Source organism: Aminobacter sp. 01T433, assembly GCF_056398585.1.
This window is the reverse complement of sequence record NZ_JBFTPR010000002.1, coordinates 230,463-288,133: the sequence shown is the minus strand read 5'-3', so window position 1 is coordinate 288,133 and position 57,671 is coordinate 230,463. Positions and strand designations below refer to the sequence as shown.

Below are 57,671 nucleotides of genomic sequence, written 5' to 3'. Positions count from 1 at the left end.
ACCTGGTTAAACCTCGCGAGAATTGCCCACGGCCCGCTATTCCGTCGCGTCACCGGGCATGGCAAGCGCGTCGGTGCCGAACGGCTCAACGACCAAGAGGTTTCTCGTCTGGTCAAGCGCTGCGCATTGGCTGCCGGCGTGCGCGGCGACCTGACCGAGGGCGAACGCGTCAAGCTTTTTGCCGGCCATTCACTTCGCGCCGGCCTTGCCTCGTCAGCAGCGGTCGACGAACGCTACGTGCAAAAGCAACTCGGTGATACGAGCGCGGAAATGACACGCCGTTATCAGCAACGTCGGGACCGCTTCCGCATCAACCTCACCAAAGCAAGCGGCCTATAGTAGACGTGAGGCTCCTCCCCTGCCGTCAAGAGCACGAGAATTCGACTTGTGGCGGTAGGAACATTTTTTTCGCCGTTTTGGGCACGACTTGAGAATAGCCGGTGAGGAATTGCTGCAGCTCCACTGACCTTATCCTGCCCTGGCCTGGGGCCCTCCCCTGCCGCGCAGCAGAGCCATCAGCACCGGTCCAATGGAGAATTCACCGGCATTGGCCTTGGCTGTGAGGCTGCGCAGGTAGCCGCCCGGGCTTGCAATCGCCTCACCCCGCTGCAGCATCGCCGCCACCATGATCGCTGCGTCCACCGCCCCCATCGCCTCGCAGGCCTGGTGCCATGCGTCTGGACTGACGCCGAGCGCTCCGCCCACCAAGTTTGCCGTTTCCAACAGATCGGCCCAGCCGGAAATGCCGTTTCGTGCGTAATCGGCAATATCCGGGCAGGCACGCAGCACCATGTCAAGCGGATATCCCGTTGGTGGCTGGTTCTTGGTCACCAATTTCACTGCGGCAGTTGTCCACTGCGCTTTTTCTTGGCTGGGTTCAGATTCATGAGGATGTGTATCTGAATACTGTATGTGGCGCTCGAAATGAGACTCATTGGCGCTTGGTTTTTCAGTTTTAACGTGATTTTCCAGTGTCTTGCGGGCCTCCTGGGCAACCAAAACAAACTCAGCGGCAATTGGTTCGAGTTCAAGCCGCGTTGCGGTGCGTGGAATGGCGTCTGCGAGCTCACGATACTTTATGTGCAGGCGCTGCCAATCGGCAGTGACGCCCTCCTCCAGGCCAAAAGCGATCATCTTGGCGATGTCGCGGCGCAGGATGGTGATACGCTCGCGCACCAGCAAAAGCGCCCTTCGCTCGGCCCTTACTGTCTCAGCCAAACGCTCGAACTCCTCAGCACGTGCCAGAAGTGGGGAGAGGTCGAAACCGAAGGCCCACTTGATCGCCCCGTCAAAGCCTTTGCGGGCGTAACGCTTGCCATTTGGGCTGTCGCGGCGCACCACAAGGCCACAGTCGACAAGTACCGACAGATGCCGCCGCAATGTAGCGGGTGCCATGCCATGCGCACGAAGCGCAAGCTGCGCGTTGGATGGAAACACCACCAACCCCTCCCCTTCTACGAGTTCCGTGTCAGGATGGAAGCTCAGCAGCGCATTCAAAACAGCCAAAGCGCGATCGCTCGCCCCCAGCAATCCCTTGGCCTCACAGACCGCGCGAAACACCTGCCATTTGTTGGCACTGGTGCCTGGCGCACATCTGTCGGCTGCCAGTTGCCCTGCCACTATGGCAAGCGTCAGCGGCCGCCGCCCAAAGGGCGTCGTCGAGATATGGTTCTCCATCATTTCCTTGCCTTTCAACGAGGCAAAAGAAATCCGCTCACCTGTTCGGTGCCGCAACTCTTGACAGTGATTCGAGGAAATGCGATTCTCTAGGTGTTCAAGCTACGAGAAGGGCTTCCACGACGGCAACGTTTGGGGGCCTTTTTCTTTTGCGATCAGTCTCCTGTTTCAGTTTTTTCCGAATCCTTGAAAGCCCCATAGAGGCGACCAAGATTCGCGGATATCCAGCCGCCAAAGCCTGCGGCATCCTTGTTTTTCAGGGCCAAAGTGTAGGTTTTGCCATTCGATTTGGCCGTCACGCTCACTGATTTGTCGGCTGGTGCCCATTCCAAGGACGGGCCTTGTGGAGCTGCCTTGCCCGGCTTCCTCGTGAGTGCGTCCATCACTCCTTGGAATCGGTTATCGCTGGAGGCGTCCTTCATTGGCTCTTGTGAGAGCATTGAAAGAAGGTCTGGAACCTTTGGAGCGATCGCTAACTCGGCCAACTCCATCCAGCGCCGCCGACCAACTTCGGGCGCAGCCCCGATTGCCTCTATCAGCTCGGTAGGCACTTGGCGCGCAACGCTGATCATTTTTGACAGTGCGGCCTTGTCGACGCCAAGCGCTGACATGATCACGTCTCGTGCGAACGCACGGTCCTCGAGGCGTGCAGCAAACAACGCGCGTTCGATGAAAGACAGATTGGTCCGCGCGTTGTTTTCTTGCCCCTGGCTCACCACCAATTCGTCGTCGGTGAGGTTTCGAACGACCGCACGAACCTTAATGCCTAGCTTGGAGACGGCGGCCAACCGGCGATGACCATAAGCCACCTGATAACGACCTTTGATCTCTGGATGGGGCCGAACAAGGATGGGAACCTGTTGTCCGTGGTCCTTGATCTGTTCCACCAGCAAAGACAGTTCAGCCATATCCATGGCGAGACGGTCGCGCACCATCGATGCGTCGACGAGCGCTGTCTCAAGTTCGACAACGGTGTTGCCCTCTGCCATCTGGCGCTCAAGATCGTGGGCGCGTTCGACCTTCTGGGTGATGTTTCCAAGTGTCTTGGCGATACCCCCGATCGGGGCAGCGTTGCGCATGCCTGCTGGCACCATCCCGGCAATCGGCCGTGAAGCCGAAAGTGCCTCGGAAGGTCGTGGTGCCTCTCCGCCTGCCGAGACTTCAATCAGGTTCTTGCGCGCCATTATTTCCTCCCCCAAGTGGCCTTGAGAAGATCTTCGATCTCCGAGTTGACCTGGTTGAGCGATTCCATGGCACGGTCGTAGGTGCCGCGGGTGAACTGTGCGCGTTCCACTTCGTAGAGGGTTTGCTTAGTAACCCCTGCATCCGAGATCGCGGTGGACTTCAACATCGGGCTCTGAAGCATACGGTTGCCGAAGATCGCTCGCATGAACCCAGTCATCTGGCTTTGCGGCCCATCATTGGGCTCAAAGCGGGTCACGAGATAGCGCATCCAATCATAGCTGGTGCGGCCCCCTGCTCTCTCCACCACCGCCATAAGCTCGCTTGTCATGGCCAGGAACTGGCTCATCGACATGACGTCGAGCATCTGCGGGTGGACTGTGATCAGAACTGATGTTGCGGCACATAGCGCTGACATCGTCAGGAACCCCAGCTGCGGAGGGCAGTCGATGATCACGACATCGTATAGGCTCTCGATGGGCGCCAACGCTTCGCCAATTCGGGCAAAGAACATGGACGCGGCCTTCCCAGAAGCAATGGCGGTGGGCGTTTCGTGCTCAAACTCCATAAGCTCGAGATTGCCAGGGATGATGTGCAAGTTGGGTGTGTAGGTCGCACGAACGATATCGGCGACCGGGCGCGGATCTTCATACCTGATCGCCCCGTAAAGGGTCTCACCTTCGCCAACATCGAGCTCCGGCTGATGACCAAATAGCGCCGACAGTGAAGCTTGTGGGTCGAGATCGATCGCCAGAACCTTGTAGCCCCTTATGGCGAGATATTGGGCAAGGTGCGCTGACGTCGTGGTCTTTGCCGAGCCCCCTTTGAAGTTCATGACGGCGATCACTTGGAGCTTCTCGCCAGCTCGCCGGTTGGGGACGTATTTCTGGGCTCCATTCTTCTCGTCGAGGGTGACGCGAATCCGGTCCATATCCTCAGGCGAGTATACGCGGCGGCCGTTAGCCAACGGCACCGGGCCATAGCCTTCGGAAGCCACTTGCCGCAGATACCCTTCGCCGATGCCGATGTAGTAAGCGGCCTCAGACGGCGTAAACTGCCGGATCGTCTTCTGCGAAGAAGGCGGAAATATCTTTTGCTGATGAAGCTGTAGCTGCCGTGACAGTTCCTGCGAATCCGCAGACAACATGGACGGAAGATGCTCCTGCTCGTTGTGTAACCTGTTCTGCAACATCCCTCAAACCTTGAACTGCGCATTTCGTGAAGAAAGAAGCCAAACTGCGCAGCTACAGTATGGCCCGATTCGTAAAGATTTGACAAACACTTAACCATAAGCGCCGCCAGTCGGTTGTCCGCGGACAACTCCAGCTTCTGGATGGCCAGTTGTCCGCGGACAACATGGTCGCATGCGTGCTTGAGATCGAAGCGACGACCACTCCTCTGGGTCGTTGCTGCGCCGGGGCTGCTGCCACAAATTGTGCGATAGCATTATTCGCCAAGGAGGAACGCTAGCGTACGATGTCTGGCGCTGCGTCTGCCTAGTTCTTCGGCAGAAAACGTAACCGTCAGCCGAGAACGTGTCACCGATTCACGATGGCTGCAAAATCCACGACTGAACCTCGCGAAGACCCAAAGAAGCGGAAGGCAACCGGCTCTGGGTAGACGAGCTTCTCTCCTGGCGCCCAGCTAACTTCATCTGTGACTGTCAGTTCCTGCGAACCTGCCTCCGCGAGCCTTCGTTCTGCGCAGGTGGTTGTCCGCGACACTTGCCGGACGGCAGGAGCAGGGCTGCTGAACCTTCGGGACAGAGCGAGGCCGTCTCTTGCGAAAGGGCGACGGGACCGTGCTTAATGGCCTGCTATAAAAATGCCGGTCGGCTGTGTCCGACGACGACTGCGTCGTGCTGCGCCGCGCCGCAAGACTGGAGCGCGGCCCAGTTGGATCGTGGTGAACGGCAGTGTTTGCTCAGACACGCACCTTGTCCGCTTGGTGCGTGCCAACACGCTATGCCAATGCCCAACTCATATCCGGAGCGACGATTGGATCGCGTTCAACGTCGTGCCGGAAACATAATTCGCGACGGGCTTTCTTCTTCCCGCAAAACGACTACCACACAGCCGCCGCGTCTGCTCGCGCGCCGTCGCCGGCATCGAACAGAATATCAAGCTCCACAAAGCTACGTGGATGTCGGGCGATCGCATAGCGAGCTAAAAAGCATTTGATTGGCCGCGTGGCGCTCGCGTCGGGGGGCAGGCGTCGCCCAGCCTCTGCTTGAAAACTGTAACCGTTCACGGACCCCAACTCATTCGGGCTGGCGACTTCAGCTTTGGCCTCGCGCCGATCGCTTGACGGCGAACTATTCGAATTGTTCGCCCGACGGCGAGGTCAGGGCGCGCACGCAGCAGCCGGTCAAGGCACCAACAGAACTACCACTATCGCCTGCCGAGGTAGGATATAGCCAATCCTGCCATCGTTCACGTCCGGCTGTGGCAGGGAAGGGGCCTTGCTGGGTTTTTGCTCGTGGCCGTAATGATGAACTAGCGGCTGCTATATGCGTCCGCTTTCAGTCAGTCCTTGCTGTCGCTGCCACGCTAGACGCTCGCCATGCGTTTCGAAACGATGCCCTCAAGGCTCATCTTTTCAGCGACTGCAACGGAGCCTTTTACTGCCAGGCTGAACTGGGCCGAAAAATACGGTCGTGGATCTCCGACAATCTCGTTCAGTCTGGCGCGACAGTCATCACATGGTTGCCGGCGCAAGTTGTTGCCGTCGTTCGTGGCCGAGCAGCTCGCTTGATTGGGGGCGGGCATGGAGGCAAGCACCGATGTGTACTAATCGACCAGTCGTGCCCGTTTAGGGTGAAGGCTCGCGTGCGTGACCACCGGAAAAACAGATATGGTTCCGATAGCGGCCATATTTGATCTCATGCGCCCAGGCATCGCCTTCGGTGACCTTGACGGCCTGTGTCGTGATGCACAGTGCAATGAACTGAAACGGCAGCATGGGATACTCGATTTCCACTTTGGCCAGTGCTCCAAAGCCGCACCGGCCTTGCGCCGCTGCAGAACGTGGCTATTAGGCCAAGAGTTGCCATATTGAGTGGCACCTCTTTGGTGTCACCCCAATTGCCAAAGAGTTCCCGCCGAAGCGTGGATGCCAGTTGCAGGTCCTATTTCGTTCCAGGAGTGCCGATGCTCTCAGAAATGCTCTCTACCAAGGTCGTTGCGTCTCGCGACAAACGCAGGCTGTGCAAGCAACATGACAGTGATGCGATGGCGCGCGCCGGCGGCGCACTGTTGCGCTCTTGCTTTCGGGGCAGCGCTCTAATCTGGGTGTTGACCCCTTCCGCATCCGAGCGCCTGCGATGCCAACGACATCGCTAGACAGGCGGCTCCAATTGACAAACGTAGGCTATGGATAAGCCGGGAAGGCTGCAGTATTGAAGACTGAGCGGTTCGCGTCGAGGCTGGGGGTCGCACTTTCGCGTTCCCCTGGCAGTCTGTCTATGATGATAGTCTATCGGACCTGCATCGGCGGGCAGGGGCCGATGAGAGAGCCAGGGAGAGGGCGGTCGATTGCTCCCTCGCTCGCTCATAAGGCTCTGAATAGCCTTGCTGATTTTCACGATAATAAAGGGAAAGCGTTTTTCACTAAAGTCACAGGGGGCCGGACCCTGTGTATCTTTTTCGTTGCGACAATCTCTGGGAAGACGATCCCATTCTCGACCAAGATTGGCTTCCGCGCAATCCCGTTTCGCCCTTTATCGGAGCGCTCCTTAGGCAGCCAATGCAGATGTCGTTTTTGGGCCCAGGGCCTCTGCGATTGGACATTACGAACGGTCGCAGGCGCTAGCGGTCAGTTCCATGCCTAGCCCAGCCCGAGCTGTCTGTGCGCACTACCTGAGCCGGCGTCGCACAGCGGGCCAAGCCATGAAGTAGGATGGTCGTGGCCGCGCGTACGCCAAAAAATGAGCATCCGACGTCGATGCGGTCCAACTAGCATAGTGCATTCTCTTCCATGCCGGTGCAGACACAGAGATTCTCGCAGCGCGGGCATTTATGAAACAGATCGTATCTGGCGTTGCAACGAGGAAGGTCGCATAGTCGCAGGCCAGATCGGTGGTCAGAACGAACTGCAAGGCGGACAACCGCTTGTAAGACGTTTGCCGTCGAGGAAAGTACAAAGGCCAAGCTGGGGGGCAGGTGACCATGAACGGTGAAGTATGTCCACTCGCCGCCGGTATACGAGATGCCGACCGACAGCATCGTGCGTTCCGGATTGACCAGCCAATGGGCGGGAACGAATGAGAGCGGTGGCTTGCGGCAATCGGCAACATCAATCCGCGAATCTGGCGAACCTGTCGAGGTCCTATTGCCCGCTTCTCAGCTGATTACGCCCCTTACTTTCGACACCAGCCGATTGCCGGGCGAGCATCAATTCGAGGCGTGGCGAGCATATCAGTCATCGGTCATCGACGTTTCACCGAATTTGTCGGCGAGGGACGGTTTCGGCTTCAGGCAGGACGTGTGGGATCTTGGACCGCTAGCGTTTACGACCGCGCAAATGCCTGGGCCGCTTGTGCCGCGAACGTGGCGGCATCTGCGCAAGGATCCGCTCGACCATTGGTGCCTGGTGCTGCCCGAGAGCCATGCCGCACGGATCGCCGGCAACCAACCAAAGCAACTCTATATCCGCTCGCTGGCGCGGCCCTATGAAGGGAAGGCGGCCGACAGCAGCGTATCCACCATGTTCATACCGCGCGACCTTTTGCGTCCCATTTCGGGCGTACTGGACAGCCATGGCGGAACCCTGCCGTCGGCAGGGCTCGGGGGTCTTCTGTATGACTTCCTCATAGCTCTTGAGCGGCGCCTGCCGATGGTCGAGGCCAAGGACCTGCCGCAACTGATAGAGGGCATTCGCGCGCTTATCGTCGCCTGCATCGCGCCAACCTCTGATCGACTTCGAGAGGCGAGCGAGCAGATAGCGACGACCGTCCTTGAGCGGGTGCGCCAGACGATTCACCGGAATCTTCGCGCGCCCAATCTTGGCCCGACCATGCTGTGCACCCAGCTTGGCATCTCGCGCTCCAAGCTCTACCGCTTGTTTGAACCCATGGGCGGCGTGGGACGCTACATTCTGAGGCAACGGCTGATTGCAGCGCATGAAGCACTGTCGGACCCATCAGAGAAGCGGAGTGTCGCGGCGTTGGCTGAAGAGCTTTGCTTTTCTGATGCGGCCAGTTTCAGCCGCGCCTTTCGCAAAGAGATGGGATACAGCCCGAGCGACGTCCGAACCGCGTCGCGCGGCGCCTACCCGTCATTTTTCAGGCTGCCTTCAATGTTTCAAGGGGTGCAGTTAGGCGATCTCGGCCAGGTCTTGTGTTACCTTCAGGTCTAGGAATTTGGTGTCAGCAGGCAGAGAGGGTGGCTTTACACCGCCGCGACGTAGATCGCGATGACGTAGTAGAGCACGTAGAGGAGATAGGTCTGGCCGTTGCCAGTGTAGAGCCTGCGAATCGAGCCAGCAGCATTGATCGCAAAGCGCGACAATCCGTTCCAGAACGCATCCGCCACGGGCAGGACTACTGGGGTTAGGGCGCCTTGGTAGAAACGGTAGAACCGCGCGACGCCAAGCGGCGTGTCATAACTGCGGGCCCGCCGGTAGATCAGCCACGACAGTGCGAACAACAATGCAGCAGCGGCTGTAGAGGCGACCAACACCGGCACGGGATTCCAGTAGCCATAGATGGTTTCCAGCGACATACCCTGCCAGACCAGCGTCGAGGCGAAGTAGGGATCGATTGCTGAGGATACCGGTTCCATGAACAGTTTTGGCAGGAATGACAGCGCCAAGATCGCCAGGACCAATACGAATTGCGGCAAGAGCAACTGCGGCGGCGCCTCACGGACATTCTCATGCGTCTGTTTGGCGGGTCCGAGGAAGATCGAATAGGCAAGGCGGAACATATAGAGAAAGCCGAGGAAGGTGGCGAGAACACCTCCTGCTGCGAGGCCATACCAGCCCTTTTCGACCATGGCGCTGAGCAGCAGCCACTTGCCGCCGAAGCCGGCCAGCGGCGGCAGGCCGGACATCGAGATCAGCGCTATCACAACAGTTGCAAAGGTGAGCGGCATTTTCCGCGCCAGCCCGCCATTGGTTTCAAGCATTCTGGTGCCGGTTCGCAGGATGATAGCGGCGACTGCAAGAAACAGGATGCCCTTGACCATCAAATGGTTCGCAACGAGGTAGAGTGCTGTCACCCAGCCGAGATGGCTCATAAGCGCGATTGCGGTGATGATGTAGCCAAGCTGGCTCATGCTGGAATAGGCGAGCAGGCGTTTCATGTCGTTCTGCTGCAGGGCCATCACCGCACCGGCAACAGTCGTAAGCATGCCTATCCAGCCCATGACATGAGCGAGCTCCAGACCGGTCTCAGAACGGATGGCGAGGTAGGTCACGATGAACAGGCCGAAGATCGCCACCTTGCTAACTACCGACGACAGCATCGCTGAAAGATCGTCGTCGGCTTCTGCATAGGCACCGGGCAGCCAGACATGTGCGCCAAGGGCACCGGCCTTGATCAGGAAGCCAAGCGCTAGGAAGACGAACGCCGCTTCGGCGACAGGTCCCGTAGCGGTGCCGAAGGCTGCAAGTGCTGTGGTGTCATTGGCGGCTGTGGCAAGCGCGAAGCCGGCAAGAAGCGAAAAGGCCGAGACGAGCGAAAACAACAGGAAGGGCAGGGCGTGGGGATGCGCGTTTCGCCCCTGCGCGATTAGGAAATAGGACGACAGCGTTATCATTTCCCAGCTGAAGAAGAACTCCAGGCTCGTTGACGATCTCAATAGGGCGGCAATCGACAACAGCAGCACGGCCATGAGCGGGAAATAACCCGGGCGGGCGTCGCTGCGGTAGAGAGCGGCCGAGGCGACGACCAACCCGCCCATCATCAGCAGCACTGCAAAAAGCCGGTTGAGGCCATGCAGGTCGCCTATCATCCAAGTGCCGACGACAAGCACCGCCAGAAGCATCAGCGTGCATTTGATCCGGCTCGGCAGCCAGTCGAGCGCGAAGAGCAGGCCGCCAATGCACAGTGGCGCAAACAGCCACAGCGATGCGGCGCCCGCGATGTTTGCTGCGTAGTAGCCGCTCGCCGCAAGTATTACCGCCGACACCGTGGCGGGTACCAGCGCGCGAAGGGTAGGCCGCACCGGTACCTGGTTGGGCACGGCGCGCGTCGCTTGCTTGAACCAGCTGAACATGTAGGCTGCTTCGAGCAGCGACCCCACCAGGATGAGAACAATCCAGCCGTACAACTGCCCCTTGGACAGCTGCATCACCAGTTCCCATTTGGCCCAGAAGCCGGGGAAGGGCGGTAGACCGGCGATGGCAACCAGAAGCAGGGCCATGACCAGCAGGACGAGTGGGCGTCCTGCGATTGCAGACCAGCCCGATACTTCTGTACGCCCCACCGCGCCCGCGAGCCAGAACAGGCCTGCCTTGGCGAAAAGATGATTGACGAATAGGCCACCGACAACGAGCGGCAGTGAGGCCTCGGCGCCGGCCTTGTGCAGCAGTGCGAGCGCCAGCATCAACAGCCCCATCTGCGCAATGGAGGAGTAGCCGAGCATTCGCTGAACGTTGGTCTGTTTCAATCCGATGAGGTTGGAAACCAGGAAGCTTATGCCGCCCGAAATCGCGATGATGCCAAGCTGGTTTTCAAACAGCGGCAAGAGCTTGAGCAGTGCAAAAAAGACGCCGGCCGAAACACTGCCCGATATAAGGGCGGCGATGCCACTCGGGGAGGTCTCGTAGACATCAAGACCCCAGCCGTTTGCCGGGAAAGGCTTGAGCTCGATGATTAGGCACGACAGCACCAGCAGTATTGCGGTAACGCCGATCGGCCCGGCGATGAGGTCGCGCCGCGCGATCATCTCGTCGATATTGAGCGTACCCGTGACGTGATAAAGCAACACCGAACCAAGCAGGAAAAATGTCGAGGCGAGCACCGTCGCCATGATGTATTTGAAGCTCGCCGCGAGGGCTGCCGGCCCGCGGTCGAGGCCGAGCAAGCCGTAGGTGGCGATCGAGACGATCTCGAGGAACACGAATAGATTGAACAGGTCGCGGGTCATCACCATGCCGTTGATGCCCATGACCAGGATCAGATAGAGCAGCAGCGCTGCATAGCTGTCGCGCAGCCGTGACCACAGGTGCCAGGCGCCCAACAGCGCCGCGACATTGACGCTGAAGGTGAAGACGCCTTCCCATAATCCGAAGCGCAGATTGATCGAGAATGGTGGCGTGCTGCCGGCAGTCAGCACCTCGATCGTTGGGTGACCGTTGTGAAGCGCCCACAGGTTGGCGCCGGAGATCGCGGCGATGCCGACAAGGGCGGCCAAGAAGGCTATGGCCGGCAAAGGCTTGGCGATTTTGTAGAGCAGGGGGATGAGGAAGCCGCCCCCGAGGCCGAGCAGGAAAATGTTCAGCGGCTGCAGAAGGGCCTCTACCATTTCGACTCCGTCAGCGCGTCGATGGAAAGGGTTTTCTTGGCGTCATAGACGCGGATCGCAAAGGCCAGCATGACTGCAGTCACTGAAAAGCCGATGACGATGGCGGTGACAACCAATGCTGCAGGTATAGGGTCGACGGCGCGCGAGGTCGCTTCTCCAATGCCAAGCGCCTTGTCGATGATCGGGGCGGTATGTCCGGTGACGTAGCCAGTCGCGACCATGACGATATGCAGCCCGGTGTCGATCAGGCTGAAGCCGATGATGATGCGCAGGATGTTGCGATGCCTTAGCAGGCCCCACATGCCGATCAGCACCAGCAAAAACCCTGTTGCCAAGAGAATGTGGGAAACCGGTAGGCCCATGGCGATCCCTCGCGGCTAGCTGCGGAAACGGTCGATGATGACGCTAAGTTCAGCGCCGACCTTGATGCCGAGCAAAGTAGATATCAGCGGAATCGCGCCGGCGCTGAACAGCGTGCCGAATTCGCCTTTGGGCAGGATGTGGCTGTCGAGAAAGCCGGCAGCGAAGATCATCCCAAGAATGCCGATCGAGACGTAGAGCACGCCGGCCAGCGATTCCGTGATGCTCAGAAAGCCGTGTTTCAGTTTCGATGATGGCTTGGCGAGCAAAAGCAGCATGACCGCCGATGCGACGACAGCGCCGCCTTGAAAGCCGCCGCCGGCCGAAAGATGCCCGTTCATGATGACATAGGCCCCGAACAGGAAAATCAGCGGCAAGATGACCTCGGCTCCGTTTTCGACCAGTTCGCTGGCGCGGCGAGGCTCCGGCTCGGGTTCGTGCTCTTCTTGCTGGGTGCCAGGCTTGCCGGCGAGAAGAATGCCGACACTGGCGGCGACCATGAACAGCACAGCGACCTCGCCGAGCGTATCGAAGCCGCGGAAGGTAATGAGAATGCCGGTGACGACATTCGGCGCGCCAAGCTGCTGCGGCACAACGGTCAGATAGTGTTCGGCCAGTGCCGAAAGGCTCTGCCGTTCACTGTAGTCACCTACCATGCGGGCAAAGATGACGCCGAACATCAGCACGGCAAGCAGCGTGAACGCGCGTTTCATTCTGGTTTGCCCTCCTTGGCGTCGTCCTCGTCGCGCAAGGCGTCGACCATGGTTGAGGGCGCCATCGGCGTGCGGATGGCGTGCGCAGCTCGGGACAGGGCGTGGGACGACAGCGGATTGGTCATCAGCACGAAATAGGCGATGATCAAAAGCTTGAGCGCCCAGTCGGGATGGTAGATGCCGAGGCCCGCCAAGACCAGGATGTTGCCTAGTGTCGAGGCCTTGGCGCCAGCCTGGATGCGGGTGAAGGTGTCGGGCATGCGCAGCAGGCCAAGGCCGGCCGAAAACAGGAAGAATGCGCCCACGAGAACGACAATGCTGCCGATCAGCTCTGCCATGTCATCCCTTTCCGCCGCCTGTGCGGCGGATTGCGTAAAGGAAGATCAGCGTCGCAAGGCCGGAGCCGATAGCCGCTTCCGCCATGGCGACATCAGGTGCGGCAAGCAGCACATACGAGACCGCGGCAAAAAGGCTAGCCAGTCCCGCGCTGACCATCGCCGCCATGAGGTTGTCGAGGCACACGGCAAGAACCCCGCTCACCAGGATGCTTCCGCAGACCAGAATGACGAGCAGCTCAAGCATGGCGGTCACGGCCCTTTTTCGAGAAAGCGGGCAATGGCGAGCACGGCGAGAAAGCTCAGCAGACCGTAGACGAGGGCGACATCGAGATAGACGAAGCGCCCAGAGATATGAGCGTAGAGCGCGATCAGCGAGATCGAGACGACAGTCAGCATGTCGATGGCGACGACGCGGTCGATCATGGTTCGGCCGATGATCAGCCGCACCACGCCGAACGCGATGCCGAAAAAGATCAGAACGCCTGCGACCTGAAGGATTGTCTCAGCCAAAGACCACCTCCAGATGTTTCTCGAATGGACCGACGATCATCTTGGTCGCCTCGTCCGGATCCGTCGTCTGGACGTCGAGCCAGTGAATGAACATGGCGTCGTCCCTCACATCCATGACCAGCGATCCCGGTGTCAGCGCGATCGAATTGGCCAATGCCAACCGGCCAATCGGCGACTTCAGGCGCATATGGACTTTGACGATGCCTGGTTGGATATCGATCCGGGGCGCGTAGACGTAGCGCAGCATGTTGATGTTCGCCTTCACCAGCTCGATGAAGAAGGTCGCGGTATAGGCAAGGAAATGCCATGCGCCGCGCGGCGACAGGTCGATGTGCCAGACATTGGTTCGGCGGGCGAAGATCCAGGCGATGACCAGTGAAATGACGGCGCCCGTTGCAGCTATTGGCAGCGCGGTGGACGAGTTGACGATCAGCCAAAGAACAAACAGGAACAGCCACAACCCGAGAAAGCCTTTGGGCAGTCCAAGGGGACCACGGGGTGCACGATTGTCGCTCATTGGCGCGGTCATCCACAACTCCTGCGTCTGCGACAAAGAAACGGAATCATCGGATGAGGCTCGCAAGCGCTACCCCGCCGAGGATGCGCGACGGTAGGTAGATGACCAAGGCCGCGGCACCTTCGATCGCCGAGCCGCCGTCTGCAAGGATAGTGTCCGTCGCGCTGGCTTGATCGCCTTCGATCAGGTGGCGCATCAGGCCACTATCGCCGACAAGGCTGATCAATGTTGGCGAACTGGCGAACACACCGTGGGTACCACCGTCGAGATCCGACGCATCGAGAACAATGATGTCCTTTTGTTGTAGAAGAGCAATATCGGAGCCGCTGCCGACACGAGGGTGTCCGCCGGCGATGCGCCTGGAAATACTCAAGGCCCTGTCGCGGCGCGAGACGATTATAACAAACGGGCGAGGAAGCTCGCCGATGTCGCGGACCTGGCTTTGGAAAGCATCGACGTCGATGTCGGGGGCAGCGAGCACCACGCCGCTCAACCGCTTAAGGTATCTCCCACGGCCTGTCTGCGCCAGTTCGCGCAGAGCTTCCATTACCACATAGGCACCCATCGAATGACCAACGAGCGTGATCCTGCGCGCTTTGGTCCGGGCGGCGATCTCAATCGTCTCGGCAAGCCCGCCACGGCCAACAACCGTGCTGTCCCGGTCATAGACATAGAGCGGTAGGGAACCTGCCGAAGGCCAGGCGTAGTGCAGCGTCACCGCCCGGACATTGTAGTCGTGCGCAATCTGTGCGGCGCGAAAGATGCTGTCGGCGAAATTGTTGTTGTAGCCATGTACGAAGATGAAGATTTCACGATCTTCCGGTGCGCGTCTCAGCAGCGCCGCGTCGAGCTGATCGACAAACTTCTGGCGGTTTGCAATCGGCTGGTAGGTTAGCGCCGTAAAGTGGCGCGCTGGATCAGGTATCCGGCCAGTTTTCTCGACGTCTCCTGGCACGTGATTTCTCGGAATGCCGATGTCGAATTCGGCGAAATTGAGAGTTTGCGAGCGTTCGGCCGAATAGGGCAGGGACAGGTTGTCTGATCGGGCGCGCGTTGTTGCAACAAAGACTGGCACGACCGCAGCTGAAGCCGTTCTGTTTGCCGTGGCGTCGAGACCCAAAACCGCTCGCGGCCCGCCACAACCGGCGAGCAGCGTTACGAGCAACAGGAACTGAAATAGGCGCTTTGCCAACATGCCTCGTCCTTGCAAATTTCCAGTAGATGAGAAGCAGCAAAACTGCCGGGCATCAACCGACGAACAGGTTGTTCTGGCTTGAAATCGCAGAGTCTGCCCCGGTTAGGACAGAAGAACAGGACGTGACGCAAAATTGCGGGACTGCTTGCCAATGATCTGAAACGTTGAGTTCGGGCCAGATCGCGAAAAGGCGCGTTTCGTTTGAGGCACTCCAATTGCGATTCGATGGGCCTGTCTCAAGGGTCGCCCAGCTTATTTCGACTTGACCAGTCCCGAGAACCCCGCAACCGCTAGAAGGCTCAGGGCCCAGCCGACAACTGACTGGAAATAATAGTAATTCAAGGTGAGCACCCCGTTGGGTTGCGACGGGTCGGGGCGCCAGTATTCTTTCTGGCCGATCTCCATGACCGGCAGCAGGGCGTCGAGGGAATACATCCATGCATTGAATTCGGGGTAGCTCGAGGCCTCAGGCTGGCTCAAGAAACAGGAAAGCTGGTTCTGGCCTGCCAAAGCACGTCCAGGCATCACTTGGCCGGTGGAGGGCATGTAGCGACTTTCGGTTTGTTCCAGCGCGCACATCGTCCATTCCAGCGAGCGCAGGACGACCGGGCTGTTGGGTTTGAGGGCACCGCTCCGTTCGGCAAAACCGAACACGGCAACCCCGATACCCCAGAACAACGCGAGCCAAAGCAGGGCAAGCAGCGGCTGGCGGCCGTAGCGTACGGTCACCGCCAGCATGCCGTCGTTCAACGCCAGTGCGGATCGCAAGACGGGGTTCTTTGCGCGTGCCCGTCTTGCGCGCCGCTGGAGCTTTTCTTTTGCAATAAGAACAGCACGGGCATCCTCGTCATGCCCCATCTCGCGCAGTACCGTGGAAAGCTGCTCATAAGGCTGCGGCCAAAAATCTTCCTTCCAGCGCTCGGGCACCTGGCGCGCCAGCCAGTCGAGCCGGCTTGCCGCGTCGACCGGACCGCCGATGAAAGCGCCGTATTGGCAGCGGTTGAGCAGCAGGTCGCCCTTTTTGGGCCAGGAGGCCTGTTCGTCGTCGATCGCACCTATTTCGGTGGCCGTCAGATCGAGCGTGCCGTGAACGGACGCGCCCTGCTTGAGGAAGAAAGCGCCGCTGATCCGGGCACGATTGAGCCGCAGTGAATAGCCGCCGGGCTCGGAAAGCGTGGCCGAGGTGCAATCGACGTCGCCGCCGAAATGGGCCCCCCGCATACGGACCTCGCCTTCGATTGTCGCCCCGCGCAGGGCAAGATCGCCTCGCGCGGCGATGCCGTCGCCGTCAAGGGCGACCCCGCCGGGCCGTTTGATGTGAGCGCCAACCGCATTGACGTCGGCGCCAAGGCGCGCTGCCGAAAGATTGATACCGCCACGCACGTCGGCGCCGCGCAGCAGAATGCCGCCACTGGCTTCGAGGCCGTCGGCATTGATCGCAGTCCCATCAGTCGAGGACACCGTCGCCCCATCCGCCTCGAAATTGCCACCCAGGCGAGCACCACCAAGACGGATTTCTCCGGAAACGGTGGCGCCGCGAATGGAAAGCCCGCCCCGGGCTTCGAGCCTGTCAGCCTGCAGGCCAGGCAACGCCGAGCCGTCGAGAAACAGATTGTCGATGATGGCCGAGCGCAGAACAGGAGAGGCGTCGAAAGAGCAATCCTTGAGACGGATGTCGCGTGGAATTCGGCAGCCTTCGAGGTCCAGAACACCTGTCACCCGGGCTCCGCTGACGCTTAGGCCCTTTTCATGCATGCGAAAGCCATGGTCGGTGCCGAGAATGAGAAAGCGCAGAAGCTCCGCGCGCACGGTCCGCGCCGGGTCGTCCCAATCCGGACGCGAGCCGTCGCCAAGCCTGTCGAATTCCCCCGACTTCAGGTTCGAAACGATTTTTGTTTCGGCTGCATTCAGCGGCTGGAAGTCGCTGAGGCCGGACTCAACTGGAATGGCTGGTCCGGCGTCGGGCGCGTGCTCGTTCATACGCTTGCCATCCGTTTGGCGCCGACTGCATGGCTCTGTAGTGCGTGTATCCTCCTGTTGGTCCGGTCGGAGGCTTGCACGCAGCAGAAGGCAATGAAAACGAGATCGCTCATGGTATCGTTCCTCTCGCCTTAGCAGTCGACCGGGAACCGAATTTAGCCCAAGTCTTTGCTCCGCAATACGATGCTGCGCGTCGTCGCTTTCGCGTTACTTTGCATCAAGCGCCCAAACTGCAAAGCCTGCATCGATGCTCGGCGCCAAAATAAGACGCAATGCACAGTTTTGGAATTCTAGGCTAATCCCGCCGGCGTAGCAGCACGTTAAACACATCGAAACGCAGCGTTCATTGCTGTGCTCAATGAGCGTATGATGCATTGGATCGCGTCCGTGCTGGGCTAGTTCCAAGACATCGACGGTCCACCTAGTCGTTCACGGCGCTTGTGCGCAAAGCTTTGACTCAAGGGGAGCAAGTCATGACCACCGCGAATGCAGCACCAAAGACGACGATGCAGAGGCTCCTTGATGGCATCGAACGCGTCGGGAACATGGTTCCCCATCCCGTCGTCATCTTTCTCATCCTGATTGGCATCGTCATTGTCCTTTCGGCTGTGATGGGGCTGTTCGGAACGGCCGTTACCTACGAACGCATCAATCCCGAGACGCTGGAGATCGAGCAGGCGAGCACCGCAATACGCAGTCTGCTGAATGTCGAGGGCATCCGATTCATGTATGAATCGCTGGTGCCCAACTTCATGAGTTTCACGGCAGTGGGCCTCATGATTGCCGCCATGATCGGTGCCGGCGTCGCAGAAGAATCGGGACTGGTTACCGCACTGATCCGCAAGCTGGTGCTGGTGTCGCCACGCTGGGCTTTGACCTACATCTTGGCCTTCGTTGGCATTCTCGCCAGCATTGCGGCGGACGCGGGTTATCTGGTGCTGATCCCGCTTGCCGGTGTTGCCTATCTGGCAGTCGGGCGGCATCCGCTTGCCGGGCTCGCACTTGGCTTTGCCGCCGTGGCGGGTGCCTTTACCGTCAACATGCTGATCAAGCCTCTCGACGCCGTGCTCGTTGAGTTCACCAACGACGCTGCCGCCCTCGTCGATCCCAATAGGACGATTGGCCTCGCCTCGAACGTCTGGTTCTCCATTGCGTCTGTGCTGTTCTTGACTGTGATCGTCGCGTTCATAACCGACCGCATGATCGAACCGCGCCTTGGTGCTTACAAGCCGGACAAGTCGGAGGAAGGCGGTCCAGACGTCGGCGCTCCGCTGTCAGATCAGGAATCGCGCGGGCTGCGCTACGCCCTGTTCGGACTGATTGGTCTGGTGGTGGTTTTCCTGTTCTTGACGCTGCCTTCCGGCGCGCCACTGCGCAATGCGACCACTGGCGAGCTCATCGGCAACTCGCCGTTCATGAATGGCCTGATCGCACTAATCATGCTGATGTTCCTGGTCACCGGCTGGTCCTATGGCATCGGAGCCGGCACTCTGAGAACCCTGACGGAAGTGATCGGGGCGATCGAGAAGTCGATCAAGAACATGGGCGGCACGATCTTCCTGTTCTTCGTCCTCAGCCAGTTCGTGGCCTACTTCACCTACACCAACATCGGCACGGTTATGGCGCTCAGCCTGTCCGGCGTCCTCCAGTCGGCCAATATCGGCCCGCTTCCCCTGCTGCTCGGCTTCATCCTCGTCGTTGCCATCATCGACTTGCTGCTGACTGGGGCGATTGCCAAGTGGGCGATCTTCGCGCCTGTCTTCGTGCCGCTGCTGATGAAGCTCGGTGTCGAGCCGGAAGCGGTGCTTGCGGCCTACCGCGTCGGCGACTCGCCGATGAACGCCATCACCCCGCTGAACGCCTATTTCGCGCTCGTCGTCGGATTCGCCCAGAAATACGACAAGTCCGCAGGTGTGGGCACATTGGTGTCGCTGATGCTGCCCTATGTCGTGTGGATGTTCGTGCTGTGGACCGCGCTGTTTGCGGTTTGGCAGATGCTCGGTCTGCCCTGGGGCCTGTGACCGCTGGCCCAGCCCGAAACCAAGCAAAACTCAAAACGATCGGATGAAACCATGAGCAACACCTCTCAACATCTCGACGTCACCGCAGCCGAAGAACATCTGATGCGGTTCCTCTCGGTCGAAGGCGTGACTGGTCACGAGGCCAACATTGCGGCTGCCGTCTCCGACGCGCTGCAGAAAGTCGGCGTGCCGGCGTCGGCCATCCGCTTCGACGATGCCAACAAGCGGATCCCGCTGCCCACCGAAACGGGCAATCTCATCGTCGACCTTCCAGGGACACGACCCGGTCCGCGCCTCCTGTTTTCGACACATCTCGATACGGTGCCACTGTGCGCCGGAGCCAAGCCCCGGCGGGAAGGCGACCGGATTGTGTCGGACGGCACCACAGCATTGGGTGGTGACGCCCGCACCGGCGTGGCATTGCTTGTCGTGCTGGCGGAGACGCTGATCAAGCACAAGCTGCCCCATCCGCCGATCACCTTGCTCTTCACCGTCCGCGAGGAAAGCGGCCTGCATGGCGCGCGAGAACTCAACCCTGCCGACCTTGGTGGTGCTGTCATGTGCATCAATGTCGACGGCCAGTCGGCATCGGACCTGATCATTGGCGCAGTCGGGCAGGAGAACTGGGAAGTCGAGATCAAGGGCCGCGCGTCTCACGCCGGCGTGGCACCTGAACGAGGTATCTCGGCGACGATGGTCGGTGCCATGGCGCTTGCCGAGGCGCGCAGTGCCGGCTGGTTCGGCAAGGTGGTCAAGCCCGACGGTCACGGTACGAGCAATGTCGGCATCTTCGGCGGCAAGGATGGCAAGCCGGCTGGCGACGCGACGAACGTGGTTACCGATTACGCCTACATCAAGGGCGAGGCGCGCAGTCCCGAATCCGCTTTCGCGGCCAAGATCGCTGAAGGCTATCGAGACGCCTTCGCCAAGGCCAAGGCGGCGGTTGTCGATCACGAGGGCGACACCGCGGAGGTGAAGTTCAGCCACGTAAAATCGTACCCGCCTTTCAAGCTCGAGGAAGACACGCCTGTCGTGAAGCGCGCCACCAAGGCGCTCAAGATGCTGGGCATTGAGCCGAATTATCTGTTTTCTAACGGCGGCTTGGATGCCAACTGGCTCGACAAGCACGGCATTCCCACCATCACGATTGGTGCCGGTCAGGCTGAGATCCACACCATCAAGGAATATGTGAACCTTCCCGAGTTCGAGAAGGGCTGCCGCATTGGCGTGCTCATGGCGACGCTGGAAGACTAGCGCGTTGTAGAGGCCGCATGCGGCCTCTCGACATCCCGCCGTCGACGCACCTTGGCCAACATAGCGGCCAGTGCCCGGCGGCGGTCTGCATCTGAAGGTTCGGCGGCCTTGTCATGGCCCAATGAGGAGCTGAGCGATTGAGTCCTATCGCCTACACTGCCACCATCATAGCCGTTGCCATCGTACTGTTTGTCTGGAACAAGATTCCGGTCGTGCTGGTGGCCATGGGCACCGCTCTGTCGCTGTGGGCGACCGGTGTCCTGACCCTTGGCCAGTCGCTCAGTGGCCTCGGAGACCCCGCTGTCATCTTCATCGCTTCGCTGTTCATCGTAAGTTCCGGGCTTGAGGTCACGGGCGTGACCGCCTGGGCGGGGCAGCTTCTGATCCGAGGTGCTGGCGAAGAAAGCCGCACACGGCTTCTGCTTTTGACCATGCTGCTTGTGTCGCTGCTCACGGCCTTGATCAGCGTCAATGGCGCGGTCGCAGCACTGCTGCCGGTGGTCGTGGTGATCGCCGTCAGGCTCAAGCGCAACTCGTCCCAATTGCTTATGCCGTTGGTTTTCTCCGCGCATGCCGGCTCGATGCTGGCGCTAACCGGTACGCCGGTGAATGTGCTCGTGTCGGAAGCCGCAGGTGATGCAGGCGTTGGCACCTTTAGTTTCTTCGAATTCGCCCTTGTCGGCATACCGCTGCTACTGGGCACGATGGCGATCATCGTACTGTTTGGTCAACGGCTTTTGCCTGAGCGCAATGGCGCCACGATGCCCGCTGATTTCAGCCGCCATGCCAAGACGCTGGTAGAGCAATACGGGCTCGCCAGCGGCGTCTATCAGATGCGGGTCCGCGCAAGCTCGCCCTATGTCGGTGCGGCTTCATCTTCGATCAATCTCGCCGATTATCCGGGGCTACAGCTTGTTGCTGTCCAAGACGGCGAAACCGCAAGTCCGACCCGCAGGCCGGTTGTGGGGGAAGGCGATCATCTGCTGCTGCGCGGCGATGCCGAAACGGCCGCATCCTTTGCCGCCACGATGCATCTCGCGTTTCGCGAGGAAGCCAAGCCCGGGCAGGGCGAAGAGACTTTGTTCAATCGTCACTCCGGCCTTGCCGAGGTGGTAATCCCGCCGCGTTCGGGCCTTGTCGGCCACAAGGTCTTTCCCGGCATGGTCACCGATAGCGGCGACCTGATCATCCTGGCTGTGCAGCGTGCAGGTGCCGAGATCGCCGCCGATAACGCAACCAAGGATTCCGGCGGCATCGTGCTGCAAGCCGGCGACACCATGCTGCTGCAAGGCACATGGAAGGCGCTCGATCTCCATCTTGACGATCCGGACGTGCTGGTCGTCAGCTCGCCTGAGCTGGTGCGCCGCCAGGCCGTGCCGATGGGGCCAGGCGCGCGACAGGCCATCGTCATCTTGTTTGCCATGGTCGTGCTGCTCGCCACGGGCATTGTCCCACCCGCGGTCGCTGGTCTACTGGCCGCAGGCGCGATCATCATGTCGGGTATCATGACCGTCGAGCAATCCTATCGCGCCATCGGCTGGACCACGGTCATTTTGGTTGGTGCGATGATGCCACTCTCCACAGCGATGGTAGAGACTGGCGCGGCAAAGCTGATGGCCGAACATCTGGTGAACTTCGTTGGCGATGCTGGTCCGATTGCGTTGCTGGCGGGCCTGTTCCTGCTGACCGCGATCATGGGACAGCTCATCAGCAACACAGCGACCGCCCTGATCGTCATCCCGATCGGCGTGGCGGCGGCGACCGCGATGGGCATCTCGCCTCGTCCGGTCTTGATGAGCACTGCGGTAGCGGCTGCCGCCGCATTCCTGACCCCGATCGCAACCCCCACGAACCTGATGGTGATGGGGCCAGGTGGATATGCGTTTAGCGATTATTGGAAGCTCGGTCTGCCTCTGCTGATCTGGTTTTTCGTCGTATCGGTTTTCATCGTGCCGCTGATCTGGCGCTTCTGACAAGGACGGGCGGACCATGCGTAGCCTGAATTCACACATGCATCTCAAGAAGGGGCCTTCCTCCATGACATTGCGTCGCCCGGCATCAAGACATAGTGCCATGCTCGGCATGGCCGCTGTTACAGTCGCGTCATTTCTCCTTGTCGGATGTCAGAGGGAAGAGGAGACGGTGGTGTTGCCGCCGCGTCCGGTGAAGACAGTAGCGGTGTCCTTCAGTCCAGAAGACACGTTCGGTTCGCTCATCGGCGAGGTTCAGCCTCGGATCGAGACCAGCTTTGGTTTCCGTCAAGGCGGCGAAATCAGGGAACGCGATGTCGAGGTGGGCGACATGGTCGAAGTCGGCACCGTGCTGGCGCGCCTGGACATCGAAGACTCTCAGGACGCTGTGCGCAAGGCCGAGGCCAATCTGTTTGCGGCCCAGTCGAATTTCGACAACGCCGACATGACACGCAGCCGTCAACAGCAGCTTTATCCAGGGACCATCAGCCGGGCTGCGCTCGATGCTGCCATCGCGCAGGCGAATGCAGCGCGCGCCGGAGTAGACGCGGCCCAGGCGGGCGTGCGCGTCGCCCAGAACAACCTCGACAATCGAGTGTTGAAATCGAATGCCGCCGGCGTGGTGACTGCTGTTGGTGGCGATGTTGGCCAGGTTGTCGGTGGCGGACAGATGGTCGTGCGCGTCGCTCAATTGGCCGAAAAGGACGCCGTATTCCAGGTGCCCGAAGCAGCGATCCAGGATGCCAACCGCGATGTGAAGGTCGAGGCACGCTTGTTGAGCAATCCAAACAGCTTGGCGACGGGTACCGTTCGCGAAATTTCGCCGACCGCCAATCCAGTTACCCGCAACTTCACCGTCCGTGTCGCCCTCGATGCCGTGCCCGGCGATTTTCGCTTCGGCAGTGCAGTACGCGGCATGATCCAGCTGGCGGGCGAGCCTGTCGCTCGCTTGCCGATGACAGCACTGTTCAACCAGGACAATCGGCCTGCGGTGTGGGTCGTCAACCCGGCTGATAGCACCACCAAACTGGTGCCGATCGATGTGGCACGCTTCGAAACCCAGGATTTCCTCGTCTCGAGCGGACTGAAGGATGGCGACAACGTCGTTGTCGCGGGCGTTCAACAGTTACGTCCGGCGATGCCCGTCCGCCTGCTTGCCGGAGCCGCGCAATGAACGGCGGATTCAACCTTTCTGAATGGGCGATCAAGCGCCAGGGCTTGATCATCTTCCTGATGCTGCTCGGCGCCATAGCCGGCGCCATTTCCTATGTGAACCTTGGTCGCAGCGAGGATCCTGATTTCACCGTCAAGACCATGCTGGTCCACGCCGTCTGGCCCGGCGCCACGATCGAACAAACCACCGACCAGGTTACCGACCGGCTGGAGCGGGCGCTTCAGGCGGTTCCGCGCCTCGATACCTTGCGCAGTCTGACCAGTGCTGGGCAATCGGTCATCTATGTCAGCCTTGAGGATTCGACCCCGCCGGACGAAGTTGCCGACCTGTGGTACCAGGTCCGCAAGACGATCGGTGACATGCAAACGACCCTGCCTCAGGGCGTGCGCGGTCCTTTCTTCAACGACGAATTTGGCGATACATTCGGCATCATCTACGCTTTCACCTCTGCTGATTTCAGTGACCGCGAGGTTCGAGATTGGGCATACGAGGCTCGCAACCGCCTGTTGCGTCTCGACAACATAGGCAAGGTCGAGTTCCTGGGCACCCAGGACGAGACGATCTACATCGAGTTTTCTACCCAGCGACTGGCAAGTCTAGGCCTCAGTGCCGCGACCGTGATCAGCACCATCCAGGCGCAGAATGCGGTCCTGCCGGCTGGCACCATGACCACCGAGGCCGATCGCACGGTCCTCGAAGTGTCAGGCGATCTGCGCGATGAAAATGACATCCGCAATCTGAACATTCCGACTGCCTCTGGGTTCGTGCGACTTGGCGACATCGCCAGCGTGGTTCGCGGTACCGTCGATCCGCCGCAGCCGATGTTCCGCGTCAAGGGCAAGCCTGCAATAGGGCTAGCTATTTCGATGGAATCTGGAGGCGACATCCTCGAGCTCGGACGCAACATCGATACGGTGATGAGCCGGTTCGAGCATGATCTGCCTATCGGCATCAACATGGTTCATGTCGCAAGCCAGCCGGAGGTCGTCACCAACGCCATCCGCGGTTTCACTGTTTCGCTGACCCAGGCCGTGATCATTGTGCTTGGCGTCAGCTTCATAGCGCTTGGATTCCGCGCTGGCCTGGCCGTTGCGGTGTCGATCCCGCTGGTGCTTTGCATGACCTTCCTTTTGATGGAAATCACCGGCATCGCGCTTCAACGGGTGTCACTGGGGGCGTTGATCATCGCGCTGACACTGATGATCGACGATGCCATGGTGGCGGTCGAAATGATGATGGCCAAGCTTGAGGAGGGCTATGACCGGGTAAAAGCAGCGTCCTTTGCCTATACCTCGACAGCCTTTCCGATGCTGGCGGGCACGCTCGTCACGATTGCCGGTTTCATCCCCGTTGGCTTCGCCCGCAGCGTGTCGGGCGAATATGCGCGATCGCTCTTCCTGGTGATTACGTTCGCGCTGATCCTGTCATGGCTCATCGCTGTATTGCTGACGCCGATCGTGGGCCTTGCGGTGCTTAAGTCGGGCACAAACACAGGCGAAAAAACCGAAAGCGCACTCGTTCGCGGCTTCAAGAAGCTTCTTTATGCCTGCGTTCGGCTTCGTTTCGCCGTGGTTTTGGGCACGGCTGCGTTATTCGTCGTGGCCTTGATGGCCTCCCCTTTGATGAAGAGGCAGTTCTTCCCGCCGTCGGATCGTCCCGAACTGATGCTTCAGCTTGTTTTGCCGCAGAGCGCGTCCACGCAGGCGACAGCGGCCGAGGTTGAGCGTGTCGAGAAGATTCTCGAGCTCGACGAGGATGTCGTCGACTGGAGCTTCTATGTCGGATCAGACGCCATTCGCTTTTATCTGCCGATGGACATCCAAGCCCCGGCGCCGTTCCGCGCTCAGGCCGTGGTCATCGCCAAGAGCGTCAAGGCACGTGACGCCTTGCAGGCGAGGTTGCAGCAGGAACTTGACGAGAAGTTCCCCAATATCGTTGCCCGTGTCTCCCCGCTGGAGATGGGACCGCCAGTGGGCTGGCCGGTCCAATATCGCATCAGCGGTCCTGACGTAGCCGGCGTACGCGACCTTGCATGGAAGGTTGCCGACGTCGTTGGTGACGTGAACGGGGTCATTGCGCCCAATCTCGACTGGAATGAACCGATTAGGAAGGTCGTGATCGATGTTGATCAGGACCGGGCGCGGCTGGTCGGGTTGAATTCGGCGGCAATCGCCCAGACGCTGTTTGCCACTGCATCGGGCCTTCCGATCACGCAGGTGCGCGATTCCATCTATCTGGTGAACGTCGTTGCTCGCGCCGCAGCCGAGGAGCGCACCAATATCGAGACACTGCGTTCCCTGCAGATCCCGATCGGACCGAACCAGACTGTGCCGTTGTCCAGTATCGCCACGATTGAGTACCAGACGACGCAGCCAATCATCTGGCGGCGTGACCGAGAGACCACGATCACCGTCCAAGCCGACGTCAAGGAAGGCGTTATGGCGGAGAGCGTGGTGAGTGCGGCCGAGCCCAAGATCGACCAGCTTCGCAAGGACAACCCGAACTTCAAGATCGAGGTTGGTGGCTCTGTCGAAGGTGCCGAAACCGGGATGGCTTCGGTGCTTGAGATGATCCCGCTGATGGCGATCATCATGGTTGTCATCTTGATGTTCCAGCTACAAAGCGTTCAGCGCCTGCTGTTGGTCATCAGCGTGGTACCGCTGGGACTGATCGGAGTGGTGTTGATCATGCTGGTGACGAATACACCGGTCGGTTTCATCGCCGTGCTCGGCATGATCGCGCTGATTGGCATGATCACACGAAATTCGGTGGTGCTGATCGACCAGATCGACAAGCGTATTGAAGCTCAGGGAAAGTCCTGGCAAAGCGTCATTGATGTCACTGCCGAGCGTGTTCGGCCGGTATTCCTCACTGCCGGATCGACTATCCTTGGCATGCTGCCGATCATCCGCGATCCGTTCTGGGCGCCGCTTGCCTTTACGGTCATCGGCGGCCTGGTGGTTGCCGCTGCCCTGACACTGATCTTCCTGCCGGCGCTGTACATCATATGGTTCCGCATTCCGGCGGAGCGCGACCCGGCTGAGGCCAAGGCCTATCCGGCCGAGCCTGCGGTCGTGGCGGGCTGAGCAAGGCTGATAGGTCAAACCCACCCGGTCCTCCGGGTGGGTTGCCGGATTTCAGGCTTCGGCACCGAAACCAAAATGACGGGACGACGATTTGGCCAACTCCATCGAGATCCGTCTTGATGACGTTTCACAACTTTTCGAAACGATGGACCCGTTTCCTTTCCGGGATCGCGACCTGGCTCAGGAGGCGGACGCGTATATTTTCGACTCTGCGCACGAATTGCCTCGCAATCAGCCGCTCGAAATTACCATTCACTTGCCAGCGAGTGCGGCGCAAAGTCCAGCCGTTCGTAGCCTGGACAAGTCGGTCTCCAATTTCTTCACCTATCGGGCGAGGATCGTCGGTCGCGAACTGAGTGACCTGTTCAGAATGGGGCGGCGTACGCTCACGGTTGGACTGGCCGTCTTGGCTGCGTGCTTGGCGATCGGCCAAACACTTGCCGCCTTGGTGCCAGACAGCGGAGTAGCGCATTTCTTCGAAGAGGGTCTAATTATCGTTGGATGGGTTGCTCTGTGGCGGCCGCTTGAGATTTTTCTCTACGAATGGTGGCCGATCGCCCAAAACAGGAAACTCTACCGGCGCTTGGCCGAGGCGTCGGTGCGTGTCCAGTTCTACAATGGCGCTGAAACATCTGGCGCCGGATGTTGACGTTTGCCGTTACCGCCCAAAATGAAACGCAATGCATAGCCGCAGGATTTACGGCTAATCCCTTCCATGCGTTCGGCGCGATATGATTTAGCGCTCGCAACGCTTGGCGTTCGTTCACTCGTTTGAAAATTGGAGTTCGTCATGTCTGATCTGATCGTCATCGTTTATCCCACGGAAGCCAAGGCTGAAGAAGTGCGGGAACGCCTGCTTGACCTGCAGAAACAATACCTTATCAAGATCAGCGACGCTGTCATTGCAACCAAGAACGATGCCGGCAAGATCAAGCTGAACCAGCTCCTTAACACGACCGCGGCCGGTGCGGCGTCGGGCAGCTTCTGGGGCCTGCTGATTGGAGTGCTTTTTCTCAATCCGCTGCTTGGCGTTGCGGTGGGTGCCGCCTCAGGTGCACTCGGTGGCGCCTTGAGCGATTTCGGCATCAACGATGCCTTCATGAAAGAGCTTTCGGCCAGTCTCCAGCCCGGCAACGGCGCGCTTTTTGTGCTGGTGCAGGAAATGACCGCCGACAAGGTGCTGAAGGAGATCGCCGGTTTTGGCGGCGTGGTGCTCAAGACCTCGCTCGACGAAAGCAAGGAGCAGATCCTGCGCGACGCGTTGCAGAAGGCATCAGCCACGCCGGCAAGCTGAGTTTTCGAGCAGATGAAGGTGGGGCGCGTCCGCTCGGCCCACCTTCTGGGGCCAATGTTCCGATCTTGAAGCCTGAGTGCACCGGAGGATCAAAACCGGCTGCATGGCCGCCAATGATGCGGGCATTATGCGCTACCGCTGAGGCTGCGCAGAGGGCAAAGGCGGGTGCCAAGGCTGCCTTCGTCCGCCTTCTCCTGCCGACGCTCTTGCGCTGAGGATTTGCGCAACGCGCCAAAATTAGGCTTCTCCCCCCTACAATGTTAGAATTTGCATTTAGTAGATTGCCAAAAACTATCCTGAAAATCGTCTCTTCAAACCCTATAGTCGTCTGCTAGACTTGCTTGGCCAGTTCAGACTGGGCGAGTGCTGCAAAGGGGATGTGGCAAGCCGGATCGACTATTCAAAACAGCTTTGAGGCGGGTACTGTGCCGTTACGTCGCTTTCTGAGGAGGAAAGTATGATGGTCGAAGAGTGTGCGCTGGACACACACGAACGCTTTGCAGGCACGCCATCGAGTATTGCGACTACCTCTACAGCTGAATTGAAAATCGCCAAGCCGGCCAGCGCGCCGCTGCACGGGCTCGAATTTTCCACCTCAGACCTGCCTCTCAAGGACCAGTTTGCAAGCTGGCGCGACAATTTTGCGCCGATGCTGACGTTCGCCACCTCAGACAAGCCAGAGGCCGGCTTTGACGGCGAGCAGACTATCTGGGACCTGGGAAGCTTGGCATTCTCCAGGATACGTACTGGAGCACTTCAGTTCGCTAGCCTACCTGGGCATGTCCGCCGCGATCCGCTCGATCACTGGATGATGACTTTGCTGCTTGATGGCCGCTCCAACACGGTTGGGCCGACAAGAGTGCTCGATTGCAACGCAGGTCTGGTGCAGATCCATCCGCTCGGCCGGCCTTTCGAAGGCGTCGTCAGCGATAGCGAGATGTTGATGCTGATCGTGCCGCGCGACTTCTGCCGCGATGCGGTTGGCACACTGGATGCCGCTGAATTCTCCGCACTCGACTCTGGCATGGGGCGGTTGTTCGCCGATTTCATGGTCGGGTTGTCGACCAGCCTGCCTACGCTCAGTACGGAAGACCTGTCAGGGCTGGTCCCTGCCATGCGCGCCATGATCATTGCCTGCGTTGCGCCCACCGCCGAACATCTGGACGCTGCACAAGACCCAATCGGAACGGTTCTCCTCGAACGGGCACGCCGGTTCGTCTCGGCCAATCTGTACGATCCCGAACTCGGCGCCGAAACGCTGAGGCGTGCTCTAGGCATTTCGCGCACGCGGCTCTACCGCTTGTTCGAGCCCACCGGCGGTGTAATGAGCTACATCCAGCACCGGCGCCTGCTCGATGCCCATGCGGCGCTTGCCAATCAAAGCGACGGCCGTAGGATTCTCGAAATCGCCGAAGAGCGCGGTTTCAGCGATGGCGCCGACTTCAGCCGCGCCTTCAAACGCAAGTTCGGTTATAGCCCGAGCGACGTCAGGGCGCGCGGGCTGGGCGAGGGTCGGGTCAAGCCGCATCCCGAGATTGAGGCCGACGCGCCTTCTAAGCGCTGGGGCGCACTCCTGCGCAGGCTCCAAGGCTGACGTCACGCGTACGGAGCGATGGCACGGCAGAAACGGTGCGCAAGATCGCTCTTGAGCACCGGCAGGGTCGTTTCGTTGCCGGCCAGCCTTCTTTCGTCTCACTCAGCTCTTTGCCCATCGCAATCACCTCTGACTGACTTGGTAATCCGACTCGGTGGCGAAGATGCGTTTGCGAACCACATCCGACGATGTCGTGCCGCTGCGTAAGCGATCTGTATGCGCCAGTGCCCCACATTGCCCAGCATCGTGAGGCGAGCACCCTCGCGGCCAATCGGGGTGGAGGCAAAAGATGCAGACGCGTTCAGGATCGGGGTGGCGAGGCGCCGCTTCATACGCTCGAAAGGGGAGGGTTCTTGTTCTCATCGGCCAGCGGCATGGGGGTCCCGGTAAAAAGCCGGGGCCGGCTGCCCGATCTTTTCAGGAGGCCAGCCGATGAACCTCGACGCGCTCTTGTCGCCGGCAGCAGCGTCCGGCTTCGTATTCGGCCTGGGGCTCATCTTTTCGCTTGGCCCCCAGAACCTCATGCTCATCCAGGCTGGCATGACGCGCAACCATCCCTTTGCGGTCGCCTCTACCGGCTACGTCTCGGAAATCGCGTTGGTGATCATGGGAATTGGTGGCCTTGGCACGATACTCCTGCATTATCCGACAATTTCCGGAATCCTGCAGGCGGGCTGCGCCGCGTTTCTCACATGGTGGGGCGTGCGCGTCCTGCGCAAGGTCAGCCGCACTGAGGCCTATACGGCAGAGTGCAAATCCCGTTTTCGCGCGATCGCTTCGATGCTTGTTGTCACGTGGCTGAATCCACTGGTCTGGCTCGAGGCTATGTTTCTCGTCGGCGTCTTTTCGTCCAGCTATGGCAGCGAGGAACAGACCGGCTTTGCCATTGGCTTTCTCTCGGCTTCCGCCATCAAATTCTATGGCTGGAGCCTGGCGGGGTTTAGTCTGTCAAGCCGCTTTGACCGCCCGATCTATCGTAGGCGGATGGAAGCGGTAGCGGGCTTCATTCTGATCTCGGCAGCCTTTTTGCTTGCTGGAAACATCTTGAATGGTGCCTAGAGCCATCGTGACAACTCAACGCAGATAGGGAGCGACCAAAGCGCGAATTTCCGCGGCTGACGCCGCGTCTCCAACGGAACGTAAAGCCCGCTCGTAGCGCGCATACTCGGCGATCGCTCCTTCAACGTCATCATGCGAAAGCCGCTGCTTGACAAGTGCTTTAGAGATGGGACCGGCGTCCGGGTAATGGTCCAACGCTTTGAGATAGACAGACCGGGCGGTGACGGAGTCCAGCTGGAGGCCAATCCGCAAGGCAAGATCGACCAGATCGCGCCGCACTCTATCTGCAGCTGCGAGCGACCAGGAGCGGGACCGTTCGTGAAGGAACAAGGGTCCGGGAAATGCCTCAAAGAGCGCCTCGGCGTCCGGCGGCAATCCATCTGTCTTTCTGCTTGCTGTCACTCCTGCTTTGAACCGTGCTTCCCAGTCGGCGAGATCTACCCAAACCTTGTTTGACGCAAGGCGAAGTTTACCTTCGCGTTGGACGATGAGATCGGTCCCTCCCAACAGCTTGCGCAGCCGGTGAAGCGCCTGTTCGAACGCCGCCCGCGCCTGATCACCGTCGAGGTCGGGCCAAAGCCAGTCCTGAAGACTTTCGAGCGAGCACGTATGGTCTTGCGAGATCGCCAAAGCGCGGAGGATGTCGAGGGCTTTGGTCGGATGTTTGCTGCTGAGAATGAGAGGTTCGCCATCCAGCTCAAGTCGGAACCCTCCCAGGACCCGGACCCTGAGCGGCCACGGCCAGGACGCTCGTGGTTGGCGCGGCGCTGCCAGCAGGCGTTCGCGGATCAAAGAGCGGCAGAGTTCGGGCTCGATGCCATGCTCAAGTGCGTCGGCGAGGATTTTGCTGAGCAGCTCTGGAAGATTGAGCAATACCATCGGCCAATGCGTGCCGCGAAGCTCTTCCAGCAAGGCCTTCAACCGCTCGGGATAGTCCGGATCTTCGCCCCATGAACTCTCCAGCGCGGCGGCAGCTAGGATGCAGATCTCGGACCGCTTGCGGGCACCGCCATCGAGCCGGGGCAGCAGGTCGCTGAGAAGTGCTGCAGCTTCGCGCGGTTTTCGGTCTGCGAGCAGCACCTGGAACCTGGTGATGTAGTGTGGCCAGCGCTCGACCATCGGCTCGTTGGCGGCCTCGATGGCAGCCATGAAGCGGTCGCACTCGCTGTAGGCCGCCGTGAAATCGCCTTGCCTGGCCGAGAGCGCGGCGCGGCAGTCGGCGACAACAGCGACCTGCGTAGTGAACCGGCTGTCGGCGATGTCCGTCAGGCGCTCGACGATCTTTTGGAACTCGGCAAAATCATTGCGGAATTTCATCTGCATCTGAAGGTGATAGAGCCCGCCGAACTCCACGCCCCTGAGCGCCTCGCGCTCGCCGATCGCGATCGCTGCCCGCAACGCGGCTTCCGCTGATGGGTAGGGAAAGTCCCTTCTTTTGTAGGGAAAGTAGCGGCCGCTTTTTGCTCCAAAGGCGACCAGCCACATGCCGAGGATCCAAGGCAGCACATCCTTGTCGCTCAAGTCGTCAACCACGCTGTCGACGGCTTTTGCGAAAAGGTCGGCGCGCATCGTCGAGACAGAATGTTCGATGAGCGATTCACTCGCCAGCAACCGCAAGCCGCTTGGGTCCTGCTCGGGATTGTTGACCAACCGCTCCAGCAGTTCGGCTTCCAGCGCCTGTCCAGTCGCGTTGCCGTGATAGTAGTCGTCAGCGAAGTTCAAAGCACGCAACATGCCGATGCGCACCAGCAGTGCTTCCTCGGCCGGCAACTCTGGAAGCCCTCGCTCATTGAGCTCCAGCGCTCGCCGGGTCCAAGTGGAAAGACCTTCATAGGTTCGCCAGCTGTCCGTTTTGACCAGGACCGCCCGCGATACCGTCAGGCACAGGCCGGGCAAGTCGTCGGTTTCCTCGAAGGCATGCCATGCCTTGGAGAGCCAGCGCTCAGCTGCTGCGTCATCCGGCATGTGGGCCACACCCAGCCAGTAGAAATGCCAGCCGTTCAGAAATGCCAAAGGCAAAGGGCCGATCCATTCGATGAAGGTTGCCCGCCGTCCTTGCGCCAGCACTGCCTTTGCGCGCCCCACGATAAGATCGCTCGCTTCGCTCCAATCCAAGGCTAGCAAAGCAAGTGGAATGGCGTCGTCGTGGCGATTGGCGTTCGCCAAAATCTTCGCCGCCTTTCGCCTGAGCAAGCGTTGCTCGTCGACGGGCAGGCTCCGCGCGAAGTGCCGGTTGAGAAAGTCCCGCAACAGGTGATGCAGGGAAAAGACATCGCCGCTGCTTTGCGTGCGCGTGACGAGCAATTGTCTCCGGTAGAGCCTGTCGAGCAGCTTTTCCGCGTCGTTCGACCCGATCATTTCGTTTGCCAGCGCCCCACTGATCTCCGGCAGCAGGTTGAGCTTCATCAGCATGTCCTGATCGGCGGCAGGAAGCGAAGCGAAGAAATGGCGCCCGATAACGTCCGACAGCGTGTTTTGCGCACCGGCTGTCTCGTTCGCGTCAATAAGCCTTAAGGCCGCGTTCTGATCCGCAAGGAGAACCAATCCGATCGCCCAGCCTTGTGCCGATGCGATGTCGACTGAAATGGCTGTGTTCTTGGAACGCAGATGAACGAGATCGTGTGCTTCCGACGTCGAGAATTCGAGCACCGACCGGTCGACCACGGCCATCTGGCTCTTGAGAACGAGGTCGCCAAGCTCTTGTTGTGGCAGCGTGCGCGATCCGCAGACACATCGGACCGTATCAGGAAGCTCCTGGAACATCACCGAAAGCATCGCCCGAAAATCAGGGGTATCGGCGTCGTGCAAATCATCGAGGACGAGGAGGGTGCCGGGCTTCAGCCGCGCGAAAAAGGTCCTGAAAAAGCGCCTGGAAAATTCCCTTGGCTGTTCGGCATACTCCACGCCGAACACAGGCATGTCTCCGGCAGCAGCCGGCGATCGGGTCAGATACTGGAAGAAACGCGCGATATCCCGGTCACCTTCATCAACGCGGTACCATATGTGTTGCGCCTCGATGCTGGCGAGATAGTCGACGATCGCGGTTGTCTTGCCATAGCCCGCAGGCGCGGCCACCCAGCACACGCCGGAGCGCGTCGCCCGATCGATCGCTTCGAGGACCCGGGTTCGTCTCAGCACTTCGGCGCTGCGCGGCGCCGCAAGCTTGGCGATCCTGCCTGCACCCGAGGGTTCGTGTTTCGCCGCAAATTCGACAGTGTTTCGGGGGGCATATGGACTCACGTTCAACCAACCCTCGAGCACTGGTCGTGTCGAGGCAACCGTCCCGCCGCCTAGCTTGGCAGCAGCGTAGCGCAATCATCAGACGATTCGTAGTGGTTACATAGAGAGTTGCTAATATGTTGCGTTCCTGCGTGACTCATCACTTTCAGTTGCCAATATTTTCGCCGCTGACAAACAGCATGTTCGATGACGCGACTGACCCAACGGATTAGCGGCTCTGTCGCGAAATCCTTTGCGCCGATGCAGGTGGTGCGCCTCGACGTGAATAAAACGAATTGCTCAAATAGGAGCTATCTGGAGCCGCAGTGGTCGTCAGCTATCAATCGGCGGGAAGTTGATGCCGCGCAAAGGATAAGCGTGGCGGCGACCAGGTCGGACCAAGCGCAACTTGGGACATTGCGATAACTGTTGCTTCCTATACGACCGCCTTGGCAATCGCGCCGCGCCAGGCGACTGCCTCGACTTCAACTAGCAAATCGGGCAGCACCAGTTCGCTGACGATAACAGCCGACGCCGCCGGTGGGTTGTCAGCAAAGATGCGGTTCTTGACCGCGGCATAAGCTTGGTAGGCATCGCGGCTGGTAAGGTAGCAGCGCAGTGAGACGACATAGCTGAGCGTCAGCCCGGCCTCGGCAAGCGTCGCTTCGATGTTGCGGAAGCACTGTTCGGCCTGACCCGCCGGATCGTCGATGCAGATGACCTTGCGATCCTTGAGCGCTACCTGCCCAGAGACCAGCAAGAAGTCGCCGCAGCCGACGGCCTGGCTCATGCCGGGGAACGCCATGCCAGGTGGGTTGAGCCGTTCTACATTCGATGCTTTGGTCACGGCCAGGCCTTTGCAGCGGGTGCTGCTGCGCGGAAAAGATCAATGCGGCCGCCACGCAACTTGACGGTGATTTCGGGATCGTGGTGCGGAGCGACACAGATGAATAGGTCGCGCCCGTCGGCGCCGCCGAGCATGCAGGCGTAAGGATTTGCGTCGGGGATTTCGATACGGTTGACGATCTCACCTGCCGGGCTGACCCTCAGCACGACCTTCTCATAAGGCGACGCCGCCCAGACATGGTCCTCGGCGTCGAGGCAGATGCCGTCGGGCACATGGCCGTCGAGGGCGGCAAACAGGCGACGATTGGAAAAACAACCATCGGCGCTGACGTCGAAAATCGTCAGCCGATGCGCCATCGATTCAGCGACGATCAGAGCACGGCCGTCAGGGGTGATGACAGCGCCATTAGGGCACATCAAGCCATCTGCGGCGATGCTGACTTCGCCTTCCGGCGTGACCATTGCCATGTTGGTCGGCGTCGGTGCATCGCCCGCATAGAAGTCAAAACCGATGTTGCCGACGTAGGCGCGGCCCTTGGCATCCACGACCATGTCGTTCGAGTGAAATGGATGAACGCCTGCGAGATCTGCATGGAGCGAAAGCCTGCCATTGCTGTCGCGCCGGTAGAGCTTGCGCTCATGCATCGACACGACGAGCAGATCGCCGTTGGGCAGCCAGCCCATCCCAACCGGACCACCTGGGATAGAGAAGCTTTCAAGGCGGGCAGCAGCACCATCGAGCACATGGACGAGGCCAGCGTGCTGATCAGCAAACCAAAGTCGCTCGTCATGCCAGCGGGGGCATTCGGGATAGACAAAACCCTTCGCAATCGTACGTACAGAAATCGTCATGCCGGAACCCTGGCGCAGGCGCTGAGGATTTCGCCGAGCTTCCTGATGCCGCGCTCGATGATGTCCTCGCTGACATGGCTGTAGGCGAGGCGCAGGAACTGGCGGCCGTCGGTCTCGCCCATGAAACGTTCGCCGGGGCGGAAGAAGATGCCCTCCTTGGCCGACATTTCCGCCGCACGCTGCCAGTCGACGCGTTCGTCGATCTCGAGCCAGAGGTAGAACGAGCCCTGCGGTATGCGGAAGGTGACGTAGTTGCCGCAATGGTCGCGCACGGCGCGTGCCGCCGTCTCGGCCTTGCTCTTGTAGACCTTGATGACCTCGGCGATATGCTCTTCGAGCAGGCCGTCAGCCATGAACGAGGTCATGACGCGGGCGTGCCACTGGCCCACGCCAAGATCCTGGCGCACGGCTGCGATCGGCTCTATGGCTTTGGCAGGGCCAGCGATCCAGCCGAGACGCAGCGCAGGCGCCACTATCTTGGAGAAGCTGCCGCATTGGATGACGCGGTTGTCGGTGTCGAGGCTGAGCAGGGTCGGCAATTCCTCGCCAGCGAAGCGCAGGTCGCCATAGACATTGTCCTCGATGATCAGGAAGTCATGCTTCTTGGCCAGCTGGAGCAGCTTATGGCGGCGCGGCACTGACATTTCGGTGCAAGTCGGGGTCTGGAAGGTTGGGATGGTGTAGACGACCTTGATCTTCTTGCCCTCGGCCTTGACTTTTTCCAGCAGCGCTTCGAGCGCGTCGATGTCCATGCCGTGTTCGTCGACAGGAACGGTGCGCAGATCGCCACCAGCCATCTCCATGAAACGCAGCGCATAGGGGAAAGACGCCGCTTCCGCGACGACGACATCGCCCGGATTGATGTAGCCATTGGCGGCAAGGGCAATACCCTGCACCGAACCGGACGTCAGTATCACGCCGAGCGTGCCGAGTTGCTTGCCTTGGGTGCGCTCTATGCGGTCGGCGATTTCCTTGCGCAGCCCCTTGAAGCCGAAGACCAACTCCTCGTAGCCCGTGGCCGGATCGAAATAATCGAGTACCTTGGCACCATGCTCGTCGAGCGCCTTGCGTGCCAGCCGCACGAGATTTTCGGTTGGGAAGGTCTCGGGTGCTGCCAGGCCCTGGTCGAAATTGAAGATCGCGGGGACTTCAGGATCGGGGAAAAACAGGGCCGGACCGGAGCCCGAGAGCTTCGAGCGCAAATTGTCGACTGACATGATTTCGTCCTCCTTGGAATGCTTGTTCTCAAGTATTTGCTGTGTCCGGGACAAATGTCCCCGACTGCAGTCCGCTTTCGCGGTTGTGGCCCTTGAGCGACCGGGTAAGCGTGCCCCAGAATGCGCTCCAGCGTTCACGCCAGCTGGTGTCGGCAAGTCCTGCCTGTGCGACGCGTAGAGCGCCATACTCCGGCCGAGGCTGCCTCGTCAGCGCCAAGCCGGCGAGCCGCCACAGGACCGATCGCTTCTTGAGCGCATGATCGTCATGCATCTTCTCCAGTTCGGGGGTCGTGAACGGCTCTTCGTGGATGTAGCCGGCTGCCACGGCCATCTCGATCAGCTTTGTGCCGCCTTCCGTCCGCCCGATGTGAACGTTACAGCCATCGCCTGCTTCACGATGGCTGGGACGGCCTTCTTCCATCACCCAGCAATCGCCGGCGACAACATCTGCGTGCTCACCAACGCTATCCGCACAGATCTTGCAGCGAAACATCAGTTCATAGGTCAGGTTGGAGAACCATGTCTCGTCGTAGGTCTGCCTATGCTCGCGACCCTGCAGCGTTCGCACATAGGTCGGCCCTGGCCAGCCATGGCCACGATACCGGAACTCGGTGACGTCGCGGTGGCCTTCGCCAAAGCGCCGCACGATGTTGTAGGTGGCAACCATGCTCGGATTGCCGCCGCAAAACATCGCCAGCATGTAGGGTATCTGCTGATCCACCCTTGGATCGATTTTCGCCAGATTGCGTAGCGTCGCCACGTCGCAAGGTTTGCCGATGAAGGCGAAGCGATTGCCGCTGTCCAAGGCCGCGTGGATGTCCTTCAATGGCGCGGTCGGGCCATAGCGCGAGCCAGCAGATGCAACGATCTCAGCACGCGTGCGGTTGAAGCGCGTTTCATTTTCGAGAGGGCTATGGCTTGAGACGCCGACTTGGAGAACGCCATCGACATGGCCGCGTTCGACTAGAAAGGTTGCGAGTGCGGTCAGAATTCCCCCGGTGGCAGCCCTAAAACGGGTCTCAGGGTCTACAGCATATCCTTTGCCCATGTGTAGAATGGCGCCGAAGATGCGATGAGGCTCAACTCCACTCGGCTGCGGGCCGGGCTGCTGGCGACCGGCGCAGATCTGCATGACTGCCTGCTGGTCATCTTTCCTCAAGGCGCGCATCTGGCGTGGACGCATGAAGCCCTCAGGTGAAAGATCCATGCGCAGCACGTCTTTGCCCAATAGGCTTTCGCAAGCCCCGCATCCGGTGCAAAGCCCCCGCGTGACAACGTCCTCTACTCGCTGAGCAACTCGCATACACCTTCCTCCAGGTGGTCAGCCTCCCGGCCTTCGCCACAGCGGGCATGTTCCCGATGTACGACGTTGCCAACAGTTATAGGTCGTGTGGATTTGCCCGGACAAATTGCCATTCCGAATGAACAACATCATTGAGAATGATCCTGCGGTGGCTGAGCATTCTCACACACAAAGGGAAAGCACGTCTCCAGTATGCCGCGTACCCATTTATGGGCCGGGCTGCTTTCCGAAGCGGGATGCCAGTAGAGCCAGGTTTGCAGCGGTGGCATCCGGAACGGCCGCTGCACCACTGTGAACCGGTCGGCAGGCAGGAAGCGCTCTACGAAAGACGTTGGAATGGTGAGGCACAGGTCGCTTTGGGCAAGAATGGCGCCGGCAGCCAGGCAATGTTCGACATGCACGGCAACATGCCGATTTCGCTTAAGGCGGCTCAGGGCGCCGCCAACAAGATTGGCAAATCGTGGACGATTGGAGATGTGAAGATGCTTCAGGCTGAGATAGCGCTCTAACGACAGGGGCTGCGACAAAGCTGGATGCCCCTTGCGCATCACGCAGACGAATTCATCCTTGAAGAGCAAGCGCCTGCCGAGATCCGCCTCGGCGAGTGGGTGGGATTCGACAGCGAAATCGATCTCGCCGGATGCAAGTCCCGAATACAGATCTCGCTCGGCGCTGAAATGGTTGCGGATGGTGATCTTCGAACCAAGGCGATTGACCACTCCGATGACGGGTGCGAGCACGACTGCCTCGGCAAAGTCGCTCATGCTGAAACTCATGATACGCTCTGATGTCAGTGGGTCGAACCCCTCGTGCATGGCAAGCGTACGGTCGAGCGAAATCAACGCTTCCCTGATGGGATATATTAAGGTCTGGCCGAGCGGAGTTGGAGCAATCCCTTGGCGGGCGCGAACGAACAATGGATCCCCGAAAATGTCGCGCAGACGGGCGAGGCTATTGCTCACGGCAGGTTGCGTCACGTTCAGGGATTCGGCGGCCCTGGTTATGCTTGCCTCGCTATAGACGGCTTCAAAGACGTGTAGAAGATTGAGGTCGAGCTTCAACAGATTCCGCAGGACCATCGTGTCATGCCTCCGGATCTTCGAACGACGGCTTTTCCTTCCAGGTAGCACGGGCGAACCGGCAACCGCAGACCCGGTGGGGACATGAAGGGAGACGCAATAGCATGGGCAAAGTGGCTAGGGCCATGAAACCTCCCGACGTGCGCTGCCTTCGCTTTTCTTCTAGCAAAGACCATCACGCCGGGCATTACGGGTCGTCAGCGGCGGCTTTACCTCGTCCGAAGGGACTATTGGCGAACACCACAGCGAGGCCGGCAAGGAGAAAGCACAAGCGCGCCAAGACGGTGCATGTTGAACGGCGAAGGAGACCGTGTGAATGCCGTGCTGAAGTCGCGCTAGCACGCGCTTTGCGCTGAGTTTGTCACCAAGGATGCCAAAGGCACCGCCCATGCCTGCCAGTCTCTCGATGATGTAGATCGCGGCCCGCCAAGCCGATCTCTTGCCGGTCGGCTAGTTTCGTGTCGTCTTTGCCCTGTCCGCTGAGATCGCCGACATCGTTTATCGCAACAAGGCCGTGATCTACGACCTGCTGTTCCGCGCTGCCTCTGCAACAAAACCATTTAGGGTGCCTTGGTCAGCTCACCCTTGGACTTGTTCGAGATGGCGAACTGGGCTTTGGTCCAGTAACCTATGCGACCAAATAGAGTAGTGCATTTTGTCTGCGGCGGTTATTTCTGTCTCTGCTTAAAGGAAATGAGGGCGTTGCTGGCAGAAATCCACTCCAGAGTCGGCACGAAATACCTCAAGGCGCCCCGCAGCCTCTCTGGCCAGTTTGCGCTGACCGGCGGTCTGGTCATGCTGTTTGCAATGACCCTGGCAGGTTTCTTGTCTTCCAGCATAGTCACCAAGGCCACCGTCGAGAACACCGCCTCATCCACCGCGCTGTTCCTGGACAGTTTTCTTTCCCCGCATTTGCAGGGGTTGGCCGACAGCGATGTGCTTGCCCCCGAAACCATAGCAGCCCTGGACCGCCTGCTTGGCGCCGATAGCGGCAAGGAAAATGCCTTCCAGGATCGATTTCCGCATCTTGAGATCTGGAATGCAGAAGGTCGAGTCATCTATTCGCGCTCGCCTGAGCTCATTGGGCGAACCTTTTCCCCGCCGGCCGGGCTCGTCGCCGCCCTGTCCGGCCAAGTCGACGCGCAGTTCGCGGATCTCGCCGCCGCGGAGCATACCGTGCGTCAGTTCGATAGGAAGTATCTGGAGATCTACATTCCTGTCCGCGAACATCTTTCGGGGCGCATCGTCGCCGTAGCGGAAATCCACGAAAAGCCTGACCTACTAGAACAGCGGCTATTTCCGGTTAGGCTGATGAGCTGGCTGACCACCGGCGCGCTGACCTTGCTGGTGATGCTCGGCCTCTTCGGGATCGTCTATCGCGGCAGCCGTCTGATCGACCGGCAGCAGGTGGCGCTTCGCCAGCGCATCGAGGAGGTCAAGCAAATCTCGAACCAGAACCGCAAGCTACGTGAGAAGGCGGAGCAGGCATCAAGCCGGTTGGCCGAACTTAACGCCAGCTATCTGCGTCATGTTGGGGCGGAACTGCATGACGGACCGGCCCAACTCATCAGCCTTGCCTCGTTGAAGGTCGAACATGTCCGCAGGGCAAAGAATCGCATCGAGCGGGCGAATGAACTGAAGGTGATGGACACCGTGCTCGCTGATGCGCTGCGTGACATACGGACCATATCGAAAGGCCTGATGTTGCCCGAGATCGAGGATCTGCAGCTCGGCGACGTGGTCAAGCGCGCCGTGACCACACATGAAGCAAGGACCAGCACCAAGGTCGAGGTGGCCTTTGGAAAGCAATCGCCGGAGGTGTCGCACGCGGTGAAGATCTGTGTCTATCGCTTCGTCCAGGAGGGCTTGAGCAATGCGGTCCGCCATGCTGGAAGCGAGGGCAATGTGGTCTCGTGCGGTTTCGAAAACTCGGTCCTTTCGGTCTCGGTGCTCGACCGCGGCGGAGCTCTTGACGGCGGGCTCGCAAAGATCGTCGCGGGCCTTGGTCTTACGGGACTGCGCGAGCGGGTCGAAAGCCTCGGCGGCACGTTCCAGATCGCCAGGACGGCTGACAACGGAACCCGCATAGAAATGAAACTTGCGATCGGGGGGGAAGCGCAAGATGGCTAACAAGATCTCCATTGTGGTCGTCGACGACCATTCGCTGTTTCGAGCCGGCGTCATTCAGACGCTGATGATGGATCGCGGGCTCGACGTGGTCGGCGAGGGCGGGTCGGGAGCCGCCGCCATCGAGCTTGCCCAAAGCAAGAAGCCCGATATCATGCTTCTCGACATCTCGATGCCGGGCAATGGCATCGAGGCGGCGCGTGAAATCGCACTGCTCGACCATCCTGTCCGAGTCATCATGCTTACAGTCTCCGAAATCGACGAGAACATCATGAGCGCGTTGGAGGCCGGCGCCGTCGGCTATGTGCTCAAGGGCATCGAGGCGGCGCATCTGATCGAGGCGGTCAAGAGCGTGGCCGCCGGTAACTCCTTCATCTCGCCCAACCTCACCTTGCGGCTGCTGGCGAACGTCAAGCGGCAGTCGGTCCCGAGCCTGATGTCTTCGCTGTCGGATCGGGAAAAGACCATCCTCCAGCTGGTTTCCAAAGGCATGAGTAATCGCGAGGTGGGCGAGCACTTGGACATTCTGGAGAAGACGGTCAAATTCCACATGACTAGGATCATGGCCAAGATCAAGGCGCGCAACCGTGTCGAAGCAACGCTGATCGCGAGGCGCGAATGGGGAAGCGAAGAATGAGCGCCGCGCCCTCGACGTCACTCTTCGCGGAAGGCGCGGGCCATCTGATCGGTGAAGGGTTTGATCAGGTAGCTGATGGCAGTGACCTCTTCGGTCTCGACAAAAACCTCAACAGGCATGCCGGGAAGTAGGGACTGGCGCCCTATGCGCGTCAGGTCTCCGACGATCTCGACATCGCCGATGTAGAACGTATCGCCGCTTCTCGGATCGTGCTGAGCGGCGGCGGAGATATGATCGACGCGGCCCTCGACTTCCGGCGTCGTCCTCTGGTTGAAGGCCGAGAAACGCAGCTTGGCTTTCTGGCCAAGGCCGATCTGATCCACGTCCACGGTGCGCAGGCGCACTTCTATCTTGAGGTGAGCGTTGTGCGGCACGAGGGTGACCAGCGTTTCAGCCGGACTCACGACACCGCCGACGGTATGCACCTTAAGCTCGTTGACGATGCCGCTGATCGGCGCGCGGATCTCGGTTCGCATCAGCCGGTCTTCCGTGGCAGTATATCGCTCCTTGAGTTCCGATGTGGTGGCATCGACGCCGCGCAGTTCGCGCTGGGCTTCCGCTCTCGCGGTTTCCTCGATGCCGATGATCTGCAGCTGGATTTCGCTGCCCTTCGCGGCGGCGCGCGCCCGGCTCGCCTCGATCTCGCCACGCTGGCCCATCATGCGCGCCAGGTCGCGGCTGATCGTATAGAGCCGTGAACCCTCGACCAGTCCCCTGCCGGAAAGCCCCTCGATTTTTCCGTGCTCGGTTTCAACCAGCGCAATTTCCTCGTTGAGAGCCGAGAGCTGCGAGGCCAGTCCGGCGACCTCCTGGTTGAGCTGCTCGGCCTGCAGTTTCAATTGATCCTGCATCCGCATCCGGTTCTGCAGGTCGCGGTTGAACAGCTGCAGTTCTCCCATTGCGATGAGGGCCGTCTCAGGCGAGTCCTGAGTGAACCCGTTCGGGAAAATTATCGTGTCGCGGCCGTCGCGTTGCGACGTCAGGCGGGCACGGCGGCCACCAAGCTCGTCGAGCTGCGAGCGGATGATCGCCAGCTCGGCGCGTGCCTGGACGTCGTCGAGGCGGATCAGCACGTCGCCCTGTTTCACTGCGTCGCCTTCGCGGACCGCAATGGCCGTCACGATGCCGCCGTCGCGATGCTGCACGACCTTGACGTGCTCATCGACCCTGAGGACGCCGGGCGCTATCACCGCACCCGAAAGCTTGCTGGTGGCGGCCCACGCGCCGCAGCCGCCCACCAGAAGAGCGCCGAAAACGGCGCCGAAGACGACACGCGACCGAAATCCGAAACCGCCATCAGCCTTCTTTTCGGAGCCCGCGGGTTGATTTTGCCTTGCCATGAGATTCCTCCAGCCGCTAGGCAACGGTGTTGTAGACATACGGTGTGTGGTGTCCGTAGATGTCGATCGACATTTCAAACTCGTTGTTCATGTCGAAGTCGACGTCGATGATGGTGTGGTCCATGCCGTCGAAGCGCTCGTATCTGATGCGGATAGGGACGTCGTTGCCGCCGTTGGCTTGACCTTCGTAAACGCGTGAGAAGAGATCTTCCGCCGCATTGCGCGCAGTCCCGGAAATCTCGAACTGCTCCACCATCACTCGATCGCCCACCATGAAGTCGATGATCTGGTGGACCAGTTCGCCGGCGCCGATGCCGCTAGAGGCCGCCATCGCGAAGGTGAAAGTGTCGTCGCCTCCGGAGCCGGCAAAAACGGTGGACTGTCCGCCGGCCTCGAAATTGTCATTTCCCGAGCCGCCGATGATCTTCTCGAAACCGGCGATGATATCGGTGCCGATTTCCCCCGAGGAAACCGTGCCGTTGACCAGATCGACCGATACGCCCGAGCTTGCCCGCGACATGTCCAGCGCGTCGCTGCCGTCGCCCCCGTCATAGACGTCGCCGTCGGCGTCGAGGGTTACGATGATGAGGTCATTGCCACTGCCGGCGGATACCGTGTCGGAACCTGCTCCGGCATCGACGATATCGTCGCCGTCGCCTGCAAGCACGACATCGGCGCCTGCTCCGGCGTCGATGACATCGTTGCCTTCCTCGCCTTCGAGATAATCGGATCCATCGCCGCCGGCGATGATGTCTGCACCTTCACCGGCGAAAATGGAATCGTCGCCCTCGCCACCGTCCAGCGTGTCGTTGCCGGCATCGCCGTAAAGCGTATCGTCATCCTCGTCGCCGGCGAGGGTGTCATCACCTTCGCCCCCTGAAAGCATGTCGCTGCCGCCGCCGCCATGCAGGGAGTCGCTGCCTTCGTTGCCCTGAATGATGTCGCGCCCTTCGCCACCCTCGGCATAGTCGGCGCCAGCACTTGCCAAGATGACGTCTTCGCCGTCGCCGCCGAACATCGAGTCGTCGCCGTCGCCTCCGTCCAGCGCGTCATTTCCGGCATCGCCGTAGAGCGTATCGTCATCCGCATCGCCATCGATCCTGTCGTCGCCATCGCCTCCGGCCAACAGGTCGTCACCGGTGCCGCCAGACAGGGTGTCGTTGCCCCCGTCGCCTTGCATGATGTCACGCCCCTCGCCGCCTTCGGCGAAGTCGGCGCCGGCGCTCGCCAGGATAATGTCGTCACCATCGCCGCCAAAGACCTTGTCGTCGCCTTCGCCGCCGTCGAGGGTATCGTTTCCGCCATCCCCGCGAAGGATGTCGTTTCCGATGTTTCCCGCGATGCGGTCGTCTCCATCGCCTCCGGACAGCGTGTCGTCGCCATCGTCGCCATCGATGCTGTCGTCGCCGCCCTCGCCATGTACTTCGTCGTCGCCTGCGCCGGCGCTCACAACGTCGTCGCCGCTGCCGGCGAACACGATGTCGTTGCCGGCTCCTGCCCGGATCGTGTCGTTGCCGTCTCCACCTCGGATGACATCGTTTCCGCCGAAGGATTCGATGGTGTCATTTCCGGCCAGTCCGTCAAAGACGTCAGCGGCCGCTGACCCGACGAGCCAGTCGTCGCCAAGTGTGGCTGAGCCGGAAGGTGTTGGCGTCTCCTTGTCCACGACGTTGAAGCTCGCCGAATGGGCAACGGTTTCCAGCCCGTCCGATACCGAATAGGTCACCTTGACCTCGCCGAGATGATCGGGATCGGGGGTGTAAATCCAGAACGCCTCATGCACGGCGACGTGGCCGCTCGATACATGGACATCGGTCACCGTCAGCTCGTCGCCGTCGGCGTCCTCAGTGTTCATCAGGAGTTCGCTCAGCCCGATCAGGACGACTTGGGCTATCATCACGTCGTTGAGCCTGTTTTGGCCAGCGACGGTCGGGGCGCGGTTGCCACGGCGGGGTTCTTCGGGGTCATCGTCGGGATCGGGATCGGATTGGGGGTCGGGGTCGTCGCTCGGGTTCGAAACAGGTGTTTCAGCATCGCCGTCGCCGCCAATGCCCTTGTTCAGGGCCTCAAGCAGCTGCTCCAGCAAGTCGTCGTCGCCGCCGTCTTCCGGCTGCGCTGCCGCTTCACCCCCCGTCCGGTTGGAGGAAGGCATAACCCGAGCGCTGGTCAATTCGAAAGAGGATGTCGCGCCGGCCTCGATAAGCGGCAACGTGTCGAGGTTGAACGGGTTGGATCTGACATTCATCAGCTTCATCGACAAAGGGAAGTCGACGACGTTTCCGCGTGTCGGAGCTTGGCCGAAGAAATCCAGAGGTTCCAGTCGCTCCTCCCTTTCGCGGCTTTCTTCGAGCGATGACATGGCGTCGGGACGCACGGCGGTCGCCCGGCCGAAATCAACCGGCGCACCGCCGGTCTCGCTGCTGGACGGGCCAAGTCCGGGTTCAGGCTCGGCGTGAGTCTCTGCCCGCGCTGGCAAGGCGCTCTTGAAGTAGACTGCGATACCTGTCAGCAGCAAAGCGATGTAAACTGGCAACTTTGACAGCTTCTCCGCGGATTCGAAGGCAAAACGGCGTGCCGAACGGGGATCGGTGGTTTCCTTTTGCTGCCGGAGCCCGGTGACTTCGATCATGACAGTGCTCCTTCTCTGGCGTTGTTTGCTGCTGTCGGCTGAATGGCGGGACGTCCGCCGACCGGTTGCGGTGCCAGGATTTCCGATTTCGGGCCGAAGGCGACCATCTTGCCGTTTTGCACCACAGCAACGAGATCGACGGCGGCAAGCGCGCTTGGACGATGGGCGATAATGATGGCGATGCCGCCACGGGCGCGAATGCCGCGGATCGCTTCCGTCAGGGCGGCTTCGCCCTCGCCATCGAGATTTGAGTTGGGCTCGTCCATGACCACCAGGAAGGGATCGTTGTAGAGGGCGCGCGCAAGCCCGATCCGCTGCCGCTGCCCGGCTGACAGCACCACTCCAGAAGGGCCGATATGGGTGTGATAGCCCTCAGGAAGGTGGACGATCATGTCGTGTACGCCCGCTGCCTGTGCGGCGGAAATCACCCCCTTGGGGTCCGGCTGCTTGGCATATCGGGAAATGTTTTCTTCGATGGTCGCGTCAAGCAGGCTGACGTCTTGCGGCAGATAGCCGATGAATTTGCCGACGGCGGAATCCTCCCACTGCCCCATTTCGGCGCCGTCCAACCGCACGCTCCCACGAAGCACCGGCCAGACGCCTGTAAGTGCTCTGACAAACGTCGTCTTGCCGCTTGCGCTCGGCCCAATCACGCCAAGCGCCTGGCCCGCTTTGAGTTCGAAGGCGACGTCGCTCAGAAGGATCCGGCCGGACGCTGGGGCAACGACCGTAATCTTGTCGACCGTGAGGGTCGACTTCGGAGTGGGAAGAACCATCATGGTCGGCGTTTCATTCAGCGCCGTTACCGTATCGACCAGCCGCTTGAACGAATGACGTGCGCTGACGACCCCCTTCCAGTTGGTGATGGCAAGATCGATCGGGGCAAGTGCCCGCGAAGAAGCGATCGAGGAGGCGATGATTGCGCCAGCCGAAAGCTCGCCGATGATCGTTAGATACGCGCCGAGGCCGAGGATCGCTGACTGCAGCAACATCCGAAGCACCCGCGATATCGCGCCAAACGTACCATTGATGTCGCTGCTGCGCGTCTGCAGGGCCAGATGCTCGCTATTGGCCTCTTCGAAACGCATGACCGCCCTGTCGGCGAACCCCATGGCTTTCAGGATTTCGGAATTGCGGGCGTTTGAATCGGCGATGGCACCGCGGCTAACCCCCGATTGTTGCGCATGGCTCGACAGCCGTCGCAACATCAGCTCGGCGGCTACAGTCATCAGTGCCAGCACAAAGGCGCCGCCGAAAGTCAGGGCGCCAAGCATCGGATGCAAGAAGTAGGCGAAGGCCAGATAGATCGGCACCCAGGGAAGGTCGAAAAGCGCCATCGGCCCCTGCGAACCGAGGAAGGTGCGAACGACGTCGACATCGCGCCCCCGTTCGAGCGCCTCCGCGTTGGAGAAACCGTATCGCGGCATGTCGACAGCGACCTGGTGGGCGAGGGGAGCCAGCCGCTTGTCCAGCCGTGCGCCGACCCTGACCAGCACCTGCGAGCGGATCACATCGAACACGCCCTGGAAGAGGTATAGGCCGATCGCCAGCACGGAGAGGGCGACCAGCGTCGGGATGCTGCCGCTGGTCAGCGCGCGATCGTAAATCTGGAGCATGTAGAAGGCGCCAGTCAGCGCCAGGATGTTGATAAGGCCGGAGGTGAGGAAAAGGAAAAGGCCGATGCCGCGGAATTCCCTGGTGATGGACTCGGTACTGCGCCGGCGCGCGATCGATGCTGGCTGTTCCTTCGACATATGTGTGGTCCCCCCGAATGGCTGATGCGAAAAGACGTCGAGAGGTCGGCCACGTTTGCGGCCGACCTCTGCTGCGTGGCTAGGCGATGAAGCTTCCACCCAGCGTCAGCGCCACGTTGCCGGACAGCGTGATCGAGAAGTCGGCTGCCGTGTCGGTGTCGTTGTTGCCTTCGATGACCGTGTTGCCGCCTGCCTGGTAGGTGCGCAACACACCCTGGCCACCGAACGCTGTGTTGCCCTGGATGAGGACCGTGAAGGCGTTGTTGCCGCCCGCCGTCGAGTTGGCGTCTATACCCGAAAGGTCCACCCGGTCGCCGGCCTGGAAGTCGGTGATCACGTCGCCGTTCGCGGCAGTATTGGTTGCGAAGACAAACACGTCGTTGCCGCCGCCGCCGGTCATGGTGTTGAGGACATTCGCCGTGTTGCTCGCGGTGAAGGTGTTGATGCCGGCGCCGCCGATCACGTTTTCGACGGCGTTGATCGTGTCGGTTCCCGCACCGGTGACCGCACCCGTCGCGAAGTTGACGGAGGTGTCGCCGGTTACGGCGGACATGTTCAGCGTGTCGGTGCCGGCGCCACCATTGAATGTGTCGTTGCCGTCGGCGTTCTGGGCAAGGAACGTGTCGTTGCCGTTTGCGCCGTTCAATGTGTCGTTGCCGGTCAACCCGTTCAGCGTGTCGTTCAATCCGCCGCCGTTGATGGTGTTGCCCAAGGTGTTGCCGGTTCCGGCAAATGCGCCGGCGCCGGTGTAGGTCAGGTTCTCGAGGTTGGCGCCGAGCGTGTAGGATGCAAGCGTGGTTTCGACGGTGTCGGTTCCGGCATTCAGGACTTCATTGACGATGTCGCCGATCGCGTTGACGACGTAGGTGTCGTTGTCGGCGCCGCCGTTCATGGTGTCGTTGCCGAGGCCGCCATCGAGACGGTCGTCGCCGGCCAGCCCGTTCAGCGTGTCGTTCAGCCCGCCGCCGATGATGATGTTGGCAAGCGCGTTGCCGGTGCCGGCGAAGGTGCCGCCGCCGAGCTTGGTCAGGTTCTCGAGGTTGGCGCCAAGCGTGTAGTTGCCGAGCGTCGTCTGCACCGTATCGGTGCCGGCGCCGGCGTTTTCGATGATCACGTCCCCGGCATCGGCGATATAAGTGTCGTTGCCGTTGCCGCCGGCCATGCCGTCATTGCCGGCGCCGCCGTCGAGAATGTCGTCATTGTTGCCGCCGTTCAGCGTGTCGACACCGATGCCGCCGTTCAGCGTATCGTTGCCGTCGCCGCCATTTAGCGTGTCGGCACCGCCCATGCCGTTCAGGATGTCGTTGCCGCCTAGCCCGTTCAGTGTGTTGTTGCCGGTACCGCCGGTCATCACGTTGGCCGCATTGTTGCCGGTGCCGTTGAAATTGCCGCCGCCGAGCTTGGTCAGGTTCTCGACATTCGCTCCGAGCGTATAGTTGGCCAAAGTTGTCTGCACTGTGTCGGTGCCGCTGGTGCCGCCGGCGCCTTCGATCACCACGTCGAGCGCGCTGTCGACGACGAAGGTGTCGTTTCCGTTGCCGCCGTTCATGGTGTCGTTGCCCGTTCCGCCGTCGAGTGTGTCGTTGCCTTCGCCACCGTTCAGGATGTCGTTTTCACCGAGACCATTGATGGTGTCGTTGCCGCCGAGGCCGGATAGATTGTCCTGGCCTTCGGTGCCGGTGATGGTTTCGCCCGCTGGGAGCCCCGCAACCAGATCGCCGACGACGATGGTGGCCGCGGAGGTTACGCTTTCGGCAAAGCCACGGTTATCCAGAAAGTTAGCGACTACGCGCACCTGCCTGTTTACCTGGGCCTGGCCGGGCGTGAAATTGGCATTCGTCGCGCCGGCGATATTGGTGAAGAGGCCCGTTCCCACGCCCGTCTCAACCTGCCATTGCCAGGTGACGCTAGCAGGGTTGAAGCCGTTCGCGTCGGCGAGTGTGCCGATGGACGCGGTCAGTTGCGACCCTTCGGTCGGGGTCGTGTCGCTGATGGCCGGTGCCCCTGTCGCCGGATCGTTGACCAGGCTCACGAACTGGTCGGCGAACTGAAGCTGCTCGATATTGATGATAGTGTCGGTGCCGTCGAGCAGGGTTCCACCCGTGTGCGACACGGTCATCCGTCCGAAGGCATCGGTTCCGAAGGTATATTCGTCCAGATTGCCCGAAAAGACCGCCGTATCCATGTCGTTGGAGCCGTCAGCCGTCATGATCTGGCGGACTATGCCGAGCTGGCCGGGATTGATCGCGCCGGAAAACATCCGCGACGACAGCGTCGTCATGCTCTTGTGCAGCTCCAGCGGTGCGCCGGTATGTCCGGTATCGGAGGCCGCATAAACGCCGATCTGCACATCCAGCCACTTGTCGCCGTCGATGATGTCGTCGCCGGCGTTGCCGGTAATCCGGTCGCTGCCGTCGCCGCCGAGAATGATGTCGCCGGCGCTGAATTCCGTCACCCCGGCGCCCAGCAACGCCTGCAGGCCGCTGATCAGGGCGATGCCCTGGGCGTCGAGGAAGCTTCCGGCGATACCCTCGGTTCCACCCTGGTTGGCTGGCAGGCGCTCGGCCGCGACAACCTGCGAGCCGGCGAGGATATCGTCATGCGCCGATCCAGAAAGCCCTTCCATCGATTCGAATTCGTCGAGTGCAGCGTTCTGCGGCAGCGTCGGCGCTTCGTCGAAAATGATCGGGATCGACAGGTCCGCATTCACCCCGGCGATGTTGTCCTTGTAGGTGACCCAGTCATAGCCGGACATGCCAGCCATCTTGCCGCGGCCGGGGCTGCCGACCATGATGTCGTCACCACCTTCGCCGATGAACTCGTCGAAACCGCCGTCGCCCAGGAACACGTCATTGCCACGCACGCTGTCGCTGGCGAAGATTTCGTCGAAATTGTCGCCGGGCGCACCGTCGAACGTGCCGGTTTCCAGCCAGTCGTCGCCCTCGTTGCCGAGGATGCGTTCGGCGTTCTTGTTGCCCAAGATGAAGTCGTTGCCCAGGCCGCCGAACACTTCCGAACCCATGTCGGTGCCAAGCACGATGAAGTCCTGGCCGTCTCCGGCAAGCACCAGATCGAGGCCCGGACCGGCGTTGACGACATCGTTGCCTTCGCCGGCCTTGATGTTGTCGTCGCCACCGATGTCGGTGATGATGTCGTCGCCGCTGCCGCCATTGATGATGTCGTTGCCGTGGCCGCCTTCCAGCTTGTCGTTGCCGCCATCGCCAAACAGCGTGTCGTCGCCGATGCCGGCAATCAGGATGTCGTTGCCGGACGGGTTGAAGGCGTTGCCGGGGTCGGTGCCGCCGAGCACGACGTGATCCTCGCCGGTGTAGCGCAGGTAGTTGGCGTCAGGTCCAGCCGTTCCCGGATTGTTGCGGATCACCAGAGGTGTCAGGATCGAGCCGCCGGCCGGGTCGATGCCCAGATTGTCGGCGGTTTCGTCTGCCGCGGTATTCGGGTCGTTGTTCAGCTGGCCATCGGCGCCGGCGGTTTCTCCCAGCCCGGGATTATACTGTCTGGTCCGGTCGATCTCCAGGATGAGGCCGGGCGTCGAGAACACGTCCGACGGCAGGTGGGTTGCGTCGGTGTTGCGCATGATCATGGCGGCGAAGGAATTGCCTTCCATCTCGCCGAACAAATGCAGCCCATCGAGCCTTTGCAGGTAATAGAAGCGGTCGCCGTTCTGCAGCTTCTCCATCGTGGTTTCGAACACGAAGTTGAAGGTCGAGCCCAGCATGCCACCGAACGGCGTGATCTGTTCGGCAAGGCCGCCGATCCACAGGTCGACATTCTCCAGGCCACCAAGGTCGGTCGCATACGCGCCGGTGCCGTTGAGGAAGTCCTCGGCATCGGCCGGAACCAGCAGGCCGCCGACGGAGATGCCGGTGATGATGGTCAAGGCGGCGTCGCGCTTGCCTTCGATCGTGGTCTGTCCGGTGATCAGCGCATGCGTGCCGTAGGCGGCGATGAAGTTGATGATCGAGGCCTCGTTCTTGAGGTGGCCGGCATAGTCGATCCAGCTCTCATAAGGCTTGAGAAGCGCGTCGTTGTTGGTAACTTCGTAGAATTCGCGCCGCGCCGCATTGAGCGACGGCACGCCGGTGTCGCGGCCGCGGGCCAGGTTGATGGTCGCGAGGTCGAGCGGCAGGCCGAGCAGGTTGTTGCGCAATGCGCTGGTGACGAACTCGTCGATCTCGTTGCCAACCTGGCGGGTCATGCCGCGGATGATGGATCCGGCCATTTCGCCTGAACTCTGCGAGGCAAACTCGATCGGGTTGAGGAAGCCCTCGATCAGGCCGATCGATTCATCGTTGAATTGCGGATCGAAGCGGTCGATGGATTCCGTCAGCATCGAATGGCCGAAGCGGTAGACCACGTGCGCGAACTCGGCGACGATGCTCGGGTTGATCGTCACGTCATAGCCGTCCGGAACCAGGAACACGTTGACGTTCGGCTGGATCTTGCGGGCGAACTCCTCGAAGACGAGGTGCTGGTACTGCATCTCGGTCCCGAATTTGGCCGCCTGGAACAGGCGCTCGCCGTTCCAGTCGAGTGCTGCAATCGCCGCCGGGGTGGCGGGCAGTTCGGTGATGGCGACGTCGAGCCACGCGTTGATGAAGTCGATGTCGCCGCTCTCCAGCACGACGTCCTTGGTGTGCTCCATCAGCCGGTTGTGCTCGGCGTGGAACACATGGTGGACGGCGGTCAGGCCGATGTTCTCGTTGCCACGCCCGTCACCGGTGATGAAGTGCGAGTCCAGGAGTTCGTTGTCGTATTCGGTGCTGCCGTTGCCGGGATTGCCAAGGCCGATTTCGGTGTCGCCGTCGGCGATCTTGCCGACCGGCACCGCGGTGTGCGCAATGTCGTCGAGGAAGGCATGGCCGGTGCGAACCGCAAGATGCACGACTGCGGCGGGATTGGTGGCGTTCACCAGCTCAAGCGGATCGGCCGGCGTGCCGGATTGCAGCGTGCTCGGCGAACCCGCTGGCACGCCGAACATGACGACCTGCGGGAACCCGGTCGCCGATGGGATGAAGTTGCCGTAGGCATCGGTCGCCAGCAGCGGCAGGTTGCCGACATGGTAGTCGGTCAGATCGATGCCGAGGATGTTGCGCGCCTGGGCCTTGATCTCTCCCCAGGTCGGCAGGCCGCCATTGGCGCCGTCGAGCAGGGAGCCGGTCGCCTCCGGCCTACCGTTGACCAGCGTATATTCGCGCAGGAAGACCTGGTGCGACGGATGCGACGTATAGGTCTGGTTCTGGTCGACGAACGATGTCGTGGTGTTCAGCGGAAGCGCGTGATCGTCCGCGGTGCCGGCAATGCCGTCAACGCCGGGCGACAGCACGCTGGCGCGCGTCAGCACCATGAAGTTGGTGGGGCTGGTTGGATCGTAGAGCGGATCGTCGGGCTGAAGCGGCACGAACACGGTGCCGCTGTTGCCCTTGGCGACGAGGTCGAGGCCATGGTCGAAAAACTGGCCAAACAGCGTGAACCACGAGTTGAAGGAAGCGGAAAGGCCGACGTCCGGCGCAATGTTGGTGATCTGGATGTTGTCGCCGTCCATCTCGATGCCGTTGGCCGTAAGCATGCCGTCGAGGTCGACGCGCTCTATGGCCAGGGCCGCATTGGCGGTGTCGGAGGCGGCCTGCGTCTGCGTGGCGGCGGCGATTGCGGCATCCAGGGCCACCTGGGTTTCGGGCGTCGGGGCCGTATCATGGGCTTGCTGCGCGGAGACAAGCGTCCGCTGCGCGTTGATGTTGGCGAGGTTTGCGTCCTCGGCAGCCTCGATGAACGGCTTGACAGTTGCGTATTCCGCTTTGATGGCGACCGCGGTTGCCAATTCATTGCCCGGCGCGGAGCCGGCGCGCTGCAGCGCGACCATGATGGCGGCGGGGTTGTCCAGCGTCTGGTCGACGATCAGGTTGGAGATGGTGCGCAGGCTGCTGTCGACGACAATGTTGCCCGGATTGTTTGAGGGATTATAGGACGAAGCGGTCACGCCGCCCGGCGCTGGTCCGTTCATGTCGATCGGCGTCGCGGGCCGGTACTGCGGGTCGAGCAGGGAGGGAAACTCGTTGTCGGCGGCGCCCCAGTTTTCGCGCCCGGGAAGCAAATTGTTGTAGGTGCCGTCAACGGTGCGCAAGCCGAAGCTCAGGTTCGGCGCCGGAATGAGGTCGCTGAGTGGCGTGCCGGCTGCGTGAGCTTCGGAAAGCTCGATCTGCTTCAGGATGAAATCCAGATCCGAACGGATGTACTTGACCATTGCCTGCTCCCCAGTGGTTGGTTCTGCTGGTTCCCCCGGCGTCCGCGCGAGAGATCAGGAGAAGCTGTTGTGTGAGCGCTCGCGCGCAGTCGTCTTCGTCCACGCTCGTGTTAGGACGGCGTGATGTTCCTTCAGAAGTTCCGGGTCGCGGCAAGGTGAACGCCAAGGCCCCCGTGCAAGCATGATGCAGACTTGGCCGGGCTCAGTGCATGGGCGGAAGTCGAGCTACTTCAGCAACTTTCGGCGAGAGCAATATGCGACGTTGGTATCGCGACAACTGCACTTTCGTCGCGGGTTTCATCGGACTTTGGTCCTTGATCGCGCCTTTGCAATTTCTCGTCAGAAATAGCTTGCGCAAGATCAACAGCGAAGACGCGGGCTGGTCCGGGAGGCGGCCACCTTGTCCGCCAAATTCACAAGCAAATCTAATTGTCCGCTTTGCTGTGTGTCACCACTATACTTTGTCTTGGTGTTTAGCTGGACCAAAGCCCAGATCAGGCGCCGAACTGGTCCAGATGCAAGCAGACCAAGGCACTCTTCACATCGTCCGACCTTCCGAAGTTATCGGCACAGGCTTTCTTGTGCACCATTGCTGATGAAACCGCCGTGAACCTCGTCATGCGGCGATGCCAGTCAATTGCGATGCTCCGCTCCGACGCCGGATTGAGACATCGCCGAAGCGAAAGAGGGGAATGTCATGGTCAATCTGGTGAAGCACGATCTGGAATTCATACTCAAGCAAATCAAAATCGCGGAGGCACATGCGGCTGGTGGCGACTTGGCGACATTGGTCGCCGAAGCCGGTGGCCTGGATGCAGATGCGGCTGCAGGCGTTCCGTTGCAGGCGCACCTGCTTCCCTACGGGCTGCGCACGGTCGATGGCAGCTACAACAACCTGCTGGAGGGGCGCGAACAATGGGGAGCCTCGGCAGAGCCGTTCGTCCCACTGGTGACGCCAAGTTATGGCAATGACGCTGACAGTGATACCCTAGTATTTGGCACGCCCGCCAACCCGGTTTCGCTCACCAACACGGACTACACACCGGGTTCGCCCACGGGAAATCCGATGTTTGTTCCCGGGACAGTCGTCGACGCCGATCCGCGTCTTATCTCAAACCTCATTGTCGACCAGACGAGCAACAACCCTGCCGCGATTATGGTTTATGACGCCATGCTTGAGGAGGGAAAGACGGCGTCGCGCACGCAGTTACTGGACAATAACGGTGTCGGGAAGGTTCATGCCGCCGACGTGGTCGGACCGGACGGAGCCGTGCTCGCCGCGGCTGGGTCGCCTGTCTATTCCTACACTTTCGAGAACGTCTCCCCTGATATCGGCGACTCGGCCCCCTACAACTCGATGTTCACGCTATTTGGTCAGTTCTTCGACCACGGGCTTGATCTGGTTGCCAAGGGCGGATCGGGCACCGTTTATATTCCGCTTGCCGAAGATGACCCGCTTTACAATCCGGCAACTCCGCACACCAACTTCATGGTAATGACGCGTGCTTCGCGCGATGCGGATGGCAACGTCGCCGCAAACGTCACCACCCCTTGGGTTGATCAGAACCAGACCTACACCTCGAACGCCTCCCATCAGGTGTTCCTGCGCGAGTATGTGATGCTCGATGGCGAGCCCATTGCCACTGGCCGACTGCTTGATGGCGATCGGGGCCTTGCAACATGGGCGGACGTCAAGGAGCAGGCCCGGACGATGCTTGGCATCGAGCTAACCGATGCCGACGTGGGCAGGGTCCCCATGCTACTCACTGACCCTTATGGCGAGTTCATCCGCGGCGCCAATGGCTTGCCGCAATTGCTGGCAGCCTTCCGCCCCGATGGAACGCCGATTTACGTCGAAGGCGATCTCGTAACTCCGATCAATCCATCTGCGATTCAGTTGCCACTCGGCACGATCATACTGACATCGACAGGGACGCAGACCATCACGAGCGGCATGACGGTCGATGCGGCGCGTACGCTAAACGCCTTTCTGGACGACATCGCCCATGCCGCGGCGCCCGTTCTATCCGGCGGCGTCTTGCAGGCTGATGCTGATAGCGAGCTTGGTTATTCCGGCGGGTTCAACTCGCGTGGGCAGCAGACTGCCTACGATGACGAGCTGCTTGATGCGCACTACATCACCGGCGACGGCCGCGGCAATGAGAATATCGGCCTGACCTCGATCCACCATGTCTTCCATTCGGAACACAACAGCCTCGTCGAACAGACCAAGAATGTCGTGCTTGCTTCGGGCGACCGCGCCTTCATCAATGAATGGCTGCTCGTCGACCTTGGAGTGAACGATCCTATCCCGGCAAATGGCGCGGGGCTGATCTGGGATGGCGAGCGCCTGTTCCAGGCCGCGCGTTTCACCAACGAAATGGAATATCAGCATCTCGTTTTCGAGGAATTCGGGCGCAAGATGCAGCCGGACGTGGATGCGTTCCTTTTCGAACCGTCAGCCGACGTCAATCCGGCCATCTTCGCCGAGTTCGCGCATGCCGTTTATCGCTTCGGCCACTCGATGCTGAACCAGGATATCGACCGCATCGTCCAAGGAACCGACGGCACCTATAGCTTCGATAACATCAGTCTGTTCGAAGGGTTCCTCAACCCGCTGGAACTGGGTGCTGTGGATGCCAACGGCAATGTGATTGTCGATCACGACGCTGCCGCCGGCGCGATCATCCGCGGCATGACGCGGCAGGGCGGCAACGAGATTGACGAATTCGTGACCGACGTTCTGCGCAACCAATTGGTGGGCATCCCGCTCGACCTTGCGGCGCTCAACATTGCGCGTGGCCGCGACGTTGGCTTGCCGACCCTAAACGAGGCCCGCGCCCAGTTCTACCAGATGGCGGGACAGGATTCTCAGCTCAAACCTTACACCAGCTGGGTCGATTTCGCCCTGAACCTGATGAACCCGGCCTCGATCGTCAATTTCATCGCCGCCTATGGCACGCATCCACTCGTTGACTCTGAGACGACGATCGAGGGCAAGCGCGCGGCCGCTGCGATGCTGGTTTTCGGGGATGCAAGCCTGTCGGGCGCGGCAAAGACGGCGTTCGACAATGAACGGCAGGCGTTTCTCAATGCCACTGGCGCCTGGGCGAATGCCGAGACGGGGCTCAACAAAATCGATCTCTGGATTGGCGGTCTCGCCGAAAAGAAGATGGATTTCGGCGGCATGCTGGGATCAACATTCAGCTTCGTCTTCGAGCTGCAGATGGAAAACCTTCAGGAGGCCGACCGCTTCTACTACCTGTCGCGCGTCCAGGGCCTCAACCTGTTGAACGAGTTGGAAAACAACTCGCTGACCGAGATCATCATGCGCAATACCGACCTTGAGGGTGAGGGTCGGACGGCGTTGCCGGGGAACATCTTCTCAACGCCTGATTTCACCCTCGAAATGGATCAATCCAAACAGATCGGCGCCGATCCCGAGTTTTCGAACCCGATCCTCCAGGCCCTGACGCCGCTAGTGGTGCGCAAGGACGCCGATGGCGACGGTGATCTCGACGTACTCATCTACAATGGTGGCGATCACGTGGTGATGGGCGGCACCAATGAGGACGACATCATTGTTGCCGGCGAAGGTGACGATACCATCTGGGGCTACGAGGGTAACGACACCATCGAAGCAGGATACGGCGTCGACGTCGTTCATGGCGGCGATGGCGATGACATCATAACCAATGCCGGCACCGACATTGGCGCCATGGACTTCTTGCATGGCGAAGGCGGCAACGATGTCATTCACGGTGGCTCCGGCATGGCGCTGGTCTTCGGCAATTCGGGCAATGATTTCATCATCGGCGGTCCCGATGGGAAACACCTGCTGGGCGGTCTAGGCAACGACTTCGTTCGCGGCGGTGACGGCGGCGATTTCGTTATGGGCAACGAAGGCGACGACTGGCTCGAGGGTGGTGGCCGCTTCGACACTCTTGCCGGCGAGAACTCGGAGCTCTTCTTCAATTCGACCATCATCGGCCATGATGTAATGAACGGAAACGG

At 60.4% G+C, this 57,671-nt stretch carries 37 protein-coding genes and 1 pseudogene (2 of these 38 cut by a window edge); 15 read left to right on the top strand and 23 right to left on the bottom strand.

Annotation, left to right across the window (positions count from 1 at the left end; translation table 11 throughout):
* Positions 1–339, top strand: the final stretch of a protein-coding gene (locus tag AC1DLV_RS04125) for a site-specific integrase (protein ID WP_476798299.1). The gene continues 849 nt to the left of window position 1, outside the view; the window shows 339 of its 1,188 coding nt (coding positions 850–1,188); the start codon falls outside the window, past its left edge; the stop codon is at positions 337–339.
* Positions 340–468: 129 nt separating this feature from the next.
* On the opposite strand, the gene repC is transcribed toward AC1DLV_RS04125, so the two are convergent.
* The 4 genes from repC to AC1DLV_RS04105 all read right to left on the bottom strand — a co-directional run bounded on the left by repC (position 469) and on the right by AC1DLV_RS04105 (position 5,820).
* A complete protein-coding gene (gene repC / locus AC1DLV_RS04120; RefSeq protein WP_476798518.1) occupies positions 469–1,677 on the bottom strand; it encodes a plasmid replication protein RepC in 1,209 nt (402 codons plus the stop codon).
* A 155-nt stretch (positions 1,678–1,832) separates the two neighbouring features.
* Positions 1,833–2,861: a plasmid partitioning protein RepB gene (gene repB, locus AC1DLV_RS04115; RefSeq protein ID WP_476798298.1), complete on the bottom strand. Its 1,029-nt coding sequence runs from the start codon at positions 2,859–2,861 to the stop codon at positions 1,833–1,835.
* Positions 2,861–4,051, bottom strand: a complete 1,191-nt coding sequence (repA, locus tag AC1DLV_RS04110) for a plasmid partitioning protein RepA (RefSeq protein WP_476788783.1) — start codon at positions 4,049–4,051, stop codon at positions 2,861–2,863. Before repA ends, repB begins: the two co-directional genes overlap by 1 nt.
* A 1,619-nt stretch (positions 4,052–5,670) precedes the next feature.
* The gene (locus tag AC1DLV_RS04105; protein ID WP_476798297.1) at positions 5,671–5,820 is read right to left on the bottom strand and encodes a hypothetical protein; all 150 of its coding nucleotides are present in this window, start codon (positions 5,818–5,820) and stop codon (positions 5,671–5,673) included.
* Positions 5,821–7,065: 1,245 nt separating this feature from the next.
* Between AC1DLV_RS04105 and AC1DLV_RS04100 the strand changes: the two genes are divergently transcribed.
* Positions 7,066–8,214, top strand: coding sequence for a helix-turn-helix domain-containing protein (locus AC1DLV_RS04100; RefSeq protein ID WP_476798296.1), 1,149 nt, complete (start codon positions 7,066–7,068; stop codon positions 8,212–8,214).
* 32 nt (positions 8,215–8,246) lie between these two features.
* On the opposite strand, the gene AC1DLV_RS04095 is transcribed toward AC1DLV_RS04100, so the two are convergent.
* From AC1DLV_RS04095 to AC1DLV_RS04055, 9 genes are all read right to left on the bottom strand, one after another.
* Positions 8,247–11,327, bottom strand: coding sequence for a complex I subunit 5 family protein (locus AC1DLV_RS04095; protein ID WP_476798295.1), 3,081 nt, complete (start codon positions 11,325–11,327; stop codon positions 8,247–8,249).
* Positions 11,321–11,689: a sodium:proton antiporter gene (locus tag AC1DLV_RS04090; RefSeq protein ID WP_476798294.1), complete on the bottom strand. Its 369-nt coding sequence runs from the start codon at positions 11,687–11,689 to the stop codon at positions 11,321–11,323. The genes AC1DLV_RS04095 and AC1DLV_RS04090 overlap by 7 nt, the downstream gene beginning before the upstream one ends.
* A 15-nt stretch (positions 11,690–11,704) precedes the next feature.
* Entirely contained in the window at positions 11,705–12,400 is a 696-nt protein-coding gene (gene mbhE / locus AC1DLV_RS04085) for a hydrogen gas-evolving membrane-bound hydrogenase subunit E (RefSeq protein ID WP_476798293.1), read from the bottom strand.
* Positions 12,397–12,738, bottom strand: a complete 342-nt coding sequence (mnhG, locus tag AC1DLV_RS04080) for a monovalent cation/H(+) antiporter subunit G (protein ID WP_476798292.1) — start codon at positions 12,736–12,738, stop codon at positions 12,397–12,399. The genes mbhE and mnhG overlap by 4 nt, the downstream gene beginning before the upstream one ends.
* A gap of 1 nt (position 12,739) precedes the next feature.
* The gene (locus AC1DLV_RS04075) at positions 12,740–12,982 is read right to left on the bottom strand and encodes a hydrogenase subunit MbhD domain-containing protein (RefSeq protein ID WP_476788793.1); all 243 of its coding nucleotides are present in this window, start codon (positions 12,980–12,982) and stop codon (positions 12,740–12,742) included.
* A 5-nt stretch (positions 12,983–12,987) separates the two neighbouring features.
* Positions 12,988–13,248 (bottom strand): MrpF/PhaF family protein, encoded by a 261-nt coding sequence (locus AC1DLV_RS04070; protein ID WP_476798291.1) that lies wholly within the window; start codon positions 13,246–13,248, stop codon positions 12,988–12,990.
* Positions 13,241–13,765, bottom strand: a complete 525-nt coding sequence (locus tag AC1DLV_RS04065) for a Na+/H+ antiporter subunit E (protein ID WP_476836121.1) — start codon at positions 13,763–13,765, stop codon at positions 13,241–13,243. The genes AC1DLV_RS04070 and AC1DLV_RS04065 overlap by 8 nt, the downstream gene beginning before the upstream one ends.
* A gap of 46 nt (positions 13,766–13,811) precedes the next feature.
* Entirely contained in the window at positions 13,812–14,960 is a 1,149-nt protein-coding gene (locus AC1DLV_RS04060; RefSeq protein ID WP_476798289.1) for an alpha/beta hydrolase, read from the bottom strand.
* Between the two features lie 252 nt (positions 14,961–15,212).
* Complete coding sequence (locus AC1DLV_RS04055) at positions 15,213–16,940, bottom strand: hypothetical protein (protein WP_476798288.1); 1,728 nt, start codon at positions 16,938–16,940, stop codon at positions 15,213–15,215.
* A 473-nt stretch (positions 16,941–17,413) separates the two neighbouring features.
* On the opposite strand from AC1DLV_RS04055, the gene AC1DLV_RS04050 reads away from it, so the two are divergent.
* From AC1DLV_RS04050 to AC1DLV_RS04010, 9 genes are all read left to right on the top strand, one after another.
* Entirely contained in the window at positions 17,414–18,961 is a 1,548-nt protein-coding gene (locus AC1DLV_RS04050; RefSeq protein WP_476798287.1) for an AbgT family transporter, read from the top strand.
* Positions 18,962–19,012: 51 nt separating this feature from the next.
* Complete coding sequence (locus AC1DLV_RS04045) at positions 19,013–20,215, top strand: M20/M25/M40 family metallo-hydrolase (RefSeq protein WP_476798286.1); 1,203 nt, start codon at positions 19,013–19,015, stop codon at positions 20,213–20,215.
* Between the two features lie 137 nt (positions 20,216–20,352).
* The gene (locus AC1DLV_RS04040; protein WP_476798285.1) at positions 20,353–22,188 is read left to right on the top strand and encodes an SLC13 family permease; all 1,836 of its coding nucleotides are present in this window, start codon (positions 20,353–20,355) and stop codon (positions 22,186–22,188) included.
* A gap of 172 nt (positions 22,189–22,360) precedes the next feature.
* Positions 22,361–23,359, top strand: coding sequence for an efflux RND transporter periplasmic adaptor subunit (locus AC1DLV_RS04035; RefSeq protein ID WP_476798284.1), 999 nt, complete (start codon positions 22,361–22,363; stop codon positions 23,357–23,359).
* Positions 23,356–26,445: an efflux RND transporter permease subunit gene (locus AC1DLV_RS04030; RefSeq protein WP_476798283.1), complete on the top strand. Its 3,090-nt coding sequence runs from the start codon at positions 23,356–23,358 to the stop codon at positions 26,443–26,445. Before AC1DLV_RS04035 ends, AC1DLV_RS04030 begins: the two co-directional genes overlap by 4 nt.
* Before the next feature lie 91 nt (positions 26,446–26,536).
* Complete coding sequence (locus AC1DLV_RS04025) at positions 26,537–27,094, top strand: hypothetical protein (protein ID WP_476798282.1); 558 nt, start codon at positions 26,537–26,539, stop codon at positions 27,092–27,094.
* Positions 27,095–27,235: 141 nt separating this feature from the next.
* Positions 27,236–27,739 carry a DUF1269 domain-containing protein gene (locus tag AC1DLV_RS04020; protein WP_476798281.1) on the top strand — a complete coding sequence of 168 codons (504 nt, stop codon included), beginning with the start codon at positions 27,236–27,238 and terminating at the stop codon, positions 27,737–27,739.
* 457 nt (positions 27,740–28,196) lie between these two features.
* The gene (locus tag AC1DLV_RS04015; RefSeq protein ID WP_476798280.1) at positions 28,197–29,333 is read left to right on the top strand and encodes a helix-turn-helix domain-containing protein; all 1,137 of its coding nucleotides are present in this window, start codon (positions 28,197–28,199) and stop codon (positions 29,331–29,333) included.
* Between the two features lie 432 nt (positions 29,334–29,765).
* Positions 29,766–30,392 (top strand): LysE/ArgO family amino acid transporter, encoded by a 627-nt coding sequence (locus AC1DLV_RS04010; protein WP_476798279.1) that lies wholly within the window; start codon positions 29,766–29,768, stop codon positions 30,390–30,392.
* A gap of 15 nt (positions 30,393–30,407) precedes the next feature.
* On the opposite strand, the gene AC1DLV_RS04005 is transcribed toward AC1DLV_RS04010, so the two are convergent.
* From AC1DLV_RS04005 to AC1DLV_RS03980, 6 genes are all read right to left on the bottom strand, one after another.
* Positions 30,408–33,707, bottom strand: a complete 3,300-nt coding sequence (locus AC1DLV_RS04005; protein ID WP_476798278.1) for a winged helix-turn-helix domain-containing protein — start codon at positions 33,705–33,707, stop codon at positions 30,408–30,410.
* Between the two features lie 340 nt (positions 33,708–34,047).
* Positions 34,048–34,458, bottom strand: a complete 411-nt coding sequence (locus AC1DLV_RS04000) for a RidA family protein (RefSeq protein WP_476798277.1) — start codon at positions 34,456–34,458, stop codon at positions 34,048–34,050.
* Entirely contained in the window at positions 34,455–35,309 is an 855-nt protein-coding gene (locus tag AC1DLV_RS03995) for an SMP-30/gluconolactonase/LRE family protein (RefSeq protein WP_476798276.1), read from the bottom strand. Before AC1DLV_RS03995 ends, AC1DLV_RS04000 begins: the two co-directional genes overlap by 4 nt.
* Positions 35,306–36,526, bottom strand: coding sequence for an aminotransferase-like domain-containing protein (locus AC1DLV_RS03990; protein WP_476798275.1), 1,221 nt, complete (start codon positions 36,524–36,526; stop codon positions 35,306–35,308). The genes AC1DLV_RS03995 and AC1DLV_RS03990 overlap by 4 nt, the downstream gene beginning before the upstream one ends.
* 28 nt (positions 36,527–36,554) lie before the next feature.
* Positions 36,555–37,733, bottom strand: coding sequence for a Coenzyme F420 hydrogenase/dehydrogenase, beta subunit C-terminal domain (locus AC1DLV_RS03985; protein WP_476798274.1), 1,179 nt, complete (start codon positions 37,731–37,733; stop codon positions 36,555–36,557).
* Between the two features lie 224 nt (positions 37,734–37,957).
* Entirely contained in the window at positions 37,958–38,890 is a 933-nt protein-coding gene (locus AC1DLV_RS03980) for a LysR family transcriptional regulator (RefSeq protein WP_476798273.1), read from the bottom strand.
* A gap of 433 nt (positions 38,891–39,323) precedes the next feature.
* Between AC1DLV_RS03980 and AC1DLV_RS03975 the strand changes: the two are divergent.
* From AC1DLV_RS03975 to AC1DLV_RS03965, 3 genes and pseudogenes are all read left to right on the top strand, one after another.
* Positions 39,324–39,461 (top strand): annotated as a pseudogene (locus tag AC1DLV_RS03975) (IS91 family transposase); the annotation flags it as partial.
* Between the two features lie 149 nt (positions 39,462–39,610).
* Positions 39,611–41,038 (top strand): sensor histidine kinase, encoded by a 1,428-nt coding sequence (locus tag AC1DLV_RS03970; RefSeq protein WP_476798272.1) that lies wholly within the window; start codon positions 39,611–39,613, stop codon positions 41,036–41,038.
* Positions 41,031–41,672, top strand: a complete 642-nt coding sequence (locus AC1DLV_RS03965) for a response regulator (protein WP_476798271.1) — start codon at positions 41,031–41,033, stop codon at positions 41,670–41,672. The genes AC1DLV_RS03970 and AC1DLV_RS03965 overlap by 8 nt, the downstream gene beginning before the upstream one ends.
* A 17-nt stretch (positions 41,673–41,689) precedes the next feature.
* Here AC1DLV_RS03965 and AC1DLV_RS03960 read toward each other — a convergent pair whose 3' ends face one another.
* The 4 genes from AC1DLV_RS03960 to AC1DLV_RS03945 all read right to left on the bottom strand — a co-directional run bounded on the left by AC1DLV_RS03960 (position 41,690) and on the right by AC1DLV_RS03945 (position 53,657).
* Positions 41,690–43,012 carry an HlyD family type I secretion periplasmic adaptor subunit gene (locus tag AC1DLV_RS03960; protein WP_476798270.1) on the bottom strand — a complete coding sequence of 441 codons (1,323 nt, stop codon included), beginning with the start codon at positions 43,010–43,012 and terminating at the stop codon, positions 41,690–41,692.
* A 16-nt stretch (positions 43,013–43,028) separates the two neighbouring features.
* Positions 43,029–45,641, bottom strand: coding sequence for a cadherin-like domain-containing protein (locus tag AC1DLV_RS03955; protein WP_476798269.1), 2,613 nt, complete (start codon positions 45,639–45,641; stop codon positions 43,029–43,031).
* Positions 45,638–47,395: a type I secretion system permease/ATPase gene (locus AC1DLV_RS03950; RefSeq protein WP_476798268.1), complete on the bottom strand. Its 1,758-nt coding sequence runs from the start codon at positions 47,393–47,395 to the stop codon at positions 45,638–45,640. Before AC1DLV_RS03950 ends, AC1DLV_RS03955 begins: the two co-directional genes overlap by 4 nt.
* Positions 47,396–47,474: 79 nt before the next feature.
* Complete coding sequence (locus tag AC1DLV_RS03945) at positions 47,475–53,657, bottom strand: peroxidase family protein (protein ID WP_476798267.1); 6,183 nt, start codon at positions 53,655–53,657, stop codon at positions 47,475–47,477.
* Positions 53,658–54,354: 697 nt separating this feature from the next.
* Here AC1DLV_RS03945 and AC1DLV_RS03940 point away from each other — a divergent pair.
* Positions 54,355–57,671, top strand: partial view of a peroxidase family protein gene (locus AC1DLV_RS03940; RefSeq protein WP_476798266.1) — the start only. 3,352 nt of this gene lie beyond the right edge of the window; the window shows 3,317 of its 6,669 coding nt (coding positions 1–3,317); the start codon lies at positions 54,355–54,357; the stop codon falls past the right edge of the window.

Bases quoted from the DNA above. Each gene is read 5' to 3' on its own strand.
- repC (WP_476798518.1), bottom strand. From the start codon at position 1,677: ATGGAGAACCATATCTCGACGACGCCCTTTGGGCGGCGGCCGCTGACG.
- repB (WP_476798298.1), bottom strand. From the start codon at position 2,861: ATGGCGCGCAAGAACCTGATTGAAGTCTCGGCAGGCGGAGAGGCACCA.
- repA (WP_476788783.1), bottom strand. From the start codon at position 4,051: ATGTTGCAGAACAGGTTACACAACGAGCAGGAGCATCTTCCGTCCATG.
- AC1DLV_RS04105 (WP_476798297.1), bottom strand. From the start codon at position 5,820: ATGCTGCCGTTTCAGTTCATTGCACTGTGCATCACGACACAGGCCGTC.
- AC1DLV_RS04100 (WP_476798296.1), top strand. From the start codon at position 7,066: ATGCCGACCGACAGCATCGTGCGTTCCGGATTGACCAGCCAATGGGCG.
- AC1DLV_RS04095 (WP_476798295.1), bottom strand. From the start codon at position 11,327: ATGGTAGAGGCCCTTCTGCAGCCGCTGAACATTTTCCTGCTCGGCCTC.
- AC1DLV_RS04090 (WP_476798294.1), bottom strand. From the start codon at position 11,689: ATGGGCCTACCGGTTTCCCACATTCTCTTGGCAACAGGGTTTTTGCTG.
- mbhE (WP_476798293.1), bottom strand. From the start codon at position 12,400: ATGAAACGCGCGTTCACGCTGCTTGCCGTGCTGATGTTCGGCGTCATC.
- mnhG (WP_476798292.1), bottom strand. From the start codon at position 12,738: ATGGCAGAGCTGATCGGCAGCATTGTCGTTCTCGTGGGCGCATTCTTC.
- AC1DLV_RS04075 (WP_476788793.1), bottom strand. From the start codon at position 12,982: ATGCTTGAGCTGCTCGTCATTCTGGTCTGCGGAAGCATCCTGGTGAGC.
- AC1DLV_RS04065 (WP_476836121.1), bottom strand. From the start codon at position 13,765: ATGAGCGACAATCGTGCACCCCGTGGTCCCCTTGGACTGCCCAAAGGC.
- AC1DLV_RS04060 (WP_476798289.1), bottom strand. From the start codon at position 14,960: ATGTTGGCAAAGCGCCTATTTCAGTTCCTGTTGCTCGTAACGCTGCTC.
- AC1DLV_RS04055 (WP_476798288.1), bottom strand. From the start codon at position 16,940: ATGAACGAGCACGCGCCCGACGCCGGACCAGCCATTCCAGTTGAGTCC.
- AC1DLV_RS04050 (WP_476798287.1), top strand. From the start codon at position 17,414: ATGACCACCGCGAATGCAGCACCAAAGACGACGATGCAGAGGCTCCTT.
- AC1DLV_RS04045 (WP_476798286.1), top strand. From the start codon at position 19,013: ATGAGCAACACCTCTCAACATCTCGACGTCACCGCAGCCGAAGAACAT.
- AC1DLV_RS04030 (WP_476798283.1), top strand. From the start codon at position 23,356: ATGAACGGCGGATTCAACCTTTCTGAATGGGCGATCAAGCGCCAGGGC.
- AC1DLV_RS04020 (WP_476798281.1), top strand. From the start codon at position 27,236: ATGTCTGATCTGATCGTCATCGTTTATCCCACGGAAGCCAAGGCTGAA.
- AC1DLV_RS04015 (WP_476798280.1), top strand. From the start codon at position 28,197: ATGATGGTCGAAGAGTGTGCGCTGGACACACACGAACGCTTTGCAGGC.
- AC1DLV_RS04010 (WP_476798279.1), top strand. From the start codon at position 29,766: ATGAACCTCGACGCGCTCTTGTCGCCGGCAGCAGCGTCCGGCTTCGTA.
- AC1DLV_RS03995 (WP_476798276.1), bottom strand. From the start codon at position 35,309: ATGACGATTTCTGTACGTACGATTGCGAAGGGTTTTGTCTATCCCGAA.
- AC1DLV_RS03990 (WP_476798275.1), bottom strand. From the start codon at position 36,526: ATGTCAGTCGACAATTTGCGCTCGAAGCTCTCGGGCTCCGGTCCGGCC.
- AC1DLV_RS03985 (WP_476798274.1), bottom strand. From the start codon at position 37,733: ATGGATCTTTCACCTGAGGGCTTCATGCGTCCACGCCAGATGCGCGCC.
- AC1DLV_RS03965 (WP_476798271.1), top strand. From the start codon at position 41,031: ATGGCTAACAAGATCTCCATTGTGGTCGTCGACGACCATTCGCTGTTT.
- AC1DLV_RS03960 (WP_476798270.1), bottom strand. From the start codon at position 43,012: ATGGCAAGGCAAAATCAACCCGCGGGCTCCGAAAAGAAGGCTGATGGC.
- AC1DLV_RS03955 (WP_476798269.1), bottom strand. From the start codon at position 45,641: ATGATCGAAGTCACCGGGCTCCGGCAGCAAAAGGAAACCACCGATCCC.
- AC1DLV_RS03950 (WP_476798268.1), bottom strand. From the start codon at position 47,395: ATGTCGAAGGAACAGCCAGCATCGATCGCGCGCCGGCGCAGTACCGAG.
- AC1DLV_RS03945 (WP_476798267.1), bottom strand. From the start codon at position 53,657: ATGGTCAAGTACATCCGTTCGGATCTGGATTTCATCCTGAAGCAGATC.